This window comes from Pseudomonas sp. 478, assembly GCF_003254125.1.
Lineage (GTDB): Bacteria > Pseudomonadota > Gammaproteobacteria > Pseudomonadales > Pseudomonadaceae > Aquipseudomonas.
The window spans coordinates 1-57,671 of the sequence record NZ_QKZG01000022.1 but is presented as its reverse complement, the minus strand read 5'-3'; the positions used below and the strand labels follow the sequence as shown (position 1 = coordinate 57,671).

48 protein-coding genes (1 of these 48 running past the window's edge) are annotated in these 57,671 nt (G+C 60.0%); 31 read left to right on the top strand and 17 right to left on the bottom strand.

The annotated features are described in order from the left end of the window. Nucleotides 1-1,669 carry the 3' portion of a sigma-54-dependent Fis family transcriptional regulator gene (locus DFS28_RS29695; RefSeq protein ID WP_111452622.1) on the top strand. Its footprint begins 236 nt before the window's first position, so the window shows 1,669 of its 1,905 coding nt (coding positions 237-1,905); the start codon falls outside the window, past its left edge; its stop codon occupies nucleotides 1,667-1,669. A gap of 59 nt (nucleotides 1,670-1,728) precedes the next feature. Here the strand turns inward: DFS28_RS29695 and DFS28_RS29690 are convergent, their stop codons facing one another. Together DFS28_RS29690 and DFS28_RS29685 are read right to left on the bottom strand one after the other, a co-directional pair. Then, on the bottom strand, nucleotides 1,729-2,001 hold the full coding sequence (locus DFS28_RS29690) for a DUF4242 domain-containing protein (RefSeq protein ID WP_111452621.1): 273 nt from the start codon (nucleotides 1,999-2,001) through the stop codon (nucleotides 1,729-1,731). Between the two features lie 97 nt (nucleotides 2,002-2,098). Then, nucleotides 2,099-3,586 (bottom strand): aldehyde dehydrogenase, encoded by a 1,488-nt coding sequence (locus DFS28_RS29685; RefSeq protein WP_111452620.1) that lies wholly within the window; start codon nucleotides 3,584-3,586, stop codon nucleotides 2,099-2,101. Between the two features lie 325 nt (nucleotides 3,587-3,911). On the opposite strand from DFS28_RS29685, the gene DFS28_RS29680 reads away from it, so the two are divergent. Continuing rightward, nucleotides 3,912-4,940, top strand: a complete 1,029-nt coding sequence (locus tag DFS28_RS29680) for an AraC family transcriptional regulator (RefSeq protein ID WP_111452628.1) — start codon at nucleotides 3,912-3,914, stop codon at nucleotides 4,938-4,940. 79 nt (nucleotides 4,941-5,019) lie between these two features. Here the strand turns inward: DFS28_RS29680 and DFS28_RS29675 are convergent, their stop codons facing one another. The 8 genes from DFS28_RS29675 to DFS28_RS29640 all read right to left on the bottom strand — a co-directional run bounded on the left by DFS28_RS29675 (nucleotide 5,020) and on the right by DFS28_RS29640 (nucleotide 13,842). Further along, entirely contained in the window at nucleotides 5,020-5,943 is a 924-nt protein-coding gene (locus DFS28_RS29675; RefSeq protein WP_111452619.1) for a transporter, read from the bottom strand. 106 nt (nucleotides 5,944-6,049) lie between these two features. Continuing rightward, on the bottom strand, nucleotides 6,050-7,234 hold the full coding sequence (locus tag DFS28_RS29670) for a serine hydrolase (protein ID WP_111452618.1): 1,185 nt from the start codon (nucleotides 7,232-7,234) through the stop codon (nucleotides 6,050-6,052). Nucleotides 7,235-7,613: 379 nt separating this feature from the next. Beyond that, the gene (locus DFS28_RS29665; RefSeq protein WP_111452617.1) at nucleotides 7,614-8,402 is read right to left on the bottom strand and encodes an SDR family oxidoreductase; all 789 of its coding nucleotides are present in this window, start codon (nucleotides 8,400-8,402) and stop codon (nucleotides 7,614-7,616) included. 60 nt (nucleotides 8,403-8,462) lie between these two features. Further along, nucleotides 8,463-10,010, bottom strand: a complete 1,548-nt coding sequence (locus DFS28_RS29660) for an amino acid ABC transporter permease/ATP-binding protein (RefSeq protein ID WP_111452616.1) — start codon at nucleotides 10,008-10,010, stop codon at nucleotides 8,463-8,465. A gap of 64 nt (nucleotides 10,011-10,074) precedes the next feature. Then, nucleotides 10,075-10,869: an ABC transporter substrate-binding protein gene (locus tag DFS28_RS29655; RefSeq protein WP_111452615.1), complete on the bottom strand. Its 795-nt coding sequence runs from the start codon at nucleotides 10,867-10,869 to the stop codon at nucleotides 10,075-10,077. A gap of 45 nt (nucleotides 10,870-10,914) precedes the next feature. Next, a complete protein-coding gene (locus DFS28_RS29650) occupies nucleotides 10,915-11,985 on the bottom strand; it encodes an isopenicillin N synthase family oxygenase (RefSeq protein WP_111452614.1) in 1,071 nt (356 codons plus the stop codon). A 14-nt stretch (nucleotides 11,986-11,999) separates the two neighbouring features. Next, nucleotides 12,000-12,851 carry a sugar phosphate isomerase/epimerase gene (locus DFS28_RS29645; RefSeq protein ID WP_111452613.1) on the bottom strand — a complete coding sequence of 284 codons (852 nt, stop codon included), beginning with the start codon at nucleotides 12,849-12,851 and terminating at the stop codon, nucleotides 12,000-12,002. Nucleotides 12,852-13,266: 415 nt separating this feature from the next. Beyond that, complete coding sequence (locus tag DFS28_RS29640; RefSeq protein WP_111452612.1) at nucleotides 13,267-13,842, bottom strand: TetR/AcrR family transcriptional regulator; 576 nt, start codon at nucleotides 13,840-13,842, stop codon at nucleotides 13,267-13,269. A gap of 146 nt (nucleotides 13,843-13,988) precedes the next feature. On the opposite strand from DFS28_RS29640, the gene DFS28_RS29635 reads away from it, so the two are divergent. The 4 genes from DFS28_RS29635 to DFS28_RS29620 all read left to right on the top strand — a co-directional run bounded on the left by DFS28_RS29635 (nucleotide 13,989) and on the right by DFS28_RS29620 (nucleotide 17,944). Then, a complete protein-coding gene (locus tag DFS28_RS29635) occupies nucleotides 13,989-15,110 on the top strand; it encodes an alkene reductase (protein ID WP_111452611.1) in 1,122 nt (373 codons plus the stop codon). Between the two features lie 52 nt (nucleotides 15,111-15,162). Then, entirely contained in the window at nucleotides 15,163-15,951 is a 789-nt protein-coding gene (locus DFS28_RS29630; protein ID WP_111452610.1) for an SDR family oxidoreductase, read from the top strand. Between the two features lie 47 nt (nucleotides 15,952-15,998). Then, nucleotides 15,999-16,868 carry an alpha/beta fold hydrolase gene (locus DFS28_RS29625; protein ID WP_111452609.1) on the top strand — a complete coding sequence of 290 codons (870 nt, stop codon included), beginning with the start codon at nucleotides 15,999-16,001 and terminating at the stop codon, nucleotides 16,866-16,868. 77 nt (nucleotides 16,869-16,945) lie between these two features. Beyond that, nucleotides 16,946-17,944, top strand: a complete 999-nt coding sequence (locus DFS28_RS29620) for an NADP-dependent oxidoreductase (protein WP_111452608.1) — start codon at nucleotides 16,946-16,948, stop codon at nucleotides 17,942-17,944. Nucleotides 17,945-18,244: 300 nt separating this feature from the next. Here the strand turns inward: DFS28_RS29620 and DFS28_RS29615 are convergent, their stop codons facing one another. The 4 genes from DFS28_RS29615 to DFS28_RS29600 form a co-directional block, all read right to left on the bottom strand. Further along, entirely contained in the window at nucleotides 18,245-21,265 is a 3,021-nt protein-coding gene (locus tag DFS28_RS29615) for an EAL domain-containing protein (protein ID WP_111452607.1), read from the bottom strand. Beyond that, nucleotides 21,253-22,416: a substrate-binding domain-containing protein gene (locus DFS28_RS29610; RefSeq protein ID WP_111452606.1), complete on the bottom strand. Its 1,164-nt coding sequence runs from the start codon at nucleotides 22,414-22,416 to the stop codon at nucleotides 21,253-21,255. Before DFS28_RS29610 ends, DFS28_RS29615 begins: the two co-directional genes overlap by 13 nt. Before the next feature lie 288 nt (nucleotides 22,417-22,704). Continuing rightward, nucleotides 22,705-23,508: a putative hydro-lyase gene (locus DFS28_RS29605; RefSeq protein ID WP_111452627.1), complete on the bottom strand. Its 804-nt coding sequence runs from the start codon at nucleotides 23,506-23,508 to the stop codon at nucleotides 22,705-22,707. A gap of 91 nt (nucleotides 23,509-23,599) precedes the next feature. Next, nucleotides 23,600-24,547: a LysR family transcriptional regulator gene (locus DFS28_RS29600; RefSeq protein WP_111452605.1), complete on the bottom strand. Its 948-nt coding sequence runs from the start codon at nucleotides 24,545-24,547 to the stop codon at nucleotides 23,600-23,602. Between the two features lie 266 nt (nucleotides 24,548-24,813). On the opposite strand from DFS28_RS29600, the gene DFS28_RS29595 reads away from it, so the two are divergent. From DFS28_RS29595 to DFS28_RS29585, 3 genes are all read left to right on the top strand, one after another. After that, entirely contained in the window at nucleotides 24,814-26,076 is a 1,263-nt protein-coding gene (locus tag DFS28_RS29595) for an OprD family porin (RefSeq protein WP_111452626.1), read from the top strand. A gap of 136 nt (nucleotides 26,077-26,212) precedes the next feature. After that, the gene (locus DFS28_RS29590) at nucleotides 26,213-26,428 is read left to right on the top strand and encodes a molybdopterin-binding protein (RefSeq protein WP_111452604.1); all 216 of its coding nucleotides are present in this window, start codon (nucleotides 26,213-26,215) and stop codon (nucleotides 26,426-26,428) included. A gap of 263 nt (nucleotides 26,429-26,691) precedes the next feature. Then, on the top strand, nucleotides 26,692-27,918 hold the full coding sequence (locus DFS28_RS29585; protein ID WP_111452603.1) for an RtcB family protein: 1,227 nt from the start codon (nucleotides 26,692-26,694) through the stop codon (nucleotides 27,916-27,918). A 75-nt stretch (nucleotides 27,919-27,993) separates the two neighbouring features. On the opposite strand, the gene DFS28_RS29580 is transcribed toward DFS28_RS29585, so the two are convergent. Both DFS28_RS29580 and DFS28_RS29575 read right to left on the bottom strand, forming a co-directional pair. Further along, nucleotides 27,994-28,707, bottom strand: a complete 714-nt coding sequence (locus tag DFS28_RS29580; protein ID WP_111452602.1) for a cupin domain-containing protein — start codon at nucleotides 28,705-28,707, stop codon at nucleotides 27,994-27,996. 40 nt (nucleotides 28,708-28,747) lie between these two features. Further along, the gene (locus tag DFS28_RS29575) at nucleotides 28,748-29,605 is read right to left on the bottom strand and encodes a GNAT family N-acetyltransferase (protein ID WP_111452601.1); all 858 of its coding nucleotides are present in this window, start codon (nucleotides 29,603-29,605) and stop codon (nucleotides 28,748-28,750) included. A 243-nt stretch (nucleotides 29,606-29,848) separates the two neighbouring features. Between DFS28_RS29575 and DFS28_RS29570 the strand changes: the two genes are divergently transcribed. The 13 genes from DFS28_RS29570 (at nucleotide 29,849) to DFS28_RS29500 (ending at nucleotide 45,993) form a co-directional block, all read left to right on the top strand. Beyond that, nucleotides 29,849-31,321, top strand: a complete 1,473-nt coding sequence (locus tag DFS28_RS29570) for an aldehyde dehydrogenase (RefSeq protein WP_111452600.1) — start codon at nucleotides 29,849-29,851, stop codon at nucleotides 31,319-31,321. Between the two features lie 459 nt (nucleotides 31,322-31,780). Beyond that, complete coding sequence (locus tag DFS28_RS29560) at nucleotides 31,781-32,449, top strand: haloacid dehalogenase type II (protein WP_111452599.1); 669 nt, start codon at nucleotides 31,781-31,783, stop codon at nucleotides 32,447-32,449. A gap of 45 nt (nucleotides 32,450-32,494) precedes the next feature. Continuing rightward, on the top strand, nucleotides 32,495-33,769 hold the full coding sequence (locus tag DFS28_RS29555) for an FAD-binding oxidoreductase (protein WP_111452598.1): 1,275 nt from the start codon (nucleotides 32,495-32,497) through the stop codon (nucleotides 33,767-33,769). 94 nt (nucleotides 33,770-33,863) lie between these two features. Then, complete coding sequence (locus DFS28_RS29550; RefSeq protein WP_111452597.1) at nucleotides 33,864-35,501, top strand: ABC transporter substrate-binding protein; 1,638 nt, start codon at nucleotides 33,864-33,866, stop codon at nucleotides 35,499-35,501. Between the two features lie 45 nt (nucleotides 35,502-35,546). Then, entirely contained in the window at nucleotides 35,547-36,503 is a 957-nt protein-coding gene (locus tag DFS28_RS29545; RefSeq protein ID WP_111452596.1) for an ABC transporter permease, read from the top strand. Further along, nucleotides 36,500-37,375: an ABC transporter permease gene (locus tag DFS28_RS29540; protein ID WP_111452595.1), complete on the top strand. Its 876-nt coding sequence runs from the start codon at nucleotides 36,500-36,502 to the stop codon at nucleotides 37,373-37,375. Before DFS28_RS29545 ends, DFS28_RS29540 begins: the two co-directional genes overlap by 4 nt. Nucleotide 37,376: 1 nt before the next feature. Next, nucleotides 37,377-39,218 carry an ABC transporter ATP-binding protein gene (locus DFS28_RS29535; RefSeq protein ID WP_111452594.1) on the top strand — a complete coding sequence of 614 codons (1,842 nt, stop codon included), beginning with the start codon at nucleotides 37,377-37,379 and terminating at the stop codon, nucleotides 39,216-39,218. Next, the gene (locus DFS28_RS29530; protein WP_111452593.1) at nucleotides 39,215-39,523 is read left to right on the top strand and encodes a (2Fe-2S)-binding protein; all 309 of its coding nucleotides are present in this window, start codon (nucleotides 39,215-39,217) and stop codon (nucleotides 39,521-39,523) included. The genes DFS28_RS29535 and DFS28_RS29530 overlap by 4 nt, the downstream gene beginning before the upstream one ends. Continuing rightward, a complete protein-coding gene (locus DFS28_RS29525) occupies nucleotides 39,505-40,896 on the top strand; it encodes an NAD(P)/FAD-dependent oxidoreductase (RefSeq protein ID WP_111452592.1) in 1,392 nt (463 codons plus the stop codon). Before DFS28_RS29530 ends, DFS28_RS29525 begins: the two co-directional genes overlap by 19 nt. Continuing rightward, complete coding sequence (locus DFS28_RS29520; protein WP_111452591.1) at nucleotides 40,893-42,047, top strand: FAD-binding oxidoreductase; 1,155 nt, start codon at nucleotides 40,893-40,895, stop codon at nucleotides 42,045-42,047. Before DFS28_RS29525 ends, DFS28_RS29520 begins: the two co-directional genes overlap by 4 nt. Next, the gene (gene argE, locus DFS28_RS29515) at nucleotides 42,044-43,201 is read left to right on the top strand and encodes an acetylornithine deacetylase (RefSeq protein WP_111452590.1); all 1,158 of its coding nucleotides are present in this window, start codon (nucleotides 42,044-42,046) and stop codon (nucleotides 43,199-43,201) included. Before DFS28_RS29520 ends, argE begins: the two co-directional genes overlap by 4 nt. A gap of 229 nt (nucleotides 43,202-43,430) precedes the next feature. Then, nucleotides 43,431-44,888 carry an NAD-dependent succinate-semialdehyde dehydrogenase gene (locus DFS28_RS29505; protein ID WP_111452588.1) on the top strand — a complete coding sequence of 486 codons (1,458 nt, stop codon included), beginning with the start codon at nucleotides 43,431-43,433 and terminating at the stop codon, nucleotides 44,886-44,888. A 25-nt stretch (nucleotides 44,889-44,913) separates the two neighbouring features. Then, nucleotides 44,914-45,993: a tartrate dehydrogenase gene (locus DFS28_RS29500; protein ID WP_111452587.1), complete on the top strand. Its 1,080-nt coding sequence runs from the start codon at nucleotides 44,914-44,916 to the stop codon at nucleotides 45,991-45,993. A gap of 139 nt (nucleotides 45,994-46,132) precedes the next feature. Here DFS28_RS29500 and DFS28_RS29490 read toward each other — a convergent pair whose 3' ends face one another. Continuing rightward, nucleotides 46,133-47,059, bottom strand: a complete 927-nt coding sequence (locus DFS28_RS29490; protein WP_111452586.1) for a glyoxylate/hydroxypyruvate reductase A — start codon at nucleotides 47,057-47,059, stop codon at nucleotides 46,133-46,135. Between the two features lie 273 nt (nucleotides 47,060-47,332). Between DFS28_RS29490 and gabT the strand changes: the two genes are divergently transcribed. The 9 genes from gabT to DFS28_RS29445 all read left to right on the top strand — a co-directional run bounded on the left by gabT (nucleotide 47,333) and on the right by DFS28_RS29445 (nucleotide 57,502). Then, complete coding sequence (gene gabT, locus DFS28_RS29485; RefSeq protein ID WP_111452585.1) at nucleotides 47,333-48,625, top strand: 4-aminobutyrate--2-oxoglutarate transaminase; 1,293 nt, start codon at nucleotides 47,333-47,335, stop codon at nucleotides 48,623-48,625. 95 nt (nucleotides 48,626-48,720) lie between these two features. Then, nucleotides 48,721-49,377, top strand: a complete 657-nt coding sequence (locus DFS28_RS29480) for an HAD family hydrolase (RefSeq protein WP_111452584.1) — start codon at nucleotides 48,721-48,723, stop codon at nucleotides 49,375-49,377. Between the two features lie 45 nt (nucleotides 49,378-49,422). After that, nucleotides 49,423-49,911 (top strand): Lrp/AsnC family transcriptional regulator, encoded by a 489-nt coding sequence (locus DFS28_RS29475; RefSeq protein WP_008055821.1) that lies wholly within the window; start codon nucleotides 49,423-49,425, stop codon nucleotides 49,909-49,911. Between the two features lie 396 nt (nucleotides 49,912-50,307). Continuing rightward, complete coding sequence (locus DFS28_RS29470; protein WP_225607355.1) at nucleotides 50,308-51,078, top strand: DUF4198 domain-containing protein; 771 nt, start codon at nucleotides 50,308-50,310, stop codon at nucleotides 51,076-51,078. Nucleotides 51,079-51,106: 28 nt separating this feature from the next. Then, a complete protein-coding gene (locus DFS28_RS29465) occupies nucleotides 51,107-52,312 on the top strand; it encodes a DUF1624 domain-containing protein (RefSeq protein ID WP_111452582.1) in 1,206 nt (401 codons plus the stop codon). A 66-nt stretch (nucleotides 52,313-52,378) separates the two neighbouring features. Next, entirely contained in the window at nucleotides 52,379-53,722 is a 1,344-nt protein-coding gene (locus tag DFS28_RS29460; RefSeq protein ID WP_111452581.1) for an OprD family porin, read from the top strand. Nucleotides 53,723-54,082: 360 nt separating this feature from the next. Next, nucleotides 54,083-56,644: a nitrite reductase large subunit NirB gene (gene nirB / locus DFS28_RS29455; RefSeq protein WP_111452580.1), complete on the top strand. Its 2,562-nt coding sequence runs from the start codon at nucleotides 54,083-54,085 to the stop codon at nucleotides 56,642-56,644. Then, nucleotides 56,644-57,021: a nitrite reductase small subunit NirD gene (gene nirD, locus DFS28_RS29450; protein WP_111452579.1), complete on the top strand. Its 378-nt coding sequence runs from the start codon at nucleotides 56,644-56,646 to the stop codon at nucleotides 57,019-57,021. Before nirB ends, nirD begins: the two co-directional genes overlap by 1 nt. A 40-nt stretch (nucleotides 57,022-57,061) precedes the next feature. Continuing rightward, the gene (locus DFS28_RS29445; protein ID WP_111452578.1) at nucleotides 57,062-57,502 is read left to right on the top strand and encodes a CBS domain-containing protein; all 441 of its coding nucleotides are present in this window, start codon (nucleotides 57,062-57,064) and stop codon (nucleotides 57,500-57,502) included. Nucleotides 57,503-57,671: the final 169 nt, after the last annotated feature.

Here is a 57,671-nt window from a genome sequence, read left to right as displayed (position 1 = left end):
CTGGGTGCTGGCCTGCATCGATCTGGAAGGCGTAGTACTCAGCACCCTGGGCCACCGCATCTCCGACAACCGCGAGTTGAACCAGGTGTTCCGTGTCGGCGCGCAAATTTCCGAGCAGAACGTGGGTACCACCGCGCCGAGTTGCGCCCTGACCGAGCGCGACTCGGTGTTTTTTGTCGGCGAGGAGCATTACCTCGAGGAGGCTCGCCGTTTCTCCTGCCTGGCCACGCCGATCTTCGGCCTGGACGGCGGCATAGTCGGAGTACTGGACGCCAGCAGCAAACACGGCGTGCCCTCGGTCTACACTCTGGATTCCCTGGTGTTCGCCGCTCGTGCCATCGAAAACCGCATGTTCGCCCAGCTAGGTGATGTGCTGCTGGTGCACCTGCACCACCGCCTGGACATTCTCGGTACGCCACTGGAAGGCCTGATGGCCTTCGACCCGGCCGGTAAGTTGCGCTGTGTCAACCGCATCGCCGGACAGTTGTTGAATCTCGGCGAGATTCGGTCCGGCCTGGACTTCGCCGAGCTGTTCGACATGCCTTTCGTTCATGCCACCTGCTATTGCCGCCACGACCTCAGTGCGCCTTTGCGCTTGCGCAGCCACCACCGCGGCGAACTGCATGCTTGTATCACTCTGAGTCCTGATCAGAAAATGACGCGGGTGCCGCGTTCGACATCTTTGCCTGCAACTACCGTCGAGCAGTTGCCCTCGTCCGAGGCCGGCCCCTGCCTGCAGGATTCGGCCTTGCAGGACGCTCTGGCCCGGGCACGCAAGGCCTTCTCCCATGACATCCCGGTGCTGATCAACGGCGAAACCGGCACGGGCAAGGAGGTTTTTGCCCGTCTGTTGCATGAAGGCAGCCGCCGAGCTGGTGAGGCCTTCGTCGCGATCAACTGTTCGTCCATCCCGGCCAGCCTGATCGAGTCGGAACTGTTTGGTCACGTCGAAGGTGCCTTTACCGGCAGCCGCAAGGGTGGCGCCAGTGGCAAGATCGAACAGGCGCACAAGGGCACTCTGTTTCTTGACGAGATCGGGGACATGCCCCTGGAACTGCAAGGTCGCCTGCTGCGCGTGCTGCAGGAACGCAGCCTGAGCCGTCTTGGCAGCAGCCAGGTAATCAAGGTGGACTGCGCGCTGATCTGCGCCACCCACCGAGATCTCAAGCTGCTCAGCGCCAACCAGGGCTTTCGCGAGGATCTCTACTACCGCATCAATGGCCTGCGCGTATTCCTGCCGGCCCTACGCGAGCGTCGCGACCTCGAAGCGCTGATCCAGCACTTGCTGTGCGCCGCAACCACCCCACACCAACCGCTCAGCCTGAGCAAAGCGGCACTGCAGGCGCTGTTGGCTTACCGTTGGCCGGGCAATGTTCGCCAGCTTAACCAGACCCTGCGTCTGGCCGCTGCCTTGGCCGAGAGCGACAGGGAAATCGACCTGCAGCATCTGCCGGATGACGTATTGGAGGGTTGTGAAGTTCCGGTCGGGTCAACGGCAGGGACACCGCAGCCGCATCTACAGGCGGGGGATACCCTGCAGGTCTCGGAGCTGCGTGCAATCAAGGCGGCGGTGGAAGCGAGCGGCGGCAACCTCTCGGCCGCCGCGCGCAGCCTGGGAATCGGGCGAGCGACCCTGTATCGGAAGCTCAAGGGAATGGAGGAGGGTTAACGCTGGAGGCAACGCCGCGCTCCGACAGGAGCGGCGGCCTTGCGCATGGCGTGGCGGTACTATCCGGCGGTGTTTGGGCCGATGATTTCGAGCACTTCGGCGACGCTGTTGGCCGGGAAGCCGCCCTGCGCGGCGTGTTCGCGGATCAACTGTTCGTTCGCCGCGATGTACAGACAGTAGACCTTGTCGTCAGTCACATAGCTCTGCAGCCATTGGATCTGTGGTCCCATGGTGCTGAGCACGGCACAAGACTTCTGCGAAATGGCCTGGAGTTCTTCGGCCGAGAGTTTTCCCGCGCCCGGAATTTCCCGCTCGATGACATATTTGGGCATGACAGATTCCTTGATAGTTGAGTTGTGGGTGGGTGCTGGCGTGATGCTGAGAAGAAAAAGCAGCCGGGGGCGCTAACCACCCTCCGGCTGAAATGGGTTACAGCTTGATCATCACCGTCTTCAGTTCGGTGTAGTGGTCGATAGCCGCCGCACCCAATTCGCGGCCGACACCGGAGAGCTTGTAGCCGCCAAAGGGCAGTACCGGGTCGAGGGCGCTGTGGCAGTTGACCCAGATCGAGCCGGACTTGATGCGCGGGATCATGCGGTGCACCGCGCTCATGTCGTTGGACCAGATGCTGGCGCCAAGGCCGTAGGGATTGTCGTTGGCCAGGCGCACGGCTTCGTCGAGGTCGTCGAAGGGCATGGCCACCAGCACCGGGCCGAAGATCTCCTCCTGCACCAGGCGATGCTTCTGGTCGACGTCGACGATTACCGTGGGTTGGACGAAGTAGCCGGGACCGAACTTCTCGCCGCCGCAGGCGATAGTGGCGCCCAGTTCGCGGCCCATCTCGATGTAGTTGTGCACCCGATCCTGTTGCTTGGCGGAGATCAGCGGACCCATGGCCGCGCTGGGGTCGAGGCCGCTACCGAGTTTCATGCCATTGGCGATATCGACGATGTCGCCCACCACCCGGTCGAAGTGTTTGCGGTGCACGTACAGGCGCGAGCCGGCGCAACACACCTGGCCCTGGTTGAAGAAGATGGCGCTGGCGGCACCGGCGGCGGCCACCTGCAGATCGGCGTCGGCCAGGACGATGGTGGGCGACTTGCCGCCCAGCTCCAGGGTGACGCGGGTCATGTTGTCCATGGCTGCTTTGCCAATCTGCTTGCCCACTTCGGTGGAGCCGGTGAAGGTCAGCTTGTCTACGCCCGGGTGGCGGGTCAGCGCCGCGCCAGCGCTGAGGCCGGTGCCGGTGACCACGTTGAATACGCCGGTGGGGTAGCCGGCTTCCAGCACCAGTTCGGCCAGCTTGAGGGCACTCAGCGGCGTCTCGTCGGCCGGCTTGAGTACCAGGCTGCAACCGGTGGCCAGGGCCGGACCGAGTTTCCAGCAAGCCAACATGAAGGGGAAGTTCCAGGCGACGATGGCACCGACCACACCTACCGCCTCGCGGCGGATAAAGGCGTGGAATTCGCTGTCCGGCATCAGTGGCAGGGACGGATCTACTGTACTGCCCGAGAGCTTGGTGGCCCAGCCGGCCATGTAGCGCAAGGAGTCGATGGACAACTGCACGTCCACCAGACGGGCCATCTGCACGCTCTTGCCGTTGTTCAGACATTCCAGCTCGGCGATCACCTGAGCGTCGCGCTCGATCAAGTCGGCCAGGCGCCACAGCAGGTTCTGCCGCTCGCGCGGACGCATGCGGCTCCAGGCAGAATCATCGAAGGCGCGGCGCGCGGCTTGCACCGCACGGTCCACGTCGACATGGTCGGCGGACGGCACTTCCAGCAGAAGGTTGCCGGTGGCTGGGTTGCGCACGGCCATGGTCGCGCCGCTGGCGGCGTCCATCCATCCGGCGCCGATCAGCATGCGCGGTTTTCTTGAGAGGAATTCGACGGTCTTGGGATGCAGTAGGTTTTCCATGGGTGGCGCCTCGTTGTTGTGGGTCTTGTACCGGACCCAGGAGCAACGCCTGTGCCAGCCCCACCGAAAGCGCCGCGGGCGCTGGGCTCCCGGCCTTACTTGGGAGGCAACCCGGACAGGACCGGCAAAACAGGCTGTATCAAACTCGTACAACTGTCTCGGAATGGGACAACGGCGTACCGCACTGAGTCGACCAGACCGGTGCAAAGTGAAGACGCCGTCAACGGTCCCTCGCGCTATCAAAAAGCTCTTTACGAAGGAGCACAGGCGCTGGATGATCTCGAACCTGCAACCTGACCCTAAAAAAATAAAAACAGGTGTCTCTATGCTTCTTGAGCATGCGTTGTTAACCGATGTCAGCGGCAAGCCGCTACGCCAGCAACACAAAATCTTTTCAACCGAGTGGGATGAAATCAGCGACTGGTCGGATCGCGTTTACATGCCCTATCGTGTGGCCCCCATCGGGCATGCCATCAAGCCGCGCGCAACCATGCATTCGTCCAGGATTGGCGAGTTGACGCTGACTCGTTTTGCCTATGGAGTCGCGGTGAGCGTCGATGAGTTTTCCCCCGAGGCGGGGAATGCGTTACTGCTTACGACCGTTCGCGGCAATGCCCGGCACTGGGCTCAACGTTCGGTCACTGAGGATACGGCAGTAGGTCAATCCTTCATTGCCAATTGCAGTCGTGTCGATTACCGGATCGACCTCGACCCGGATCACCTGCAACTGAATCTGACTATTCCTCATGCAGTTTTGGAGCGGATGGCGCAGCAGTGGTTTGGGTTCGTGCCCGATGATCGGTTCTGGAGACATAAATGCATTATCGGCGGAATCGGTTCTAGCTGGCTAAGCCTGCTGGAGTACACGGTTCGTTGTGTTGCCGAGGCTTCCGAACACATGGCTGAAGGACGTATGGGGGCTCACCTGGAGCAAAGTCTTTGCGTTCATTTATTGCGAGAGTGGGCTGGCCGCGCCGAGCAAGCAGGGCTTGATTTCAATAGTCCAATGAACCGGATTGCACCGCGTTATGTCAGGGCCGCTGAAGAGTTCATGAGTGCCAACGCAGCGAACCTGCCGACGATGACAGAGGTTGCCAGTGCCGTCGGGACCAGTGTGCGGGCATTGAGTGGAGCCTTCTCGCGTTTTCGCGGCATGACGCCCGGTGCGTTCTTGCGCGAGCAGCGATTGCAGGGTGTGCGCCGCGATTTATTGGCAACGGATCCGGAGTCGGGTACGACTGTTTCCACCATCGCCTTTCGGTGGGGTTATCTAAACCTGGGTGAATTTGCGGGAATCTATCGCAAGCGTTTCAGTGAATTACCCTCCCAAACCTTGCAGCGCCGACTGCGTTAGCGATGCGAGGCAGGAAAGGGCACCGAGAGTGACGTCCAATCCACTCTCGGTGCCCAGGAAGCCAATCACTTGCTGTAGGTCAGAACACCCACAACAGCCGCAGGTTTACCCGCTGCTTTTCCTTGAAGCCGTTGTCGACCGATACGTCCTGGCCGTAATTGAGCAGGGCCTGGAACGTCGGGGTCATCCAGTACGATCCCCCGACACGGTACTTGCTGGTGTTGGGTTCATCGTCCTGATCCTGACCGTCAATGCTCGTCTCACCACCCCAGAGTTGAGACGCACCGACATGCACCGACAGCTTGGGTGTCACGGCGTATCTCAGGTAGGTCTGGGCTTGCCATAGTGGCTTCTGGCGCAACGTCAGGCTTTGACTCGTGAGGTCGTCATTTTTGCCAAACAGGGTCACGTCGGCGGTGAGGTCCAGGGATAACTTTTCAGTGAGGCCGGTCACATAGCCCGTCTGCAACGTCATCTTCCAACGGTTTTCTCCAAGGTTGAGTGCATCGTTTCGGTCATAGTTACCGGTCGGCACGTACAGGTAGGGCGCTATGCCCCAGTAACGGTTCTTCGCCGGATCATTCACGAGCCACAGGGTGGACGCCAGAATCAAGTCGCCCGTGCCATTGGCTTGTCCCAACGCGTCGTTATCGCGTGTTCCTTCCAGGCGCCCGAATGGCAACAGGAACTGCGTATTGATCGTGTAGTCACCCAACTGCTGGTAATTCGCAACGCGCAATATGCCGATATCCGAGTCGAGTCCCGCTTTGATCGCAACCTTGTGACCGTTACCGTAAAGCGACCGCCGTTCGGCATGCTGGAGGTAAAGCAAGCCGATATTGCTGCCGGCTGGAAGCGCTGCGGTGTATTCGCCGGCGTCCACATCGACAGCTTCGGCGTTGCCCGCCAGAGTCGCCAACAGGAGGCCGGCGCTGATTGTTGACGTGCCAAATGCGCATTCTGTGGATCGAGCGCGCGCAGGGGTACGTGTGGAGATCTCCATGAGTCACCTGTTTTGTTTTTGTTGTTTTCGGAGAAGGGGATAGTTTTCTTGCGCCATCGCCTGGAGCCCTTGGAGGGCTCTCATGCGAATCGAATCAAGTACGGGTTCAGGTGGTCAGATTGCGGTAGGCCGCCGTTTCGAAATCCAGATATCCATTGGTCGAAACAGGGTCTACGAATGGCAATATCTGAGTGGCCCAAAAACCGCCGATGCCATTCTTGCGATCGATCCAATAGAAAAGATTGGCCAATCCAGCCCACGCCAAAGAGCCCGCAGGACGACCGGTGGGTGCGTCTTGTTCGTTGATCATGAAACTCAACGCCCATGACTTTGGCATGCCGGGGAAGAATTCCGCCGTGTGGGAAATACTCGGAATCACGCAGGGAAGGGCTTTTATTTTCAGGTTGTCGAGCCCGTTTTTTTCAGCGAAACGAATCGTCTCAGGCTTCAGAATGGGTCCGTGATCACCTTGTCCATCGTTTAACCAGGCCCGGATGAACAGGCAATAATCCTTCACTGTCGAGAACAGACCATGGCCTCCCATGTGCACTTCTGGTTCCTCTGGAAGAAGGGAACCCTCGACTGCGGTCAGCGATCCATCTTCTTCACGCTGATGCATTCCAGCCCGTCGCTGGAACATCGATGCAGTCATGCTAAAGGCGGTATCGGTCATGCCCAGCGGCTCAAAAATACGCTGTTGCATGACTTCACCCAGACGTTTGCCGGTAATGGCCTCGACCACCAGACCGGCCCAATCCATGCTGGAACCGTATTCCCACTGTTCACCAGGCTCAAACAGCAAGGGCGTCATGAGTGCCGCCAACGATCCACTGATGATGCTGGGTTGGCGTCCTTCCTGGACTAGCCTGTTGTAGTTCTCGTTAAAGAATTCATAACCCAGGCCTGCGGTATGAAGCAGAAGCATCCGCGTGGTGATGTGTTTTTTTGGCGCGCGAAGCCGCGGGGTGCCGTCGATATCAAACCCTTCGAGCACCTTGAGTTCGCCGATCATCGGCACATAGTTCCTGGCAGGCGCATCGAGATCCAGTAGGCCGTCCTCGACCAACTGAAGCACCGCCGTGGCGGTTATCGCTTTAGTCGTCGAAAACATGGCGAAAACACTGTCGGTCGTCATTGCACCGGCTTGACCGAGCGTCCGTTGACCTGAAGCTCCTTCGTAGAGCAAACCGTCGCGCCCGGTTATTGCTGCGACTACGCCTGGGACGCGCTGCGGTCCAGCGGTGACGGTATCGAGCAAGTGGTTGAGTGATGATGTAAACACTGGATTCATTATTCTTATTCTCCTTACACCCGACCCATAGTCCGCTCGGCTAGAGCCTATGGCGGGGTGTGCAGTGGCAGGACTGACTGGACCGACGTGAAGCGATGAACGTCGGTCAGTGGAGAGTAAGAAGATAAAATTAAAGCGTCTGTCGGCTGCCGGCAGAGGGTGTCGGAATCAGGCACTTATTTAAGTGCCGCGCAGGTGGGCTTGATAGACAGTTTCCGACAAGCACCGGCAACCCATAACGACTGATAGGGAAGTACAACAGACTCAGTTGCAAAGCCTGTCGTACTACTGAGTTCATTTGGACTCGGTATCAGGGTTGAGGGTTGGAACGCAATGGCGAACGCATCTATGCCATTCGCTCCAGTTGTGCCTGCCGTCTTTATTGGCTGGAGCGAATGGCCCCTCCATCAATCAACAGGTTCTGCCCGGTCAGGTAGCCCGCATGGCTGCTGCAAATGAAGGCGCACAGAGCGCCGAACTCCTCGGGTGAGCCGAAGCGTTTGGCAGGAATTTCGCTACGGCATTCGCCGAGGAATGCCTCACTGTCTTGCCCCGATTCTTCGGCAGCAGCGACCAGGTTGTCACGCAGTCGATCGGTGTCGAATGAGCCCGGTTGCAGGTTGTTGATCGTCACATTCCGACTGGCGATGTTTTCTTGCCGGGCAAGCCCTGCGATAAATCCCGTCAGACCACTGCGCGCGCCATTGGAAAGACCCAGGCTTTCGATCGGGGACTTCACGGCACTCGACGTGATGTTGATGATTCGGCCAAATCCGCGGGTCGCCATGCCGTCTACCGTTGCCTTGATCAGCTCGATAGGGGTGAGCATGTTGGTATCCAATGCCTTCAGCCAGGCGTCGCGGTCCCATTCGCGGAAATCCCCGGGAGGAGGGCCTCCAGCGTTGTTGATCAAAATATCGAAATGCTCATGGGCCATGAGGGCGGCCGCGCGACCCTCGGGCGTTGAAATGTCTCCGGCTACGGCGATGACCGTCACTTCAGGATTGATCGCTCTGAGCTGACGGGCTGTTTCATTCAGCGTCTGTTCGCCTCGGGCGGTGATCACCACGTTCACGCCTTCGCTGACGAGTGCCTGTGCGCAGGCTTTACCCAGGCCTTTGCTGGCCGCGCACACCAGCGCCCAGCGTCCTGCTATTCCAAGGTTCATGCGTGTTTTCCTGAAAGAAGGAAGCTCAAAGAAAGTGGTTGCCTGCTGCAGCATCCATGCTCACGCATGATTCGCAGTGACAGGCAGGTTTGGCGATCGAGTACTGATGCCCATAAAGCGCCGCACTCTCTCTCCTTCGGCATCGCAGCGTATGGTTTCAGGTGCGGCATCCAGTTGGATATTACCGTTCTCCATGAACACGACCCGGTCGGATATCGACATGGCAAAATCCATTTCGTGGGTGACGATAATCATGGTCATGCCTTCACTGGCAAGGTCGCGTATGACGTTCAGCACATCGCCCACCAGCTCTGGATCGAGCGCTGACGTAGGCTCGTCGAACAGCATGATGTCCGGTTCCATGGCCAAAGCACGCGCGATTGCCACGCGCTGTTGCTGTCCGCCGGAGAGTTGGTGCGGGTACTTGTGGGCATGGGCGAGCAGGCCGACCTTGTCCAGCAGCGCATACGCACGGTGTTCGCTCAGCTCGCCAGGGATGCCGTGGTAACGCGGCGCCAGCGTGACGTTGTCGAGAATGGTGCGGTGCGGGAACAGATTGAAGTTCTGGAACACCATGCCAATGTGCCGCACGCCTTTGCGCAGACGGGCGCTGTTGGGTTTGTCCGACGCTTCGATGAATTTTTCACCGAACAACAGAATGTCGCCGGTATCGATGGTTTCCAGGCCGTTGACCGTGCGGATCAGCGAAGTTTTGCCGGAACCGGATGGGCCAATGATCGAGATCACCTGGCCGTATTCGACATTCAGATCGATCCCCATCAGCACTTGGTGCGTGCCATAGCTCTTCTGGATGTTCTTCAGTTGCAGGATTGGCGTCGTGTTGTTGCCCGCGGCTTTACGCGCAATGTCGGGCAAGGCTTCGGCGCAGGCCTTGAGCTTGACCACGGCGGCGGCATCGAGTGTATGCGGCTTGCGGAAGTTCAGGTCCAGGTAGCGCTCCAGGCGCTGCAGGAAAAAGCCGAACACGGTGACGATCAGCACGTAGTACACGCCCACCGCCGCCAGGGTTTCCATGACCAGGAAGTTGGTGGCATAGAGGCGTTGGCCGACCGTGAGGATTTCGGTCAGGGAGATGACGGAGACAAGCGACGTCAGCTTGACCACCGTGATGTATTCATTGATCAACGTCGGCAGCGAGATACGGAAAGCCTGGGGGATCACGATCAAGCGCTGCATGCCGAACAGGCCGACACCCAGCGCGCGGCCTGCTTCCTTTTGGCCCTTGGCCACGGAGATCAGGCCACCACGGTGGATCTCTGCCATGTAAGCCGCTTCCGTGACCACCAAGGCAAGCAAGCCGGAGTAGAAGGGGTTCGACAGAATCGGTCCGCTACCGGGAAACAATTGGGGCAAGTTGTAGACGAAGACCACCAGCACCAGCAACGGGATGCTGCGGAAGAACCAGATGTAGACCGCCGCGGGAATGCGCAATAGGGGCGACTGGGACAACTTGGCCGTGGCCAGGCCAAAGCCCAGCAGCATGCCGAGGAACCAGGCCAGGGCACTGAGCTGGACCACCGTGACGCAGGCCTTCCAAAAGTCCGGCAGGGAGAACAGGGAGAAGAAATACGACCAATCGAATTGCATAGGGCACCTCGATCTGCCACCCCGGTGCAGGGGCGGCAGATGACCAGACTACAAGGACACGTTCTTAGTGGGCAGTCGGTTCTTCCAAGCCATATTTCTTAAGAATAGCGGCGTATTCACCGCTCTTTTTCGTCTCTTCGAAGGCTTTTTGCACGGCCTGGAATGTTTCGTCGTTACCCTTCTTGACGAAGATACCGAGGGTTTGTTGATAGATCGGGTGTTCGGTGGTGATCACTACCCGGCCATTGGTTTTTTCCGCGATCATTTTGGCAGCGCCAGCGATTTCAACCTGGGCCTGAATGTTTTTGGACAACAGGGCCTGGGTCACTTCGGGCGCAGAAGGGTACTCGCTGACGGTGATCGCGCCTTTGTTATTCGGCACGCAGTACTCATCGGAGAGTTTCTTGAATTCCTTGACCCAGGTGGTGCCCTGTTCCAGACCCAGTTTCAAGCCGCACAGGTCTTCAGGTTTTTTCGCATTGATCTCGCTGCCCTTGGGCACCATGACCGCGGCACCAGTGTTGGCATAGGCGATGGTCTGGGCCTGAGTCTGGCGCTCCGGTGTGATGTACATGCCGGAAATGACCGCGTCGTATTTGGCGGAGTTCAGGCCCAGGATCAGGCTCGGGAATTTGGTGTCGATGAACTCCACCTTGGCGTTCATGTGCTTGGCCAGGGCGGCTGCCAGTTCCGGGTCTGAGCCCACCACGTTTTTGTCTTTGTCATAGGACTCAAAAGGAGGGTAGGTGATTTCCATGCCGACCTTGAACGTGTCTGATGCGGCCATGCTCAACGAGGCACCGAGCATACCGGCTGCCAATACAGCCAAGCTCAAAAGGGTTTTTTTATTGTTTTTCATTGTTCACTGACTCCGGCGTAGGTAAGGGGTAACTGAAAGCTTCAATCAGGACGGTTGCGCCTGATTTTTCAAATGTCCGAAACTGGCGGGCTTGCGTGCCTTGCCTGGCAGTTGAACGTCCCCATTGGCCACCCTCTGGCGCAGATACTGATAGGTCTGCAGTGCCTGGCCGTACATGTGTTCGCCGATCGTGATTTCTTCGTAGTCGTTGCCTCCCTGGGTGAACCCGGGCAGCGGTTTGATCTGGGTGTGATAGTCGCAGGCATAAAACAGAGGAAAGGAATAACGCTCCTCCTTCACGCTCCGCACCCGGTGCGCAGTGGCAACGAATGCGCCTGCTGTCATCACTTCCAGCATGTCGCCGATGTTGACCACAAAGGCATCGGCCATCGGTGGTGCATCGATCCATTGTCCAAGGTTGTTCATCACCTCAAGGCCTGGTTTGTCGGCCAGGAGGATGGTGAAGCACTCGTAATCAGTATGGGCGCCAAGGCCCGGTGCGTCATGGGCGGCACCGTCGAAGGGGTAGTGGATCAGGCGCAGCTTGGACGGCGGGCGGGTGACCAGGCTGTCGAAATAGTTTTCATCCAGCCCCAGGGTCAGGGCAAAGCCGCCGAACAGGCGCCGGCCCAAGGCGAAGATCGCTTCATAGTAGGCCTGCACCGACGCCTTGAAACCCGGCAGTTGTGGCCAGTCGTTGGGCCCCAGCAATGGGGTGTTGGCCAGCACCAGCGGATCATCGGCCGGGACTTCGAAGCCGACGTCGAAGGCTTCCTTGTGGTCCGGCTTGCCTTTGGAATAGACCTCTTCGCCTTCGGGCACAAAGCCCTTGTGGGTTTGCGAGGTGCCGATGTAGTGCCGCATCTTGGTGTCGAAGGGCTGGTCGAAAAAGTCCTTGGCCGCCTTGCGCAGGTTGGCGATCAATTGCGGGTCGATACCGTGATTGGTGATATAGAGGAACCCGACTTCGCTGGCGGCGCGCCCCAAATGTTCGGCCACGGCCAGGCGGTGTTCCAGTTCGACGCTGTACAGACCGGCGATGTTGACCACCGGGATGCTATTGAAGTTGGCTTTGTGTGTGTCAGTGCTGGCGCTGTTGTTTTTATCATCAGGCATGACGCATCGGCTCCCTAAGGATGGCTTGAGTGGTGGAAACGCTCGAAGTGTTCGCGCTCGGTCTGGCCCATCCACACGTTCAATGACCACAGGTCGGCGACCGGGACATTGGTGAAGGGCAAATGATGCAGGTAGCCGTCAGCGCCGAATTCCGGGGTCAGGGTACTGACCTGGTAACCGCGGGCTTGCTGCGAGCGCCAGATGCTTTCCCAGTGCTGCTGATGGAAAGCCAGTTCTTTTGCATATTCGGGAGCCGCCGGGTGCGGAACCTGTGGGCCCTGGTCGTAACCGACCCGTGCCTGGATATGGTGAACCCGCTCGATGAAAGCGCTCAGATCATCGGCCGGGTCATTCAACAGACGCTCGCAGGTCACGACCCAATGGCTGATGTCACTGGTGAACAACAGATCGGGCTGTTGCCGGATCAACTCCAGGGTCACCCAGGGGTTGAACAGCGAACGCGAGCGGTGAGTTTCGAAACTGCAGACCTGGCCGTGCTTGCGCGCCAGATCCAGCGCCTGGCCAAAAAACTCCACTTGTTGGGGCAAGGACCAGCGGTCATTGCCCGCCAGCACGTTGACGAAATGTGGGCCGAGCTCGGCGGCCCAGGCGAGTTTCTGATCGAGGTCATTGAGGTGAACGGCAGGGGGCGCCGACTGGTCCGGCAGCACATCGTATGCAGTGAAAACCGTGCTGATGTAACCCAGGCGATTGGCCTGGAGAAAGGCGGCGAACTCGGCCCGTTCACGGGCGTCCAGTGGCAGACGTGCTTCCATTCCATCAAAGCCCGCCTGCAGCAGCTCTTCAAGCGCCTGGGCCTTGCTGGCGGTGTAACCCCACAGCGTGCGGAAAATTTCCAGCTTCATCGGTGATCCTCAAAAATCCTCAGGCCTACTGCAAAAGCACTTCGACAAAGCCAGCCGGCGCTGCCGTGGCTGGTTCGCTGTGGAGCCGATGTTAGGCATAGGCGGCGGGGTGGAAGAATCCGAAATTTCAAATGAATACTTCAGACTTCCGTCAACAAATAGCTAGCTATTTATCGCGTTTTTCAAGGGGGATTTTATGGGCGAGTAGGTGTCTATGCTGGCTATTAGCGAGGGGTGCCATTGTTACGGCATCATTTTGAAGAGTCCCAAGCGAGACTGGGGCGTTAATGGTCCGCTTCTGGGGTGATAGCCGTTTGTGGCGAAGGGCAGCAGTCCACCCAATGCTGCCGGTGGCGGCAGGCAGAAAACGGTGAAAAGTAGACATTCATTCGTGTCGGCCAAGGACGAAATGAACCTACGATTGAATAGATAATGATGCGGTCATCTTCGTGTGACACACCGCCAGAATTTCATCCGCCAACGCCGAGTCGTCAGGACAGGCGCGCGATAACATGATCGCACCGACCGCGCGCGCCAACAGGTCGATCACTTTCTCCCTAGCCTCACCCGCTGGCGCATCCGGCCCGGTCGGGTATTTTTCGCCGAGAATTTGCAGCGTGCGCTCAATGCCCTCAGCGAATGCTGACTTCACATCGCCGGACTGACGCGCAGCGTCGCCGCACAACGCTGCCATGGTGCAACCCGTGGCGCGCCCGTCGCGATGATCCCTGGACACATACACATCGATGAAATCCTTGATGCTCAGTGCTTCAGCGCTGATCAGCGATTGCGCAAGGCTGTTGGCCGAGGCCTCAGCCATCAAGTCGGCCTTCGAACCGAAATGTTTGTAGAAACCGCCATGGGTGAAACCGGCAGCGGCCATCAAGTCGGCCACGCCGACACCGTCAAAACCGCGTTCGCGAAACATGGCCGAGGCCGTTTCGACGATGTGCTCCCGATTGGCCTGGGCCTGGGCCTTGCTCACTCGCATGTTCGATACCTCGTTACCGCTGGAAATTCGTGGGTTGATGATACATGGATGTTGATCATAATCAAAATTGTTGACAGTTTAGATTTCGATCATCATCCTAAATGCCGGCGATATGAAATTCACCAACGGGCACGGAACAAACACTTATGAGCGACCAGAATCTGTTTACCCCTTACACGCTTGGCACGCTGAAACTGTCAAACCGCGTGGTTCTCGCCCCGCTGACGCGCAATCGCGCCGGAAAAGGCTTTGTACCGAGTGAATTTGCTGCTGCCTATTACAGCCAGCGAGCCAGCGCGGGCTTGCTGATTTCCGAAGCCTCGCAGATATCCCAGCAGGGACAGGGCTATCAGGACACACCAGGCATTTACACACCGGCTCAGATAGAGGGATGGCGCAAGGTGACCGATGCCGTGCACGCCAAGGGCGGGAGAATTTTCCTGCAACTGTGGCATGTGGGCCGTGTTTCCCACGTCGATCTGCAACAGCACGGCGCGGCGCCGGTAGCCCCTTCCGCGCTTCGTCCCGCGACCAAGGTGTTCGTCAACAACCACTTCGAGGACGTTTCCGAGCCACGAGCATTGGAAGCTGACGAATTGCCGGGCATCGTCAACGATTTCCGCCAAGCGGCGGCAAACGCCATTGCGGCAGGCTTCGATGGCGTGGAAATCCACGGTGCAAACGGCTATTTGCTGGATCAGTTCATCAAGGACGGCTCCAACCTGCGTACTGATGCGTACGGCGGCTCAATCGCAAACCGTGCGCGTCTGCTGCTGGAAGTGACGGCTGCCGTGGCCGCCGAGATTGGTGCTGATCGCACGGGCATTCGCCTTTCGCCTGTCTCGCCGGCCAATGGTGTATCGAGCCGTGATCCGCAGGCTCAGTTCGATTACATCGTCGATCAACTCAATGCTCTGGACATCGTTTATCTGCACGTCGTCGAAGGCGCGACCGGTGGACCTCGCGACATGGCGCCCTTTGATTTCGGCGCCTTGCGTCTGCGCTTCAAGAACACCTACATCGCCAACAATGGCTATGACCTGGGCCTGGCCACGGAACGCCTTGCGCATGACAAGGCCGACCTGATCGCCTTTGGCCGTCCTTTTATCGGCAACCCTGATCTGGTGGAGCGGCTCAAAACAGGTGCGCCACTGTCCGCCTTTGACCCTTCCACGCTCTACGGCGGCGGAGCGGCGGGATACATCGACTACCCGACGCTTGACGAATCCAGTGCTGTCGCGAACCAGGCACAAGCTGATCGGGCCTGATTTTGATCGTGCATCCATCCCCATTCATGTTCCCGAAAAAAGAGCTGACATTATGACTACTCGTCCTACCGTTCTCATCACTGGCGCTTCCACCGGCATCGGCGCGGTTTATGCCCAACGTTTCGCCCAACGCGGGCATGATCTGGTGTTGGTCGCCCGCGACCACTCGCGACTGGAAACGCTCGCCGCAAAGTTGCGTGGCGAACACAACGTTGCCATTGAGGTGGTTCCGGCCGACCTGACTCAACTCAGCGACCTGCACACTGTCGAAGCGCGCCTGCGGGATGACGAGCGCATCGGCATCCTCGTCAACAATGCCGGTGCCGCGCAGTCCGGCACCTTCATCGAGCAAAGCACCGACAGCGTTGCGCAGCTGGTGGCCCTCAACACCACTGCACTGGTGCGACTCGCCAGCGCCATCGCGCCACGCCTGGCCAAAGCAGGTGAAGGCGCGATCATCAACATTGGTTCGGTGGTGGGCCTGGCGCCTGAATTTGGCATGTCGGTCTATGGGGCGACCAAGGCGTTTGTGCTGTTCCTTTCCCAAGGCCTGAGCCTGGAACTTTCGCCTCTGGGTGTTTATGTGCAAGCCGTATTGCCCGCCGCCACCCGCACGGAGATTTGGGACCGCGCCGGTATCGACATCAACACCTTGAGCCAAATCATGGAAGTGGATGACCTGGTCGATGCCGCACTGGTCGGCTTCGACCGCCGCGAACCGGTGACCATTCCTCCGTTGCAAGAAGGCGAGCGCTGGGATGCCCTGCAAACCGCACGTCAGGGTCTTTTGTCGCAGATCAGACAGTCCGCCGTGGCGCCACGCTATTTGACTCAAGTCTGAACCCTGTCGAGCAGGTCGGCCTCGCCCCGCAATCGGACGGAATAAACATGACTCTTTTGGCTAGAAGCAATCATCCAGGTTCGCAGTCGTCATTTATCAACGCGGCGAACCAGTCGGTCCTGGTTGGCGGGATACCTTTCGCCTATCGTGATCAGGGACCCAGAACGCAGGTCCCGCTGGTCATGTTCAACCATTGGGGGGCGGTGCTGGATAACTTTGACCCCAGGATCGTTGACGGTCTGGCAAAAAACCGGCGTGTCATCACCACCGATTACCGCGGTATCGGTGGCTCGGGTGGCGCCGCGCCATTGACCGTCGGTGAGATGGCTGACGATGGCATCGGCTTTATTCGTGCGTTGGGTTTGGACAAGGTTGACCTGCTCGGCTTTTCACTCGGAGGCTTCGTCGCTCAAGACATCGCCCTGAAAGCTCCCGAACGCGTGCGCAGGCTGATCCTCACCGGAACCGGCCCGGCCGGCGGCACAGGCATCGACAACGTCGGCTCGGTGACCTGGCCGTTAATGATCAAGGGTCTGCTGACGCTACGAGATCCCAAGTTCTACCTGTTCTTTACCACCACGGCCAACGGCCAACGCGCTGCGTCCGAGTATTTGCAACGATTGAAAGAGCGCCGGCAAGACCGGGACAAAGGCCCGACACCCCGCGCGTTTTTACGGCAATTGAAAGCCATTACTGCGTGGGGCAAGCAAGCGCCGCAAGAACTCGGTCGCCTGCGGATGCCGACGCTGATAGCCAACGGGGACAACGACATCATGGTGCCCACTGTCAACTCGCTTGAGCTGGCAAAGCGAATCCCCAACGCGCAACTGATCATTTACCAGGACGCCGGGCACGGCAGCATTTTCCAGCACCATACCGATTTCGTGGCCAAGGCTTTGGCGTTCCTCGACGGCTGACAACCTGAACGTCGCATCGCATCAACGTTGCCGGGGCCGTGCCCCATTCTCATTCCACCGACAAGAGCAGCTGCAACATGAAGGCATTTTTTATCGACCGCTACGGCAAGCAGAACGGAATGATTGGCGAAGTGCCCGATCCTGCGGTCGGTGCGCATGACGTGCTGATCCAGGTGCATGCAACGAGCGTGAACCCGTTGGACTCGAAGATCAGAACCGGGGAATTCAAACTGATCCTGCCCTATACATTTCCATTGGTATTGGGCAATGACCTGGCGGGTGTGGTCGTTCGCACGGGCTCGGCGGTGAAGCGATTCAATCCAGGAGACGAAGTCTATGCACGCCCTCCCGAGGATCGGATCGGGACGTTTGCCGAACTGATCGCCGTGAACGAAAACGCGCTCGCGATGAAACCCTCGAACCTTGACATGGCCGAAGCGGCGTCCGTCCCCTTGGCCGCCTTGACGGCCTGGCAGGCGCTTGTTGAGACCGCCCAGGTGAAAAAAGGCCAGAAGGTGTTGATTCATGCCGGATCCGGCGGTGTCGGCACGTTTGCCATCCAGCTCGCCAAACACCTCGGCGCCTTCGTTGCGACGACCACCAGCACGGCGAATGTCGAATGGGTGAAGGCGCTCGGGGCGGATGTGGTCATCGACTACAAGCAGCAAGATTTTGCAACCGAATTGCACGATTTCGACGTGGTATTGAACAGCCTGGGCAACGATGTACTGATTAAATCAGTCGAAGTTCTCAAGCCCGGTGGGCAGCTCATTTCCCTCTCCGGACCACCGACAGCAGAATTTGCCCAAGAGCAAGGCTTGTCCTGGATGCTACGGCAAGTCATGCGCCTGCTGAGCAGCGGTATTCGTAGAAAAGCCCGCAAGCATGGGATGAGCTATGCATTTTTGTTTATGCGTGCCGACGGGGTGCAACTGCAAAAAATCACCTCGCTTATCGAAGCTGGCGTCATCAAACCGGTCATCGATCGTTCCTTCCCTTTTGAATCGACTGCAGAGGCGTTGCGGTACGTCGAACAGGGCAGATCAAAAGGCAAAGTCACCATAACAATCAAATAAGCGCACTACACAAAATGTCCGTAGATAACGTGCATGCCGCCAAGTATCAGACTCCAGCGCCTGAACCAGAGGAGCAGCCACCGCACAACAGGCACACACAGGAGCAGTTGCAGCCGGAAGTCGCACCTCTAGAAAAGCCGATGATCATTTGGCGTAGCTTGATGCTTGAGCAGTAACGAGAAATGATTGAAGCCGCTCCTCAATCGAAACAATGCTTACATCGCCACAAGCTCGTAACGAATGGCAAGTTTGCATCAAAAGCGGATGTAGGCCGAACGTCCGCTAATGGCCTGCGCAGTATTAATGCCCCGGCATTGGACTGCTTGGGCGTTTTACATCGCGTTTTCGCCTGACCGAGCCAGGGCTCGCAATGCGGCTCGGTTGAGGCAACCGGGGTGTACGCAGTAACAGGCTGATTTCTTCTGCGCTGACCGCTTTGCTGAAAAAGTGGCCCTGAATCTCATCGCAGCCGTTTTCACGCAGGAAGGTTTGCTGCTCTTCGGTTTCGACACCTTCGGCAATGACCTTGAGGTTCAGTTTGTGCCCCAACGAAATCACCGCGGTGGCGATGGCTTTGTCGTTCTCGTTGTCGGGCAGGTCGCGCACGAAAGACTGGTCGATCTTGAGTCTCGCGATCGGAAAGCTTTTCAATGCTGCGAGGCTGGAGTAGCCGGTGCCGAAGTCGTCGATCGAGAGGCTGATCCCCATTGATTGCAGTTCCTTCATTTTGCTGATGGCTTGCTGAAGGTCTTGCATGATCAGGCTTTCGGTCAGCTCCAGCTCAAGGTACATCGGGTCCAGCCCGGTTTCTTGCAAGGCATGCATCACCCGGTCGATCAGGTCCCTTTCGACGAACTGGCGTGCAGAAATATTCACCGACATGGTGATCGGCGGCCAGCCCGCATCCTGCCAGGCCTTGTTCTGTCTGCACGCGGCATGAATCACCCAGTCGCCGATGGGCACGATCAACCCGGTTTCTTCGGCCTGCGGAATGAATTTGATGGGAGACACGATGCCGAGCTCGGGGTGCTGCCAGCGGATCAGTGCCTCTACGCCGATAATCTGGCCTGACTGCAAATCCACCTGTGGCTGGTACAGCAGCAGGAACTCGTCATGGTTGAGTGCGTTTCGAAGCCCGTCTTGCATGGCGAGCTTGCCCTGAACCTTGTTATTCATCTCGCTCGTATAGAACTGGTAACTGTTGCGACCCAGTTCCTTGGCCCGGTACATGGCGGCATCCGCGTTGCTGAGCAACGTGTCGGTATCGCTGCCGTCGGCAGGGTAGGTGGCCAACCCCATGCTGCAGGTGACGTGGAGTGTATGCCCGCTGAGTTGAATCGGTCGCAGGATGGCTTCCTGGATTTTGTGCAGGGCTGGAGTAACGCCGTCGAGGTCTGAGGGCTGGTCGAACAGGATGATCACAAACTCGTCGCCACCCAGTCGCACGACGGTGTCGGTGCGGCGTACGCACTCCAGCATGCGCTGGGCGACGGTTTTCAGCAGTTCGTCTCCAGCACTGTGCCCAAGGCTGTCATTCACCAATTTGAATTTGTCCAGATCGAGAAACACCACCGTCACCAGGCGGTCGTAGCGCTGGGCATAAAGCATTGCCTGCTTGAGACGGTCTTCGAGCAGTGTGCGATTCGGCAGCCCGGTCAGTGCGTCATGGTCGCCCATATAGCGAATGCGCTTTTCGGTAAGCTGGCGTTCTATCGCAATACCGGCAAGCGGTGTCGCCATGTCAATCAGTCGCGTCTCGGCCGAACTGGGGCTGCGTACGGTATTGGAATACAAGGCAAACGTCCCCAATACCTTTCGCTCATGGGACAGAATCGGCGTCGACCAGCAGGCGCGAAATCCATAGGGCGCAGCGGCTGAACGGTACGCTTCCCACAGCGGATCCAGCTCGATATCCGTGACGATGACCGGTTCTCGTCGATACACCGCGGTGCCGCATGAACCGACGTTCGGACCGATTGCAATCCCGTCAATGAGCTGGTTATAGGCTTTCGGCAAACTGGGGGCCGCCCCGTGCAGCAGGTGTTTGCCATCCTCATCCAGCACCAGGATGGACACCATCATCCCCTTCAACTGGGACTCCACCAGGTGAGCCAGGCTGTCGAGGACTTCTGCCAGCTCGGTGCTCCTGGCGATCAGCTCCAGGACATGACGTTGTCCGGCACGGATCACGGCTTCTTGCTCCAGTCGGCTGTTTTGCAGGGCGAGCCGCTCTGTGGCGATACTCAATTGGACCGTTCTTTTTTCCAGTTGAAGTCGGTCTTTGAGGAATTGATTCACCGCGCGAGCCATGTTGCCGATCTCGTCTTTCCCATGTTCTGCCATCATCAAATGCGTTTTGTCAGTGTGTTCCTGACGCAATTGCCGGCTAATTTCATTCAGACGCATGAGCACATGACGGCCCATGAAGACCCGGGTCACGAACCAGGCGAATACCAGGCTGGCGCCCAACATGATCAGCACCCATTGCTGGCTACGATTTGAGGCTTCGACCAGGCGTTGCAGGGCTTCGCGATAGTCTTCGGTGTAAGCGCTGGATTGCGCACGGGCCACCGCGACCAGAACCCCGGCCTCATTCTTCAGTTCCTCATTGAAGCGCTGTATGACGTTGTGCTGATTGATGAGCTTCAGGCGCAGGGAGAAGAGATCAGGTGTCTTCACATCCGCGCCGGGTAACTGGCCTGCGGTGCGTGACAGGCGCTCATATCGGATCCGCAGCCGTTGCACGGCATCACTGTCAACAGCCTGCGGCAGATCGAAAAGTAACACCGCCAGTTCGAGGCTGGCCTGGGTCTGAGTCGCGGTTAACCGGGCGGTGTGATCCTCCATGGTTTGTTCGAAGGTGACCTCGGTTTGCAGCAGGCCTTCTCGCAGCTGAGCAACGATGTTGGCGGTATTGCGGAACATCTGACTCGACTGATGCATGTCGAGTATCGCCACGCCACTGTTCGCGGCAGTCAGCTGCTGCACCAGTTGATCAAGGGCTTCAAGCTGTTCGACGGTCGCCGCATAGCTTGAACGCAGGGTGTCGGGGGAGCGGGTTGTCAGAAGCTGATCAGTCTGGCGTTCGATCAGCAAGGTACGCTGCAGCATGTCTTGCCCATCTTGCATGCGGACCAGTCGTTCATCCGTCAGCTGGCGGGTGGCGTTGTTTGACGTGCGCACGGCGTAGACCGCCGTTGCACCACTCGCCAGGATCAGCAGCGCCAGCGTCAGAAACGCCAGTGTGAACTGTGCGCGTAGCGATTGCGGCAATAGCCGGCGTCCGAGCCGGGAAATAACGTCCAATGTCATGGATTCCATTGGTGGCGATAGATGTCTCGATAGCCATTGTCAGGGTCGTACTGGAATTTCTTCCCGCCGTCGAAGGCAATATTGTCGGCATTGACCAGGTGAATCGGCGCGACGAAGCCGCTCACCGGCTGACCTGCAAACAGCCGGTTCAATTCATCCATCACTTGCCAGCCATGCAGGTTGAGCGGCTCGGCCACGGTGACGGTCTGGTAGGTTTTTGCCTGGATGCGCAAGAAAGCCGAAGCGCTGCCATCACCGGCAGACAACAGACTGATGCCGTCGCTGGGTATTGCGGCGTTGGTCAATGAGGCAATCGAGTAGTCGAAATAGATATCGTTGATGGCCAGCGTATGGGTCCAGCGCTTGCCATAGCGCTGAAGCAGCTCCTTGGTGATCGCCGGCATCTTCTCGCCACTTTCGGAGATCGCGACATCGCGCACTTCCAGTAACGTACATTCCTGACAGGCGCGAATGACGTTTTCCATGGCCTTGGCTTTCGCCATGGCGATGCTGTACTTGGAGTCGGTCAGGATGACCACGCCGGCGTGTCCGTTTGACTGTGCCACCGCCGCCATGGCCGTGAGGCGAGCCACTTCGAGCGGGTCGGTCGTGACGTTCATGGCCACCGGCGTGCCGTCAATCGGCCCGGGCCGTGCCCCGGCGTGCCAGGCAACCACCGGCACATCCCTGTTGGCGAATTGGATCAGTGCCGCATTGTTCTCAAGGGCATCGGAGCCGCACAGAATGAGGCCGTCGGGTTTCGCTGCCAGGGCATCGGAAAAGGCCTTGGCGCGTCCGGCCGATGATCCAGCGCCGTCGAATATCTTCAGCGTCCAGCCCATCGCCTTGGCAGCCTCGCGAGCACCTTGCGCGACACCGACAATTCCGCCGTTACGCAAATCTTCTGCGACAAAGGCGATGCTCTTGCCCGGCAGGGCTTGCGGGCCGGACTCAGGGCCGCTCCAGCGAACGGCTTCGAGGGTGGCCCTGGAAACGATTTCCTGCGCTTGAATCACCGTAACCGTGGCGTTTTCGGCACCCGCTGTGGTTGGCAGGTTCTGGCCGAATCCGGGCGTTGCGGTGAAAAGACAGAAAACCGTAATTGAAGCGATCCAGAATAGCCCGGGTCTGGAGTCGATGGCGCGATCAAAGTCTGGCATGGCGTCCCTTTTTGCCAAGAGTGCAGCGTTCACTGTCCGAAAGGATAGTCGGTTCTGCTGTCATCCGGTCTTTTGTGAGTAAAGTGCGCGAACTTTAGTCCTGAACATTCAGGAAACGGGACAGGGTCCATGGCACAAAACAAGGGACGAAGGCCAATTGCATCGTTGACTACATTGAGTGGATTTACAAGGCTTCGACTTTGCTTAAACACCCGTCAAAAAAAGCGTCAGCCCAAACGCGGATAGTGTCGTTCCTTGACTGATTGGCATTACGGCACACCCACGCCTTTACAAAGCGCTGTTGTACAAATCCGTCACCAGCATGCAACCGGGGGCGTGTGTGATGCACAGTGGCGGGCGTGAGGCCTGCACCACCGATTGAGGTGTCACACCGCACGCCCAGAACACCGGTATTTCGTCAGCTTCAATGGGGACGGCGTCGCCGTAGTCCGGGGTATCGAGCGCGTGGATGCCGATCAGCGACGGATCGCCGATGTGCACGGGAGCGCCGTGGACATTGGGCATGCGTGCGGTGATTTGAATGGCCTGGATGGCGGCAGCGGCTTTCATCGGCCGCATGCTCACCACCAGCTTGCCGCCGAGGCGAGCGGTGGGGCGTGTGTCGATGTTGGTCTGGTACATGGCGACATTGCGCCCCAGATCGATGTGCTTGAGGGGGATGCCGGCATCCAGCAACGGTTGTTCGAAGGAGAACGAGCAGCCGATGGCGAAGGCTACCAGGTCATCCTGCCAAAGATGCTCGATATCCAGCGGTTCTTCGCTCAGTTCGCCATGGCGATAAACCCTGTATCGGGGCACGTCGTGGCGAATATCAATGGCTGCTCCGAGATGGCGGAAATAAGGATCGCCCGGTTCGGTAATGTCGAGCAACGGGCAGGCTTGACGATTGAGGGTGCAATACCTGAGGAACTCGCTGGCCCAATCACCGGGCAAAATCACGATATTGGCTTGCACCCGGCCTTGGCCCAAGCCGCTGGTGTGACCCTGATAGTGCCCGGCGGCGATGCTTTGGCGCAGGGCGAGAGGGGTGCTGCGCTGCAGTTGTTCGAAGGGCAGGGTAGGTTGGTTCATCATGGCATCTCGGCAGGTTCGTTGACCCTTTTTAGAAAACCGTAGTGATGCCGTCCAACAAGGAATGTTGTTGCCCTCAGACAACTAAAAGTTATTCAGGGGGCAGTCGGCTGTCGAGGCCCGGTGCCGCCACCATAAGTAACGGACCGACATCCGCAGCGTATTGGCAGACCACCTGGCGGCTCATCTCGACGATGTTCTCGATCAGTTCCAGTCCGACCCCCGCGCGCCAAGAGGCCACGACATCCAGTTGCGGCAAGCGGCTGCCGGGGTCCAGCTGGATCAACTCGCCGCTGGCCAGGGGTTTGGCCACCAGTGCCGCCGGCAAGGCGCCAATACCAAAGCCGTCACGAATCAGCCGGGTCATGGCCGACACCGAGTTAACGCAACTGACGCGCGGTGCGCCGATGCCATGGGCGTGCAACAGGTTGAGCACATCCTGATGCGGTCGTGAATGTTTGACGAAGGTTATGATGCGCTCACCGGCCATCTCGGTGAGCGAGGTATAAGGTCGGGCGTAGATGGAGTTGCTGGCGGCGATCCAGTGCATGGGATAGTGCGCCAGTTCGAGGTTGCGCACGCTTTCGTGGCGGATCAGGTCCGTCTGGAAAACGATGTCCAGATAGCCCTTTTGCAATTGCTCGCAGAGATTGCGCGCGGCGTCGGCAGTGATCTCGATTTCCACGGCAGGGAAGGTCTGCATCAGGGTCGACATCAACGGGCTGAGCCAGGTGTGTATCACCGTATCCATCACGCCGATGCGCACCAGACCCTGTTGCGGGCTGGTGTTGTCCAGCGAGTGTTTTAGCGCACGCTGAACCTCGAGCATTTGCTCGGCGTAGTCGAGCACCTTGAGACCTTCGGGCGTCAGCGACACTCCGCGTGAATCGCGCACGAACAGGCGCAGCCCCAACTCATCTTCCAGCGCGGCGATCCGGCTGGAAATCGCTGCCTGTGTGCTGAACATTTTCTCGGCGGTCAGGCTGAAGCTTTGCAAGCGGGCGACCCAGACGAAGGTTTCGAGGAATTTGAGGTTCATGGCGGTTCCCTTGGCGCTTATGGCTCTTGTAATGAAGGGGCGAGTTGCAATTGTTACTCCAGAGTTCGCCATCGCGGGCATCAAATTTTCTTATGCATAACCTCGTCTTTTTCCCGTTTGACGCCGTTCTGCCCCTGCACGAAGAATCCGCCCCACGACGCAGATCGCTGCGTCCGCCCCCCACGACAACGCCTTCACAAAAAAACAATGAGGCGTGTCCGTCATCTTCGTTTGCTGCCGCAGGAACCTCTTCCATGGAAAAAATCATGACTGTCCACGTGCCTTCAAAAGCGGGGCGCACCCGCCCATTCAAGGGGTACGTCCCGGCTGGCACATTGCTCGGCCTGAGCCTGCTCTGTGCACCGGCCGCTCAGGCGGATTTCGTGGCGGACAGTAAAGGCAGCCTGGAAGCGCGCAACTTCTACTTCAACCGTGATTTTCGCCAGGACGGTTCGCGGGACAAGGCCGAGGAATGGGCGCAAGGTTTTCTGTTGCGGATGGAGTCGGGTTACACCGCCGGCACGTTCGGTTTCGGCCTGGATGTTTTGGGCATGGCCGGTTTCAAACTGGACTCCGGTGGCGGTACGGCGGGCACCAATCTGTTGCCACCGGATTTATCCGGCGGCTCGCAGGATCGCTATGGCGAGTTAGGCCTGACGGGCAAAATGCGCGTGTCCAACAGCACCCTGAAATTCGGGACATTGCAGATCAAAGACCCGGTGGTGAACTCCAACGATACCCGCCTGTTGCCGAGCACGTTCAAGGGCGGCCTGGTGAATGTGCAGGAAATCGATCGTTTGAAGCTCACGGCCGGTCAGCTCACGCAGATCAATTTCGTCGACTCCACCGACTATCAGGACATGACCGCCAACCGCATCGGCGGGCAAAGCGACAAGTTTCAGTTTGCCGGGGCGGACTATCAGTTCCTGCCGAACCTGACCGCGCAGTACCGCTACGGCCAGTTGGAAAACATCTACCAGCAAAATTACCTCGGGCTGGTGCACACGCTGGATCTGGGCTCCGGCCAGTCGCTCAAGAGCGACGTGCGCTATGCACGCAGCACCGAAGACGGCAACTTTCGTGATATCGACAACCAGGCCTTCGGTGCGTTGTTCACCTATAGCCTCGGTGGTCATGCGCTGGGCGTTGGCTATCAGCGCATGAGCGGCGACGATCCGTTTCCGTATATCGGGCGCAGCGATCCGTACCTGGTCAACTTCGTGCAGATCGGTGACTTCGCCAACATCGACGAGCACTCCTGGCAGGCACGCTACGACTACAACTTTGTCGCACTTGGCGTGCCGGGGTTGACCTTCATGACGCGCTACATCTCTGGCGACAATGTGCAACGCACTGCGCCGGGCGAGGGCAAGGAATGGGAGCGCAACACCGATATCGCTTACGTGGTGCAGGACGGTTCGTTGAAAGGGGTGGGCCTTAAATGGCGCAACGCGTCAGTGCGCTCGAACTTCGGTAATGACCTGGATGAGAACCGCCTGATCGTCAGCTATACCGTGGCGCTGTGGTAGAGGCTGGGCGGACTTGATATTCGATGCAGGAATAAGCAAATCTATATTTATTCCTTTTAATGTTGATTCGTGAGGTTCATTTTGAAGGCCTGCACATCCGTGCGGATGTATTCGACATCAGACAGGAAGCCTCATCATGACCATCAAAGCGATCAACGTCCGCAACCAGTTCAAGGGTGTCATCAAGGAAATCGTGATAGGCGAAGTGGTCTCCGAAATCGATGTGCAAACCGCCTCCGGCATCGTCACCTCGGTGATCACCACCCGTTCAGTGCGCGATCTTGAATTGAAAGTGGGGAGCGAGGTGATTGCCTTCGTCAAATCCACTGAAGTCTCGATCGCCAAGCTCTGAAAGGGTGCCTATTCGTCGCTTCAGTAGAACTCACAAAAAACGCCGCTCAGTGAGCGGCGTTTCTGTTATCGGTGCTGACAGGAGAAAAGTGTCGGCGGTTGTTTCAGGTGTCCCTTTCTTCCGCAACGTAGGAAAATCAAAACTGGCGCGTCGGCGGCTATACCTTTCCCAACAGGCGACCGCCAATGCAATTGCACCGACCTTTATCACCCCAGGTGCCAGACCAACGCCGAACAACCGACCAAAAGAAAAGAATCAAAATCATGCAAGCTCATACCTACCAACTACTGGAAGTCGCCAACGGCAAACCGATCAAGCTGTGGACCGAAGGCGTCCCGGTAGAACACGAAGCCAGACAGCAATTGATGAACACCGCCAGGATGCCGTTCATCTTCAAGCATCTGGCCGTGATGCCCGATGTGCACCTGGGAAAGGGCTCGACCATCGGCAGCGTGATTCCCACAGTCGGCGCGATCATTCCAGCCGCCGTCGGAGTGGACATCGGCTGCGGGATGATCGCCGCGTGCACGTCGCTGACCGCCAGCGATTTGCCGGACAACCTGCATGGCTTGCGTTGCGCGATCGAGAAGGCGGTGCCCCATGGCCGCACCAGTGGGCGCGGCGGTCGGGACAAGGGCGCCTGGGACAGCGTTCCGCGTGAGGCTGACCGGGCCTGGGCGGCACTGGACTCGCGGTTCAAGGCGATCACCGACAAGTACCCGAAACTCGCCAACACCAACAACCGTGGGCACTTGGGCACGCTCGGCAGCGGGAACCACTTCATCGAGGTGTGCCTGGATGAAACCAACCGGGTCTGGTTCATGCTGCACAGCGGTTCCCGCGGTGTTGGCAACGCCATTGGCAACCTGTTCATTCAAATGGCCCAGGCGGATATGCGTCAGCACCTCGCCAATCTGCCGGATCGTGACCTGGCTTACTTTAAAGAGGGCAGCCGGCATTTCGATGACTACGTCGAAGCGGTCGGTTGGGCCCAGGATTTCGCCAGGCAAAACCGTGCATTGATGATGCAAGCGGTGATTCAGGCGACCCGAAAAGTGATCAACAAACCTTTTGAGGCGGCGCTGGAAGCGGTGAACTGCCACCACAACTACGTGCAGAAAGAGCGACATTTTGGTCAGGAAATTCTGGTCACCCGCAAAGGCGCGGTATCGGCGAAGAAGGGCGAGTTGGGGATTATTCCGGGATCGATGGGCGCTAAAAGCTTCATCGTCCGCGGGCTGGGGAACGAGGAGTCGTTCTGCTCCTGCAGCCACGGCGCCGGCCGCACCATGAGTCGTACCAAGGCGAAAAGCCTGTTTACCGTCGAAGATCAGATCCGTGCCACCGCCCACGTGGAGTGCCGCAAGGATGCTGCCGTCATCGATGAAATTCCGATGGCCTACAAGGACATCGACGATGTCATGCACGCCCAGCGCGAGCTGGTGGAAGTGCTGCACACCTTGCGTCAGGTGGTCTGCGTAAAAGGATAGGAAAAAGGGGCACGCGTTCATCGCCGCAGCAGTGGAGCGTGCCCTATTCAAACTGTCGCGCACTCAGGAAGGACACTACTTCACCGCATAGAATTTGCGCACATACCGCGTACTTTTCCACGCGCACGCTGCACCGAGCGGCACAAACACGCTGTCGCCGGTGTTGACCTCCACGCTCGTTCCATCAGGCGCCAGCAGGGTGACGCTGCCTTCGATCAGGTTCATCAGTTCATGGAGTTTGTGGGGCCGGGCGTGACGCTCGTACGGTGTCGAATCCCAAACGCCGACGCGCAACCGGGTGGCGTCGTCTTCGAAGGCATTGTGTGAGCGGCACTGCGGCGTCGGTCCGATCAAAATCTGCGGTTCCGGTGCGGCCGACGGCGAAAGCATGTCCAGCGGGTCGAGCGCAGTGAGGCCGGGTGTCGGCGGTGCGGTGGGGCTGGTGACTGCACAAAAGGCCCAGTACGTATCAGCGTTGGCCTGGAGTCGCAGTGATGTACCGCGACCGATCACGGCACCGGCGCCGACACCCAGTGCCAGCGTTTGCTCCTCGGATTGCAGCACGACGTGGCCGGCGTGGACCACGATCACTTCGGTGTGCGGAAAATCATCGCTATCGAGCGTTCCGCTGATGTGCACGATGCCCGCTGATACGCCATCCGGGCCGTTGTAGGCCACCTGGCGACCGTCCTTGAACGGATCGAAAGCACCCAAAGATGCTGCTGTAAAAGACGTGGCAACGCGGCCGCCGTCGGCGCGAGCCAACAGCAGAACGGTAGGTTCAGACATACGGGTGACGCTCCATAAAAAAGACGGTGAGGGATAGCGATCAGCCAATGGCTTGAGTCACCAATGCGAACTGCTGGACGCCGTTGGCTGTTTGCGGTGGCGTGCCCTTGGCCATTTGCGCCACGGTATCGACCGGCTTCAAACCCGCCGAATCGAGCCATTCGGCCAGGCCGCTGTCTGCCGGGATGTCGATTCGCACGAAGGCATCCGGCACTTGCGCCAGCAGAACGGCGATCAGGTGTTTGGCTTGTTCGAGGTTTTCGGCGACCACCGGACCGATGCAACGACCACGGCCGAAAGGGCGCAGCAAGGCGAAGGCGCGTAGCTGGCCGTCGCGTTCGATCCCCACCGAATGCTCGACCACCTCAAACAGATCGGCGAGCACCGCTTTGCGATCCAGCCCGCTGCCGGCATTGGCCAACGCCAACACACGAGCCTGATCCGCCGCGCTCAGTGCACGGCAATGTTCGCCGTCGGCCAGTGCGGCGGGTGCAGGTGGATTGGCGTTGCCCTGATGCTGCTGAATCCGGCCGAATTCGACAAAGCCCTGGCTGGCGTAAAGCGGTGCGCCGGCCAGTGTGGCGTTGAGCATCGGGGTGCGTGACTGGCAGGCGTCCAGTGCCTGTTCCATGAGCTTGCGGCCGATGCCCTTGCCCTGATAGTCATCACTGACGATCACCAGGCCAATGGTGGTGAAGCCGCCTTGGGGACAAGCGAATGCCGTGCCGATCAGACGCTCGCCATCGAGCACCACAAAGCCGTCGCTGACCCGTTGCAGCATCGCCCAGTCGTCCAGGCGATGAGGCCACTTCAACTCCACGGACAAGGCATGGGCCGAGGGCAGGTCGGCGGCCGTCATTGGCCGATAGACATAAGCAGGTCGTTGCAAGGCGGACATGGCGAGTCTCCGTTGGACAGTGTGCGCGAGCGACCGGATTTCCGGCGCGATGGTGCCTGTATCCCATCTGTGTGAAGGCCTGACAAGGGGGGCTGAAGCATTCGGCAGATTCCGCAAGCCCGAGGCCGGCAGACCACACTTACTACTTAAATGCACCGCAAGGTCGGCAGCAAATGCCAGGGCTTTTTTTCTACGATGGAGGCCAGAGTTCACGACGCCTCGTCCCTTGTTTTGGAGTGCTCCATGGATAGCTTTGATCCCCGCCTTATTGCTGTGCGCAGCGCTCACTTCATTGCTGGAATGTACCGCGATGCACAACCCGGGCTTGAGGTGGCGCGCCCCTCTGACGGCCAGGTTTATGCCCAGTTGCCAATCGCCGATGCCGACCTGGTGGATGAAGCGGTCACGGATGCCTGGCAGGCGTTCAGTCGCAGCGACTGGGCCAGCCGTCCACCCCGGGAGCGGGCGCGGGTGATGCGCCGCTGGGCCGATCTGATCGAGGCGGACGCCGCCATTCTGGCTCCGCTGGAAGCCGTGGGCTCGACGCGGCCTCATAAAGATGTGATCGCCTGGGACATTCCTTATGTCGCCGAAGGCATTCGCTTCTTCGCCGAACTGGCGGACAAGCATGGCGGCCACGTCGCGGCGACCCAGAGCGATCGACTGGGCATGCAGATCGCCGAACCTTACGGCGTCATTGCCGCCATCGCACCGTGGAATTTCCCCTTGAGCATGGCCTCCTGGAAAGTGGCCCCGGCGTTGGCCGCCGGTAATGCCGTGGTGCTCAAACCTTCGGAGCTGACGCCGTTCTCCAGCCTGCGCTTTGCCGAACTGGCGCTGCAGGCGGGCATTCCGGCGGGGATTTTCAACGTCATCCAGGGCGATGGCCGCGTCACGGGCGATGCTTTGTGTCGCCATCCGCGCGTGGCCAAGGTGACGTTCACCGGGTCCACGGCGACCGGGTCGAGCATCATGTCGACCTGCGCGCTGGTGGGGCCGAAACCGGTGACACTGGAACTCGGCGGCAAGAGCCCGCAACTGGTATTCGCCGACGTACCGGACATCGCCAAAACCGCGCGCACCGTGGCGCTGGCCATTACCGGCAACGCCGGGCAGGTGTGCGTATCCGGTTCGCGGTTGTTGATCCAGCGCTCGATCATGGAACCGTTTATCGCGCATTTGCAGGCGTATTTCGAGGAACTGCGCCCGGGGCCGACCTGGTCATCCGAGAGCACGTTGTCGCCGATCATTTCCCGACTGCAAGCCAGCCGAATCGACGGCATCGTCCAGCGCTCGCGTCAGGCCGGTGCTGAAGTGCTGACCGGTGGTGGGTTGTTTGAAGGTCTGGGCGGGGCTTATTACCAGCCGACCTTGCTGACGGGGCTGGACAATGACAACCCGGCCGTCTGCGAAGAAATCTTCGGTCCGGTGCTGACGGTGCAGGCATTCGATGATGAAGAACAAGCCCTGAACCTGGCCGCGCACGCCACCTACGGCTTGGCGGCGGGCGTACACACCGCCGACATCAATCGCGCCCTGCGTCTGGTCCGGCGACTGGAGGCGGGGACCGTTTGGGTTAACCGTTACGGGCGCAGTAACGACTACATCCTGCCGACTGGCGGCTACAAACGCTCCGGCATCGGCAAGGACCTGGGGCGCGAAGCGTTCGAAGCCAATTTACGCTTCAAGAGTGTGCTGATCGATATCGTCCAGTAACACAAATCCCACTGTGGGAGCGGGCTTGCTCGCGAAGAGGGAGTGTCAGTCGACATCAATGCTGCCTGGCACATCGCCTTCGCGAGCAAGCCCGCTCCCACAGGATTTCAGCAGCCTCTAGATCACCACCCAAACGGGCGCTTACTTCGGTAAGCGCCCGTTTTCGTTCAGCCCGGCGCAGGTTCTGCGGCAGACCGGTGCGTGATTGGGCCTTGCAGGGCTATAAAGGCCCATAAGAGCGCATAAATACGGGGTTTGCCCAAGGCTTGTGCGCGCCGCAAAGTCTGCTGAGGGCGGGCGTTAAAACGGTGGTTTGTATCAAGCGAAGGTCGCTTTTAACGCCATCTGCTGATTTCACAGTGTTGTAATGACGGTGTGCTGCAGCGCTGCATCACAGCTTCGGTAACGGAGCGAATGCTTGTCACGCCATGACCTCAACGAACTTCAGGAACGCACTCAATGAGCTTTCTTCGCCCCAAATTCATTACGTTCGACTGCTACGGTACGCTGACCAACTTCCACATGGGCACGATGACTCGCGAACTGTTCGCCGATCGCGTGAAGCCCGAGCAGATGGATCAGTTCGTCAAGGACTTCTCGGCCTACCGCCTGGACCAGGTCATGGGTGACTGGATGCCGTATGACGAGATTCTCAAAACCGCACTGGCGCGGACCTGCAAGCGCTGGGGCATCGAATACCGTGACGAAGGTCAGCTGTATTACGACGCCGTGCCGACCTGGGGTCCGCACCCCGATGTGCCGGCCGGCCTGTCGAAAATCGCCGACAAGATCCCGTTGGTGATTTTCTCCAACGCCAGCGACAGCCAGATCATGTCCAACGTCGACAAGCTCGGCGCGCCGTTCCACAAGGTTTTTACCGCCGAGCAGGCTCAGGCCTACAAGCCGCGTCTGGCCGCGTTCGAGTACATGCTCGACAACCTCAACTGTGGCCCGGAAGACATCTTGCATGTGTCTTCCAGCTTCCGTTATGACCTGATGTCGGCCCACGACATGAAGATCAAGAACAAGGCCTTCGTCGCCCGTGGCCATGAAGTCCCGGCCAATGCTTTCTACGGCTACCAACAGATCGCCGATATTGGTGGGCTGGCGGCGCTGGTAGGTCTCTGAGTCGAACGGTAACGGCATTCTTCATTTGGCATAGGCGGGTTAAACATGGGCAGTGAATCCTACTGGCTCGACACCGCACCGGCGTTCAGCGGTGCACAGCTCGGCGCATTGCCTGGGCAGGTCGACGTGGCCATCGTCGGTGGTGGTTTCACCGGCTTGGCGGCGGCCCGGGCGTTGGCCTTGAAGGGCGCCAGTGTGGTGGTGCTCGAGGCCGGAAAGGTCATCGGTGAAGCGTCGGGGCGCAATGGCGGCCAGTGCAACACCGGCGTTGCCCAGGACTACGCCGGGCTCAGCGCCAGCCTCGGCGCTGACAAGGCGCGGGCTTATTACCAGGCTTACGAAAGCGCGGTGCAGAGCGTGGTGTCGCTGGTGGAGCAGGAGCAAATCGCCTGCGACCTGATCCGCAACGGCAAGCTCAAACTGGCGGCCAAGCCGATGCACTACGAGGGCCTGGCACGGACCTGCGATCTGATTCGCAAGGAAGTCGATGCCGACGTCGAATTGCTGACCGCCGAGCAGACCCGCGCGGAAGTCAATTCCGCCCAGTTCCACGGTGGCTTGCTGCAGCGCAACGGCGTGCAGATGCATGTCGGGCGCTTCGGTGTCGGTTTGGCCGAGGCCGCCGCCCGCCAGGGTGCGTTGATCCATCAAGGCACCTCGGTTGTGGACTGGAAAGCCCAGGCCGGCGGTTATCAGGTCAACACCAGCAAAGGATCGCTGCACGCCGGTCAGGTGCTGCTGGCCACGGGCGCTTGCCAGCACGGTGGCTTGGGTTGGTATCGGCGGCGGATCGTGCCGGTGGGCAGTTTCGTGATTGCCACCGAAGTCCTTCCACCGTCGCTGATCGAGCAGTTGTTGCCGGGCCGCCGCGCCTATGTCACCAGCCGCATGATTGGTAATTACTTTCGCCTCACCCCGGACAATCGCCTGCTGTTTGGCGGCCGTGCGCGGTTCGCCATGTCGGACAGCGTCAACGACGCCAAAAGCGGCAAGGTGCTGCAAGCGGCGATGGTGCAGATGTTTCCGCAGTTGGCCAATGTGAAGATCGACTACTGCTGGGGCGGGCTGGTGGACATGACGTCCGACCGCTTGCCTCGGGCCGGTCAGCACGGCGGTGTTTATCACTCCATGGGCTACAGCGGCCATGGCGTGCAGATGTCGGTGCACATGGGCCAGGTCATGGCCGATGTCATGGCCGGCAACGTCGAAGCCAACCCTTGGCGTGAACTCGAATGGCCGGCGATTCCCGGGCATTTCGGCAAACCGTGGTTCCTGCCATTCGTGGGCGCTTATTACCGTTTCCAGGATTATTTGCATTGAGTTGATGTTGTGGCGTCACCGTCGTTTGCGTTTCCAGGACGTTCCGGTCAACCGGGACACTCGAGCCTTCTCATTTTCGACAGGTACAACTGATATGACTGACAACAAGATCGACTCCCAACTGATCTCCGGCCAGGAAAGCCTGCGGGTTTTCGAAGGTCTCAATCGCGGCATGTCCCGCCGTAACGCCTTGCAGATGCTCGGTGTGGCCGGTGTTGCGGCAGCGGGCGCCGGCAGCCTGTTCGGCGCCGCCGGTAAACTGTTCGCCGAAGAAGCCGCCACCCCCGGCAAAGGCAAGCCGGGCGGGCGGATTCGTGTCGCCGGCATGTCCAGTTCCACCGCCGATACCCTGGACCCGGCCAAAGGCGCGTTGTCGACCGACTACGTGCGCCACTTCATGTTCTATAACGGCCTGACCCGTTTCGACGCCCACCTGGTGCCGCAACTGGAACTGGCCGAGCGCATCGACAACACCGATGCCACGCTGTGGACCATCACCCTGCGCAAGGACGTGACCTTCCACAACGGCAAGACCCTGAGCGCCGCGGACGTGGTGTATTCGCTGTCCCGCCACAAGGATCCGTTGACCGGCTCCAAGGTCATGCCGCTGATGGCGCAGTTCGAAGAAATCAAAGCCACCGGCCCCAACGAAGTCCAGATCCGCCTGAGCGCGCCGAACGCCGAGCTGCCGTCGATCCTCGCCGTGTCGCACCTGTTGATCGTTCCGGAAGGCACCACCGATTTCAACCAGGGCATCGGCACCGGGCCGTTCAAGGTCAAGGAATTCAAACCGGGCGTGCGCTCGATTGCCGCGCGCAACACCGGCTACTGGAAACCGGGCCTGCCGTACCTGGACGAGATCGAGTTCATCGCCATTGCCGATGAGCCTTCGCGGATCAACGCGCTGCTGTCGGGCGACGTGCACCTGATCAACGAGGTCAACCCGCGCTCAACCACGCGCATCAAGGCCAGCCCCAAGCACCGGGTCGTCGATGCGCCGTCGGGCAACTACACGGATCTGATCATTCGCCAGGACCAGATGCCGGGCAAAAGCGCCGAATTCACCCAGGCCATGAAGTACCTGCTGGACCGTGAACAGGTCAAATCCGCGGTTTTCCGTGGCTTTGCCGTGGTCGGTAACGACCATCCGATTTCCCCTGGTTCGCGCTACTACAACGCCGACCTGCCGCAACGAGTCTACGACCCGGAAAAAGCCAAATTCCTGCTGAAAAAAGCAGGTATGGAAAGTATCACCATGCCGTTGGTTGCATCGCCAGCCGCCACCGGTTCGGTGGACATCGCGGTGCTGTTGCAACAATCGGCGAAACAGGCTGGGCTCAAGCTCGACGTCAACCGCCTGCCGAGCGATGGCTATTGGTCCAACCACTGGATGAAGCACCCGCTGAGCTTCGGCAACATCAACCCGCGGCCGAACGCCGACGTGATGTTTTCGCAGTTCTTCCAGTCGAAAGCACCGTGGAACGAATCGGGCTGGCAGAACGATCAGTTCGATCAGTTGCTGATGCTTGCCCGGGGTGAAACCGACGACGTCAAGCGCAGCAAGATGTACGCCGACATGCAGACCCTGGTGCATGATCACAGCGGTATTGGCGTGCCGGTGTTCATCAGCAACATCGACGGTGTCGACCAGCGCATCAAAGGCTACGGCAGCAATCCGCTGGGCGGTTTCATGGGCTACATGTTCGCCGAGCAGGTCTGGCTGGACGCTTGATGAGCGGTGGTTGCAGCGACGGGGACATTGCATGAGGGTAGGGCGATGAATAGCAACACATTGTGGTTGATCGGCCGGCGCCTGGGCGCCGCGATCGTGACCTTGTTGATCGTGTCCATGGTCGTGTTTGCGATCACGGCGGTACTGCCGGGGGACGCGGCGCAACAATCGCTCGGGCAGTTCGCCACGCCGGAACAGGTGGCGGCCTTGCGCCTGAAACTGGGGCTGGATCAGCCCGGTGTGTTGCGTTACCTGCACTGGTTGATGAATCTGCTGAGCGGCGACATGGGCCAGTCGGTTTCCAACGCCATGGCGGTCAGCGAGTTGATGGCGGGGCGGGTGCCCAACACCCTGATGCTGGCGGCCGCCACGGCGCTGGTGTCAGTGCCGGTGGCGTTGATTCTCGGCATCGGCTCGGCGATGGGCCGCGGGGGGCGCATCGACAGCTTCCTGAGCTTTTTCACCCTGGCCATGGTCGCCGTCCCGGAGTTTCTGGTGGCGACCCTGGCGGTGCTGATTTTTGCGGTGAACCTGGGCTGGTTGTCGGCGCTGTCGTACGCCAGTGACATCACCTCGCCTTGGCAATTCATGCGCACGTACGCCTTGCCGGTGCTGACGCTGTGTTGCGTGATCGTCGCGCAAATGGCCCGCATGACCCGGGCGGCGGTGATCGATCAACTGGATAGCCCTTACGTGGAAATGGCCCGGCTCAAAGGCGTGAGCCCGATGCGCATCGTCCTGCGCCATGCCTTGCCCAATGCCATCGGGCCGATTGCCAATGCCATCGCCCTGAGTCTTTCCTACCTGTTGGGCGGGGTGGTGATCGTCGAGACGATCTTCAACTACCCCGGCATCGCCAGCCTGATGGTCGATGCGGTGACCAACCGTGACATGGCGCTGGTCCAGGCCTGCACTATGTTGTTTTGCACGGCGTACCTGGGATTGGTGCTGATTGCCGACCTGTGCGCGATTCTGTCCAATCCGAGGCTGAGAAACCAATGAACAATCTCATTGTGAAATCGACGCCCGCGACCCCCGACCTGTCGGTTGGCAAGGTGTCTCATGGTCCGGCCTGGCTGGGTCTGATCGGGGCTGCGATGTGCGTGATCTGGTTGCTGATGGCGATTTTCGGCCCGTGGCTGGCGCCGCACCCGGTGGGTGAAGTGGTCTCTGACAATGTCTTTGACAGCATCAGCGCCGTTTACCCGTTTGGTACCGATTACCTGGGTCGCGACATGCTCAGCCGCATCCTCGTCGGCGCACGCTTCACTGTTGGTCTGGCGTTGGTGGCAGCCGTGTTGGCCAGCGGCCTGGGCACCAGTTGCGCTCTGCTGTCGGTGGTGTCGCCGAAGTGGCTGGACGAGGTGATCAGCCGCTTGATGGACGCCTTCATCTCGATCCCGAGCAAGATGCTGGCGCTGATCATGGTCTCGGCTTTCGGTTCGTCGGTGACCTTGCTGATCTGCACGGCGGTGCTGAGTTTCACCCCCGGCGCGTTCCGCATCGCCCGCAGCATGGCGGTGAACATCGAAGCCCTGGAATACGTGCAAGTGGCCCGCACCCGGGGCGAGCGTCGGCTGTACATCGCCTGCGTGGAAATCCTGCCGAACATGCTCAACCCGGTACTGACGGACCTGGGGCTGCGTTTCGGCTTCATCGTGCTGCTGCTCAGCGGCATGAGCTTCCTCGGGCTGGGCGTGCAACCGCCGGATGCCGACCTCGGCTCACTGGTGCGCGAAAACATCGGCGGCCTCAACCAGGGCGCGCCGGCCATCGTGATTCCGGCGCTGGCCATCGGCACCCTGACCATCGGTGTGAATCTGTTTATCGACCGCCTGTCTTCGCGACGTAGTCGACGTTCGGGAGGCCATTGAAATGAGTGAATTGATTCGAGTCGAGAACCTGCGCGTGGTCGCCTGTGGCGAGCGTGGCGAAGTCGAAATCGTCAAGGGCGTGAGTTTCTCCCTGGCCAAAGGTGAAGTGCTGGCGTTGATCGGCGAGTCCGGTTCCGGCAAGACCACCATCGCCCTGGCGCTGCTCGGTTACGCCCGGCGCGGTTGTCGCCTGGCGTCCGGCGTGGTGCAGATCGGCGAGCACGACATGCTGGCGTTGAGCGAAAACGAGCTGCAAGGCCTGCGGGGCAACCGTGTGTCCTATATCGCCCAGAGTGCGGCGGCGGCGTTCAACCCGGCGAAAAAACTCATCGATCAAGTGGTGGAGGGCGCATTGATTCATGGCCTGGGCAGCCGGGCTGCGCTCGAAGCCAAGGCCGTCGAATTGTTCCGCGACCTTGCGTTGCCGGACCCCGATCGCATCGGCCAGCGCTATCCCCATCAGGTCTCGGGCGGACAACTACAGCGGGTCATGGCGGCGATGGCGCTGATCAGCGATCCGCTGCTGGTGGTGCTCGACGAACCGACGACGGCCCTCGATGTGACGACCCAGATCGACGTGCTGCGCGCCTTCAAACGGGTGGTGCGTGAACGTGGAGCGACGGCGGTTTACGTGTCCCACGACCTCGCCGTGGTTGCGCAGATGGCCGATCAGATTGTGGTGCTCAACGGCGGTGAGATTTTCGAACAAAGCGCCACCGCGCCCTTACTCAAAGGCCCGGCCCACGAATACACCCGCAGCCTGTTGGCGGCGGCGCGGCCGGACACGACGATTCGCCCGCCCTGCGATGTGGCGCAAGACACGCCATTGCTGACGATCCAGGGCCTGACCGCCGGTTACGGCAACAAGAACATGCACGGCATGCCGTCGATTCGGGTGCTGGAAGACATCGACCTGACGGTGCGCCGGGGTCAGGCTATCGGCGTGATCGGTGAGTCGGGCTCGGGTAAATCGACCCTGGCGCGGGTGGTGGCGGGGTTGCTGACCCCGGCGCTGGGCGGGCTGACCTTCGATGGTCAGCCACTGGGTGGCAGCCTGTCCGAGCGCACCGCCGAACAGTTCCGCCGCATTCAAATGGTCTTCCAGAACGCCGACACCGCGCTCAACCCGATGCACAGTGTCAGCACGATTCTGAGCCGGCCGCTGAAGATGTATTTCGGTCTCAAAGGGGCCGCATTGCGCGAGCGCATCGGCGAGTTGCTGGACCTGGTGCGCCTGCCGCGAGATATGGCCGAGCGGCGTCCGAGTGAACTGTCTGGCGGGCAAAAGCAGCGGGTCAACCTGGCCCGGGCGCTGGCGGCCAAACCGGACCTGATTCTGTGCGATGAGGTGACCTCGGCGCTGGATACTGTGGTCGGCGCGGCGATTCTCGAACTGCTGCGCGACCTGCGTCAGGAACTGGGGGTTTCGTACCTGTTCATCAGCCACGACATTTCCACCGTCCGCGCGCTGTGCGATGACATTGTGGTGATGTACAGCGGCCACAAGATCCAGGCCGGCACTCGGCAAGCGTTCGCCCAGGCGCCGTTTCATCCTTACACCGACCTGTTGATTCATTCGGTGCCGGAACTGCGTCAGGGCTGGCTGGAGAACTGCGGCACCACCTGCGGCGAACTGCCGCCAATCGGCGCCAGAGCCAACGTGCCGGAGTTGTGCACCTTTCTCAATCGGTGCCCGGTGCGGGTTGATGGCCTGTGCAATCACACCGCGCCGAGCCGCCGAGTCATCGCCGGTGGCAGCGAAATCCTTTGCCACCACGACACCGCCGAGCTGCTGAAAACCCAGCAGGATTTGAACATCATGACCCAGGGAGCCTATGCATGAAGGGGCGTTTTGTGAGGTTGGCCGAGCAGGGCCGGCCGACCGTCAATTTGAAGGTGGACGGTGCAGCCATCGAGGCGTTGCAGGGCGATACCCTGATGGTCGCGTTGCTGACCCAGGGCTCGGCGCTACGCCAGTCGGAATTCGATTCGGGCCGGCGCGCCGGTTTTTGTTTGATGGGCGCGTGCCAGGATTGCTGGGTCTGGACCCGCAGCGGCGAACGCCTGCGTGCCTGTTCCAACGAAGTCCGTGAAGGGCTGGACATCGTCACTACACAACCGGAGGCGACATGGCCACTGCACGGCTGAGCTCTAATAAAGTCGTTATCGTCGGCGCCGGGCCGGCCGGTATTCGCTGTGCCGAAACCCTGGTGGCTGCGGGTTTAAAGCCGATCCTGATCGATGAAAATCGCCGGGATGGCGGGCAGATCTACCGTCGCCAACCGGAAGGCTTTACCCGCGATTACGCCACGCTGTATGGCACCGAAGCTGGCAAGGCCCGGGATCTGCACCAAAGCTTCGACCGTTTGCGCGGGGAGATCGACTACCGACCTGACACGCTGGTGTGGAACCTCACGCCGGGGCAACTGTGCTGCGTCAGTCAGGGCAAGCATACAACGGCGGATTACGACGCGTTGATCCTCTGCACTGGCGCGACCGATCGTTTGATGCCGATTGAAGGCTGGCAACTGGCGGGCACCTACAGCCTTGGCGGGGCGCAGATCGCGCTCAAATCCCAGGCGGTTTCCATCGGTCACAGCGTGGTGTTCATGGGCAGTGGGCCGTTGCTGTATCTGGTGGCCAGCCAATATGTTAAAGCCGGCGCCAAGGTGGCGGCAGTGCTCGATACCTCGCCGCTGAGCAAACGCATCCTTGCCATGCCCAAACTGCTGGCGCGTCCGGGATTGCTGTTCACCGGGATGAAACTATTGGCGCAGCTGTATCAGGCGAAAATCCCGGTACACCTAGGGATCAAACCTCAGCAAGTGCTGGGCGACGCGGCAAGCGGTGTCAGTGGCGTACGGGTCAGCACGGCGCGCGGGGAAAGCCTGACGATCAATTGCGATGCCGTGGCCCTGGGTTATCACCTGCGCCCGGAAACGCAATTGGCGGACCTGGCCGGTTGTCGCCTGCGTTTCGATGAGGCGTCCAGCCAATGGTTACTGGCGGTTGATGAGGACGGCCGGACCTCGGTCCGTGGTGTGTACGCGGCCGGGGACGGCTCGAAGATTCGTGGCGCGGATGCCGCTGAACATGCCGGAAGGCTGGTCGCCATGGCGCTGCTGGAGGACCTGAACCAACCGGTGAATGCCGGGTTGCGCGACGAACAACGCCACGCGCTGGCGGTGATGGATCAATTTCGCCTGGGGCTGGCGCAGGCGTTTCCCTGGCCGTCGGCGCAAGCCAAAGATTTACCGGATGCCGCCATCGTCTGTCGTTGCGAGATGATCAGCGCCGGGGAGTTGCGCCGTACCGTCAGCGAAAAGGGCGCCTGCGAAGTCAATCGGGCCAAGGCGTTCAGTCGGGTCGGCATGGGCCGTTGCCAGGGCCGTTATTGTTCCCAGGCCGGGGCCGAGGTGATTGCTGCCGCTGCTGGCGTCAGCGTGCAACAGGTCGGCCGGCAGCGCGGTCAGGCGCCGGTCAAACCCCTTTCGATGCTCACCGAGGAGGTGTCGCCATGACGGTTCACAAAGCCGATGTCGTGATTGTCGGCGGCGGCCTGATGGGCTCGGCGGCGGCGTTTTTTCTGCGTCAGCGCGGTCAGTCGGTGATCCTGCTGGAGCGCGATCAGATCGGTCAGTACGCCAGCGGCGTTAACTTCGGCAACGTGCGGCGCCAGGGCCGATTCCTTGGGCAGCTGGCGTTGGCCAACCGTTCGTGGGCGCTGTGGAAGCGCTTGCCGGAGCTAATCGACGACGACCTCGAATTCATCGCCAGCGGGCACATGCGTGTGTGTTATCGCGAAGACGAAATCCCTGAACTGGAAGCCTACGCGGCAGCGCCCGAAGCGGCGCAACTGGATCTGGAAATCTATCGCGGTGCCGAGCTGCACACGCGGTTCCCGTTTCTCGGGCCCGACGTGAAGGGCGGTTCCTACGCGCCCCACGATGGCCACGCCAACCCGCGTTTGGCCGCCCCGGCGTTTGCCCGTGCCGCACGACGCCTCGGCGCGCGGATCGAGGAACAAACCGAAGTCGCCGAGGTGCAGAAGGTCGGTGGTGAGTTCAGCATTACCACCACCGATGGCCGCCAATTCAGCGCCGCCCAGCTATTGATTACCGCCGGCGCCTGGGGTCAGAAACTGTCGGCGCAGTTCGGCGAGCCGGTGCCGCTGGACACCCATGGCCCGCAAATGGCCGTGACCGAACCGGTGCCTTACGCCTTGCCGACGGTGATCGGCGTGTACACCAAAATTCCTGAGGAAGTGATCTACTTCCGGCAGATCCCGCGCGGCAACATCGTCATCGGCGGTGGCTACCGCAGCAAACCGGACATGCTCAATCGCCGGGCCTATGTCGAGCCGCGCAGCATCCTCAATCAGATGGAGCAAATGCGCCGCCTGCTGCCGGGTGTCGGCAACCTCAACATTATCCGGGTCTGGAGCGGCATCGAAGGTTATCTGCCCGATTCCCTGCCGGTGATGGGCCCCAGCGGCACCGTCGATGGCTTGTTCTACGCTTTCGGCTTCAGCGGCCACGGCTTTCAGCTCGGCCCGGGTGTCGGCGATGTGATGGCCGAACTGATCAGCACCGGCAGCACCAGCACCTCGATTGAACCGTTCTCCATCAACCGGTTCGCCCTCTCAGCCGAGCAACGGAGCAAGGCCTCATGAAACCCCGTGTACTGGATATTCTCAAACGCCTGATGGCCTTCGACACCGTGTCTTCGGAGTCGAACATGGCCCTCATCGAGTACGTGCGGGACTTGCTGCTGAGCAAGGGCATCGAGTCGCTGATCGTCAAGGATGAAACCGGCAAAAAGGCCAACCTGTTCGCCAGCACCGGGCCTCGCGAGTTGCCGGGGGTTCTGCTGTCCGGGCATACCGACGTGGTGCCGGCGGCGGGGCAGGCCTGGACCTTCCCGGCGTTTCAGGCGACGGTGCAGGACGGACGAATTTACGGCCGTGGCAGTTGCGACATGAAGGGCTTCATTGCATTGGCCATCGACGCCATGCTCGACGCGGCGGACAGCCCCTTGAACCGGCCGCTGCAACTGGCGCTGTCCCATGACGAAGAAACCGGTTGCGTCGGCGTGCGCCGTTTGCTGGACGTGTTGCACCTGGCACCTGTGCGGCCGTTTTTGTGCCTGATCGGTGAGCCGACCAACATGCAGTTTGTGTTGGGGCACAAGGGCAAGGGTTCTTACCGCACTTACTGTCGGGGCCTGGAGGCGCACTCATCGCTGGCACCACGCTCGGTCAATGCAATTCATGTGGCTTGCGATTTCATCACTGCGTTGCGTCAAAGCCAGCAGCAGCTGCAAGAGCAGGGCGCCCAGGATGCTGACTACGACGTGCCTTACAGCACCGTGCATGTCGGGCAGATTGTCGGCGGCAAGGCGCTGAATATTGTGCCGAACCTGTGCACGCTCGATTTCGAAGTGCGCAACTTGCCGGCGGACGATCTGGATCAGTTCCTGGAACAGATGCGCGAGCGTGCCGAAGTCATCGTGCGTGAGGCGAAAAAACTGTCCAGTGTCGCCGCGATCGAGATTGAAACCGTCAACGTCTATCCCGGCCTCGATACGCACCCGAGTGTTGAAGCGGTGCGCTTCCTGAAGAACTTCGCCGCGCCGGATACCGGCACCGCCAAAGTCTCATTCGGCACCGAAGGCGGGCTGTTCAAGCAACGCCTGGATGTGCCAGTGGTGGTTTGCGGACCGGGCTCGATCGAGCAGGCGCACAAGCCGGACGAATTCGTCGAGATCAGCCAGATGGAGGCTGGGGAGCGGTTTTTGGATGGATTGTTGGGTTCCCTGAAGCTATAGAGATCACATGTGGGAGCGGGCTTGCTCGCGAAAGCGGTGTGTCAGTCAACGGTGATGTTGAATGTTATGCCGCCTTCGCGAGCAAGCCCGCTCCCACAGGATCAGACAGATCATGAATCTGCCGTTCCACCGCCATTTTCAGCATCCAACACCGCCCAATCGGCACTTTCAGCATCCTCATCCGCAGCACCTCCATAGACTTAAGCATGTCTCGGATCAGGACTCGACCATGCTCAAGAATCGTTTGAAAGACCCCAGCCTTCTGGCAGAACTCGCCTATGTCGACGGGCAGTGGATCGGCGCTGACAACGCCGCAACCCTGGACGTCATCGACCCGGCCAACGGCCAGCTGATTGCCCGCGTACCGGCGATGCAAGGCGCGGAAACCCGTCGCGCCATCGAAGCGGCGGAAAAAGCCTGGCCGGCCTGGCGCGCTCGCCCGGCGGCGGAACGTGCGGCGCTGCTCGAACACTGGTATCAGGCCATGATCGACAACCTCGACGACCTGGCGCTGATCATGACGTGCGAACAGGGCAAACCGTTGAACGAAGCCAAAGGCGAAATTCGCTACGGCGCCGGTTTCGTCAAATGGTTCGCCGAGGAGGCCCGGCGGGTCTACGGCGAAACCATGCCGGCCCCCAGCGGTGACCGCCGACTGCTGACGCTTAAGCAACCGGTGGGTGTGTGCGCCGCGATCACCCCGTGGAATTTCCCCAACGCGATGATCACCCGCAAATGCGCGCCGGCATTGGCGGCAGGGTGCCCGATCATCGTCAAACCCTCGGACCTGACGCCGTTGTCTGCTTTGGCGTTGGCGGTATTGGCCGAGCGCGTGGGCCTCCCGGCCGGGGTGTTCAACGTGTTGACCGGCATGCCCGCCGGGATCGGCGAAGAGCTGACCGGTAACCCGAGCGTGCGCAAGATTTCCTTCACCGGCTCGACCGCCGTCGGCCGCTTGCTGATGCGCCAGAGCGCCGAACACATCAAGCGCCTGAGCCTGGAACTGGGCGGCAACGCGCCATTCATTGTGTTCGACGACGCTGACCTTGAGCAGGCGGTGGCCGGCATCATGCTCAGCAAGTTTCGCAACGCCGGGCAAACCTGCGTCTGCGCCAATCGGATTCTTGTGCAGGACGGTATTTATGAACGCTTCGCCCAGCGTCTGGTGGAGGAGGTGGGCAAGCTCAAGGTCGGTAACGGCCTGGACGCCGACGTCACCATCGGCCCTCTGATCAACCCGGCGGCGGTGAGCAAAGTCGCCCGGCACATTGACGATGCCCTGAGCCAGGGCGCACGTTTGCTCTGCGGCGGCATGCCCGAGGGCGACAGCCAGTTTGTTCAACCCACGGTCCTCGGCGAGGCCCACGCGGGGATGCTGCTGGCCAATGAAGAAACCTTCGGCCCAGTGGCGCCGCTGATGCGCTTTACCAATGAAGCCGAAGCCCTCGCCTTGGCCAATGCCACGCCTTACGGTCTGGGTGCCTACTATTTCACTCAGGATTTGCGTCGTTCGTGGCGTTTCGGCGAGGCGCTGGAATTTGGCATGGTCGGCCTCAACACCGGGATCATTTCCATGGAAGTCGCCCCGTTCGGCGGCATCAAACAATCAGGCCTGGGCCGCGAAGGCAGCAAGTACGGTCTGGATGAATACCTTGAAGTCAAAGCCTTCCACATCGGTGGGCTGTAATTCACTGACACGGGGAGGCAAATTGATGAGCAAGACATTCAAAATCGCCGCGATTGCCGGCGATGGCATTGGCAAGGAAGTCCTGCCGGAAGGGCTGCGCGTATTGGAGCAAGCCGCGAAGAAATGGCAGCTGGACCTGAGTATCGAAGTGCTCGACTGGGCGCATTGCGATTACTACCTGGAACACGGACAGATGATGCCCGACGACTGGTTTGAACAGCTCAAGGGTTTCGACGCGATCTACTTCGGCGCCGTGGGCTGGCCGGACAAGGTGCCGGACCACATTTCCCTGTGGGGCTCGCTGCTCAAATTTCGTCGGGACTTTGACCAGTACGTGAACATTCGCCCGGTGCGCCTGTTCCCCGGCGTGCCGTGCCCCTTGGCCGGACGCAAGCCGGGAGACATCGATTTCGTGGTGATCCGCGAGAACACCGAGGGCGAGTATTCGTCGGTGGGCGGCAAGATGTTCGAAGGCACCGAGCATGAATTCGTGCTGCAAGAGTCGGTGTTTACCCGGCGCGGCGTGGACCGGATCCTCAAGTTCGCCTTCGACCTGGCCCAGACCCGACCGCGCAAGCGCCTGACGGCGGCGACCAAGTCCAACGGGATTTCCATCAGCATGCCGTACTGGGACGAGCGCACCGCATTGATGGCGGCGCAATACCCGGACATCACCTGGGACAAGCAGCACATCGACATTCTGTGCGCGCGTTTCGTGCTGCAACCGGATCGGTTCGATGTGGTGGTGGCGTCAAACCTGTTCGGTGACATCCTGTCCGACCTGGGGCCTGCGTGTGCAGGAACCATCGGCATCGCGCCGTCGGCCAACCTCGATCCCGAACGTCGCTTTCCGTCGCTGTTCGAACCGGTGCATGGCTCGGCACCGGACATCTATGGGCAGAACATCGCCAACCCGATTGCGATGATCTGGTCCGGGGCGTTGATGCTGGATTTTCTGGGGAATGGAGAAGAGCGTTATCGCGCGGCGCATGACGGGATTTTGCAGGCGATCGAGCGGGTGATTGCGCAGGGGCCGATCACACCGGATTTGGGGGGGAAGGGTTCCACTCAGGATGTCGGCAAAGCCATCGCCGACAGACTCTGAACCCTCCACCGAACCAATGTGGGAGCGGGCTTGCTCGCGAAGGCTTCCTGTCAGTTGATATTGATGTCGACTGACACACCGCTTTCGCGAGCAAGTCGAATCGTCGCACCGCCGCTCCCACAGTCGATTTGTGTTTTAGTCAGTAACCTTGGGTGCGGTCGATCTGGCCCACCATCGGCTCGCCGCTTTGATGCCGCCGAATATTCTCCAACAACACCCCAAACGCACTCTCCGGCTGCGTCATAGCGGCAATATGCGGTGTCAGCAGAATCTGCGGATGATCCCAAAACGGATGATCCTCCGGCGCCGGTTCTTCCTGCAGCACATCGAGTACCGCGCCACTGAGCTGCCCGCTGTCCAGCGCCTCAAGCAGATCACTCTCCACCAGATGCCCGCCACGACCCATGTTGATCAACGCCGCGCCATGGGGCAATTGCCGGAACAATTCACGATCGAGAATGCCTTGGGTCTGCTCCGTCAGCGGCAGCACGCACAACAGAATGTCGCACTGGCTGAGAAACGCCGGCAGTTGCTCGCGACCGGCGTAACACTCCACGCCAGTGACCTGATGCGCACTGCGCGCCCAGCCCGACAAGGCAAAGCCCAGGGGCTGCAAGGTCGCCATAATCTGCTGAGCCTGGGTGCCAAGGCCCATGACCCCGACCCGCCGCGTAGCCGCCGGTTGCAGCAAGTGCGCCTGCCAGCACCGCGCCATTTGTTGCTGACGATAACGCAGCATGTCCCGGTGCAGGCTCAGCACCGCAAAACTGGCGTACTCGCACATGCCGCGGGTGATGCCCGGGTCCAGCAGGCGCACCACCGGCAATCTCGCGGGCAAGCGACTGAGGTCCAGTTGATCGACCCCGGCCGACAACGCGAACAACACGTTCAGATTCGGCAGCAACGCCTCTAGATCGTCGGGTGCCTGCCAGGCGGCGAGGTATTCGATGTCCGCGGGATCACCGATGTCCGGCCAGGCGCGCCATTCGATATCCGGGGCGTGTTTGGCGAACAGCGCTTTCCACTGTTCGCCGCGCACAGGGTCAGCTTTATAAAGCAGGGCCATGGGCATGTCCTGAAGGGATGAAGGTGCTGAACATCATCGCGCAACGTCGGCGCAGGATCTGTCGAAAGGGCCGGGTTAAACGGGTTTCGTGATGTTCGATCGGCGACCGCCCGGCAGATTCGGCGGGCGAAAGGAATCTGCCGTTTGGCAGGGTGAAAACAGTCGATCCGAATTTCTCAGGGGCCAAGTTCGGCGTAGATCGTTTCGCGCAAGGCTTAACCTGAACACCATCGCAACCACCTCCCGGTTGCCGGACTCACGATGGGAAATGCCATGAATAGCAAAGTCGACGAAACCCCTCATTTGCTCCGTCAGCGCGATCAATTCGTGCCGCGTGGCTTGGTTACCGCTCACCCGTTGGTGATCGATCGCGCCCAAGGTGCCGAGTTATGGGACGTGGACGGCAAGCGCTACCTGGATTTTGTCGGCGGCATCGGTGTGCTGAATATCGGTCACAACCACCCGAAGGTGGTCGCCGCGGTGCAGGCGCAATTGCAAAAGGTTTCTCACGCCTGTTTCCAGGTGGTGGCCTATAAGCCTTATCTGGACCTGGCCCAACGCCTGTGCGAAATGATCGGTAGTCAAGAAGCGTATAAAGCGGCGTTCTTTACCTCCGGTGCCGAAGCGGTGGAAAACGCGGTGAAGATCGCCCGCGCCCACACCAATCGCTCGGCGGTGATCGCCTTCCGCGGCGGTTTCCACGGCCGCACCTTGCTCGGCACCACGCTGACCGGCATGAGCCAGCCGTACAAGCAGAACTTCGGGCCGTTCGCGCCGGAGGTCTTCCACACCCCGTATCCAAATGCCTATCGCGGCGTCACCAGCGAGATGGCGCTCAAGGCCCTCGACGAGTTGCTGGCCACCCAGGTTGCCCCTGAGCGTGTCGCCGCGATCATCATCGAACCGGTGCAGGGCGACGGCGGTTTCCTGTCAGCACCGGCGGAATTTCTCCAGGCCCTGCGCGTGCTGACGGAAAAGCACGGCATCGTGCTGATTCTCGATGAAATCCAAACCGGTTTCGGCCGTACCGGCAAGTGGTTCGGTTTCCAGCACGCCGGCATTCAGCCGGACCTGGTGACCGTCGCCAAGAGCCTGGCCGGTGGCTTGCCGTTGTCCGGGGTGGTCGGCAAGGCCGAGATCATGGACGCGCCGCTGCCCGGTGGCCTGGGCGGCACGTACGGTGGCAACGCCTTGTCCTGCGCCGCCGCGCTGGCGGTGATCGAGGCCTTCGAGGAAGAACAGCTGCTGACCCGCGGCGAAGCACTCGGTGAGCGTTTGCGCCAAGGCCTGCTGCGTTTGCAGGCTCGTCACGGGCAAATCGGCGACGTGCGCGGCACCGGGTTCATGCTGGCGATCGAACTGATCAAGGATGACGCGGCCCGCACGCCGGACGCTGACCTGAATCAGCGACTGATCGATGAAGCCCGGGGCGGTGGTTTGCTGGTGATCAAATGCGGTGTGTACCGCAACGTGTTGCGCTTCCTTGCGCCGCTGGTGACCACCGAAGAACAGGTCGATGAAGCGCTGCAGATTCTTGAAGCGGCATTGGCACGGGTCTTGAACTGAGCTCATGGCCGCTCGGGGCGGTGCCACAAGGCATCGTCCGTGAGCGTTTATGGAGCATGGATTGATGGAATGCATCATCGGAGGCTTTGCGCACCATGGGGCTGACTGAATATCGAGCACTGCTCATCGATTGCGATGAGGTCCTGGTCGATCGGGACTCGGGTGTCTGGACGGCACTGCAACCGCTGCTGGACAGCCGAGGCGGTCACCCGGACAGGGAACAGGTGCTGGCCGAATACAGCGAGGTGGTGCGAGCGCTGTATCCGCGTTTCGCCGAACTGGGCTTTAGTGGCGTACTGTGTTTCGCCCATCGCCAGCTGGCCGAGCGTTGGGGCCTGAAAGCCAGTTGGGAGGAGGGCATGAGCTTTGCCCGTTCGGTGGCCGGCTGGTCGCTGTTCGAGGACGCGCCCGGCGCGATGTTGTACCTGCGCAAGTTCTACCGCTTGCTGGTGCACGGCGACCGGGATGCCGAGGATCGAGGACTGCTGTGTGAACGATTGGGGATCATGCCTGACGATTTCATTTCACTGGCCAGCGACCCTTTACTCGATCCGCAGTGGTTAAAGACTAACGATTTTGAAGCCGGCAACATCCTGCACGTGACCCGACCGTCGGCCGATCGACAGGCGGCCAAAGACGTGTGCCTGATCTGTCGCGGCCAGTCAAAACACCCTACGCCGTGCGCGGCGGATTACTGTATTAACAGCATGGCGGATCTGGTGGCTCAGCATCAGCTGTCTTTACGGCGCTGATTTTGCTAGAAGATTGTCTTACAAACGGCAGTCAAGAGGTACGCAATGGAAGGGTTAGTCAAACTGGACCGAATCGACATCAGCATCCTGGTGGAGCTGCAAAAGGACGGGCGCATGACCAACGTCAGCCTGGCCGATGCGGTGGGGTTGTCGGCCAGTCCCTGCCTGCAACGGGTCAAACGGCTTGAGTCGGCCGGGTATATTTCCAGCTACAAGGCGCACCTGAACCTGGCCAAGATCACCGATTCGGTGACGGTGTTTACCGAAATCACCTTGAGTGACCACAAGCGCGAAGACTTCGCCAAGTTCGAGTCCAACATCCGCTTGGTGGACGAAGTGCTTGAATGCCATTTGATCAGCGGTGGCTACGATTACCTGGTGCGCTTCATGACCCGCAGCATCCAGCATTATCAGGAAGTGATCGAAAGCCTGCTGGACAAGAACATCGGCATCTCCAAGTACTTCAGTTACATCGTCATCAAATCTCCGGTGCTCAAGGACGGCGTGCCGCTGCGCAAATTGCTGCGCCACTGAACCAACCCCCTTTTCCAATCCCGACATGCCCCCCCTGTGGGAGCGAGCCTGCTCGCGATGGCGGCGTCACAGTCAACAGAGATGTTGAATGTAACGACCTCTTCGCGAGCAGGCTCGCTCCCACCGTTGTATTCGCAATTGCACTGCGTTTGGACATCAGGCCGGCACAACGGCCCAAGGCGCCTCATCCTGGCGCAAGCCGCATAAACGGCTGTTTCAAGCCACAAAAACAGTTGCCGATTGCTCCGTACGCGCGGATTTCAGAGCAAAGCGCAAAAGTCTCTGCGCTGTAATGCGTTCAGAGAGAGGGGAACGGTTTGTTGTCTGGCTGGTTTCGATAAAACGAGGCGGCAACGACCCGTTGAATAACACCAATCGGAGCGTAAAAAAATGCGAATGAGCAACGCAAAAGCACTATTGGGTTACGGCGTCCTCCTGCTGGCGAGCAGCAGCGAGGCGCATCAAATCTGGTACGAACAACCACCCGGCCAACCCCTGGCGTTGTACTACGGGGAATATGACAAGAACATGCTGGAAGTCACGCCGGGCGGGATGGACCGGTTTCAGCAACTCAAGGGCTGGTCGATCAGCAACCGGTCCCAGCCATTAACGCTGACCTTGCAGCGTCAGGCGTTTGCGGTGGCCCATCAAACCCGGGCAGATGATTCGCTGCTGGCCCAGGACCCGCACTATCCGATCTTCGATATCCATGAGGCGGACAAGGCGCTGAAGACTCATTGGACACCGGCAACCCGTTGGGTCGGTGACTTGCGCGCGCGCACCCCGGAACTGACCCTGGACATCGTGCCGACCGGCGTCGCCGATGCAGGCAAGGCGCAGTTCCAGGTGTTCTATGCGTCCAAACCGTTGGCCGACCAGGACGTGGTGCTGGAAACCGGCTCCGGCGAAGTGTTTACCCAGCGCACCGATGCCGCGGGCAAAGTCAGCTTCGAGCTGCCATGGCAGGGCACCTACGTGGTGGCCGTGGAATACAAGGACCGCACGCCCGGCGAACGCATCAGTCCTCAAGGCAAGGCCGAACCGTTCGATATAAAGAGCTTCAGTTCGACACTGTCGTTCTATCGATCACAGGGCCAGACGCCGTTGCCGCGCGCGCCGTCGCAGCTGCCGGCATCGGAAGTCGCCAGGCTGAAGAAACAGGCCTGATCCCTCGACCACTACATGAGTGACTGATATGACCCCATCTTCAGGATTGGCAGGGCAGGCGACAACCGCTTCCCCTGCGTTTGCAACCAGTGCCGTCAAGGCCAACACCCGAATGCTGGCGATCGACGCCCTGCGCGGTTTCGTCATGCTGTTGATGCTGATCGACCATGTGCGCGAAACCTTTTTGCTGCACCGTCAGGTGACCGACCCGATCGATGCGTTAAGTGTCACTCCGGACCTGTACTTCACCCGCATGCTCAGCGAGATCTGCGCCCCGGCGTTCATCTTCCTCACCGGTTTGTCAGCCTGGCTCTACAGCCAGAAGCACACGGCGAAAGAAACCTCGGTGTTCCTACTCAAGCGCGGGTTGTTCCTGGTGTTTCTGGAAGTCACCTTCGTGTGCTTTGCCTGGAACGCCGAGTTCCCGCCCAAGACCCTGTGGCTGCAGGTGATCTGGTGTATCGGCATATGCATGATCGTGCTCGCCGGGTTGCTGCACTTCAAACGCGGTTGGCTGATCGTGCTCGGCGTGGCGATTGTCGCCGGGCACAACCTGCTTGATGGCGTGATCGTGGGACCGGAGTCGCCGTTCTTCGTGCCGTGGTCGATCCTGCATCAGCGGGTGTTTATCGACATCACCGATTTCACCCGGGCCCGCACCACATACCCGGTATTGCCCTGGATTGGCGTGATCCTGCTGGGGTGGGGGATCGGGCCATGGTTCGGCAAGGACATGGACTCGGCCGAGCGGATTTCCCGCCTGCTCAAACTGGGCGCCGGCCTGCTGGTGGCGTTCGTGTTCATTCGCTACCTCAACGTTTATGGCGAGAAACCCTGGGTGCAGACTGGTGACTCGCTGCGCACCTTCATGAGTTTCATGAGCGCCAAGAAGTACCCGCCCTCGCTGATGTTCCTGATGCCGACGATTGGCCTTTCGCTGATCTTGCTGGCGCTGTTCGAGAAGCTCCAGGATCGCTGGTCCACCGCGACCCTGGCGATTTACGGCGGGGCGCCGATGTTCTTCTATTTGCTGCACTTGTACGTACTCAAGGCGATGTACCTGGCGGCAGTGTCGATCTGGGGTGCCAATCAGGGGGGCTACTATGGCTTCGACAACCTGCCCACGGTGTGGCTGTGGAGTGTGATCCTCGGGGTGTTGCTGTTCTTCCCGACGCGCTGGTTCGCCAACCTCAAACAGCGCCGTCGCGATATCGCGATCCTCAAATACCTCTGACGTGCCCAAGGGTGTCCCCCGTTCGGCGGGACACCTTGCAGACCCGGAATTCTGTGGAGTTGCACTGTGAAAACCCTATCGACGCACACCCTGCTACTGGCATTGGGCGGGCAGTCCCTGCTCGCCCTGGCTTCAGAGCAAGACACCGCAAAAGGCTTTATCGAAGACAGTCAATGGAGCCTGCTCAACCGCAGCCTCTACGACCGTCGCGACTATGAACACGGCTCACTGAGCAATGGCGCGCGCAATGCCTTCAAGCCCCGATCCGAACGCAGTGACCTGGCCGAGGAATGGGCCTATGGCCTGATGGCCGATTTCATGTCCGGCTACACCACCGGCACCGTAGGGCTGGGCCTGGATGCCCATGTCTATTCCGGCTGGGAACTGGACAGCGGCGGCGGCCGGGCCGGCAAGGCGCGGGTGTTGGGGGTGGACAATGACGGGCACCCCAAGGATGAGTTCAGCCGAGGCGGCGCCGTGGGCAAGCTGCGGTTTTCCTCGACGGAATTGCGTTACGGCGAGCAGCGGGTAAAAACCCCCGTGTTCGGTTCATCCGACAGCCGCTTGCTACCGGAGACCGCCACCGGCTGGCTGCTGACCAGTCGCGAACTGCCCGCCACGACCCTGTATGGCGGACATTTCAACGAGAGCACCGACCGCAATGCCACCAGTCATGACCAAGGGTTTGTGGTCAATTACTCCAACGGCAAACAGGGCGACAGCTTCGATCTGGTGGGGGTGCGCAACACGGCGGTCAAAGGGCTCAACGCCAGCCTGTTCAGCGCGGACTACGCCGACACCTGGCGCCAGCACTACCTGGGCGTGGTCTACACCCAGCCATTGGCGGAAGGCCAGGACCTGATCTTTGATCTCAATTTGTACCGAACCCAGGACACTGGCAAAGCCTTGTCCGGCCGCATCGACAACACCACCTGGAGTTTGCTGTCGACCTACAAACTCGGGGCCCACAGCTTCGGGCTGGGGTATCAAAAGGTCGATGGCGACACGCCCTTCGATTACGTGACCCGTGGCGCGATCTACTTGAGCAACGCCGTGGCGCTGTCCGATTTCAACGCGCCCCGGGAGGCTTCCTGGCAAGCGCGTTATGACCTGAACATGGCCGGTTATGGCATTCCCGGCCTTAGCTTCGGCGCACTGTACGTGCGCGGCAGCGGCATCGACGGTACTGATATGGACCCGAACGGCGGCTACAAATGGCTGGGTTACGGGCAGGGTGGCAAGCATTGGGAGCGTGATCTACAGGCCAAATATGTGGTGCAGTCGGGCGTTGCGAAAAACCTCGCGTTCAGCCTGCGCCATGCGGTTCATCGCGGGAATGCGGCTCAAGCAGAACTGGACGCCAATCAGCTCCGCCTGGCGATCGAATACCCGTTGGGTGGCAAATTCTGAACCGGAATGGGATCGCCTTTGTGCACTTTTATAAGGCCGCGCACCCCTGCGCTGCACTATGCGAAGGCAAATATCGGGCGTTCATCGACACCTGTGGTCAACGTTTACGGGCGCAAGGACTGCCAATCGCCGACTGGCACAAAGTCTGCAAGACACTGTTCAGGCCCACTGTGACGCAGTCGAGTGGGCAGCCCCCTCGGTCAACGACGATCGATTGGCCGAACAGGTCGTGGGCAACATCGGTGGTTCCGGCATAGATGCCTGACTTAGCACCGTAAATGAACAGGCAAAGACGCCTGGAACCGCAAGGTTTCAGGCGTTTTTTTTTGCTTTTTGAACAGCTATCGACGGGTGTCTCTTATGAATTCCAATGTTGCCACTTTGAACAAGCTGCAAACGCTGATCGTGATCGGCAATGGCATGGTCGGACATCATTGTGTCGAACAGCTGATCGAACGCGGTGCCCTTGATCACTATCGGCTACACGTGTTCAGCGAGGAGCCGATGCGTGCCTACGACCGCGTGCACCTTTCCGAGTATTTCTCCGGCCGTGATGCCGAGTCGCTGGCCCTCGGCGAAGCCTCGCTGTACCAGACCCCAGGCGTCACGTTGCATCTGGGGGCTCCGGTGCTGGAAATCGACCGCGCACGCCGCCAGGTGATCACCGCGCAAGGCTGTGTCTCCTACGACAAATTGGTGCTGGCCACCGGGTCCTATCCGTTTGTGCCGCCGATCGAAGGCGCCGAGGGCGATTCGCGCCTGGTGTATCGCACCCTTGAAGACCTCGACGCCATTCGTGCCGCGGCCAGCAACGCCCGACGCGGTGTGGTGGTTGGCGGTGGCTTGCTGGGACTGGAAGCGGCCAACGCCCTGAAAACCCTGGGGCTGGAAGCGCATGTGGTGGAATTCGCCCCGCGCCTGATGCCGGTGCAACTGGACGAATACGGTGGCCTGGCGCTCAAGGCGCAGATCGAACGGCTCGGCGTCGGCGTGCATTTGTCGTGCGGCACGCAATCGATCAGCGCAGGTGAGGAATACCGCTACCGGATGAACTTCGCCAATGACGAATTTCTTGAAACCGACCTGATCGTGTTCTCCGCCGGTATTCGTGCGCAAGACGCACTGGCCCGGCAATGCTCGCTGGAAGTCGGCCCGCGCGGCGGCGTTGTAATTGACGACCAATGCCAGAGCAGCGATCCGAACATCTACGCCATCGGCGAGTGTGCCGCGTGGAATGGCAGCATTTTTGGCCTGGTTGCCCCGGGTTACCAAATGGCGCGCGGCGTTGCTGCACTACTGTGCAATGAAACCGCCGAGCCGTTCATGGGCGCGGACATGTCGACCAAGCTCAAACTGCTGGGCGTCGATGTCGGCTCCATCGGCGACGCCCACGGCAGCACGCCGGGCTCGCGCAGTTATCAGTTCATCGACGAAACCACGGCCAGCTATCGTCGCCTGGTGGTGGACGCGACGGGCAAGCATGTACTCGGCGCGGTGCTGGTCGGTGACAACAGCTATTACGACACGCTGCTGCAATACATGCAGAACGCGATTGCGCTGCCGGCGGAACCCGCCAGCCTGATTCTGCCGTCGTCCGAAGGCGCGCCGACCCTGGGCCCGGGCGCGTTGCCCGAAGCGGCCACAGTCTGCTCGTGCCACAACGTCACCAAGGGCTCCATTTGTTCGGCCATCGACGGTGGCTGCACCGACCTCGGCCTGCTCAAGTCGCAGACCAAGGCCTGCACCGGTTGCGGTGGTTGTGCCGGGCTGCTCAAGCAGGTTTTCGAACATGAGTTGATCGCCCGTGGCGTCAGCGTCGACAAAAGCCTGTGCGAACACTTTGCCTATACCCGTCAGGAGCTTTATGCGCTGGTGCGGGTAGAAGGGGTGATTACCTTCGAAGAACTGCTGGCCAAGCATGGCCGTGGCCACACCGGTTGCGACGTGTGCAAACCGGCGGTGGGCTCGATCCTCGCGTCGTGCTGGAACCAGCCGATCATGGACGCGTCGCTGGTGCCGTTGCAGGACACCAACGACACCTTCATGGCCAATATGCAGAAAAACGGCACCTATTCGGTGGTGCCGCGCATCCCCGGTGGCGAGATCACCGCCGACAAACTGATCGCGATTGGTGTTGTGGCGAAGAAATACGACCTCTACACCAAAATCACCGGCGGCCAGCGTATCGACCTGTTCGGCGCGCAGTTGCATGAGTTGCCGGACATCTGGGCCGAACTGATTGAAGCCGGTTTCGAAACCGGGCACGCCTACGGCAAATCCACCCGCACCGTGAAATCTTGCGTCGGCAGCACCTGGTGCCGTTATGGCGTGCAAGACAGCGTGCAAATGGCCTTGACCATCGAGGACCGCTACAAGGGCTTGCGCTCGCCACACAAGCTCAAATTTGCGGTGTCTGGTTGCACCCGCGAGTGCGCCGAGGCCCAGAGCAAAGACGTTGGCGTGATCGCCACCGAGAAAGGCTGGAACCTTTACATCGCCGGTAACGGCGGCATGCGCCCGCGCCATGCCGAGCTGTTCGCCACCGACCTCGACGACGCGACCCTGATCCGCTACATCGACCGCTTCCTGATGTTCTACATCCGCACCGCCGACAAATTGCAACGCACCTCGGTGTGGCGCGAAAGCCTGGAGGGCGGCCTCGATTACCTCAAGGAAGTGATCATCAACGACAGCCTCGGGCTGGGTGAAGAGCTCGAATCGCAGATGCAACTGGTGGTCAATCGCTATGAATGCGAATGGGCCAACGCCCTCAAAGACCCGGAAAAACTCAAGCGCTTCCGTACCTTCGTCAACGATAAACGCCCGGACCCGGACATCCACTTTGTCCAGGAACGCGGCCAGCGGCGCCCGATCATGGCCGCCGAACTCAACCTTATCCCTGTCACCGAGGAGATTGCCTGATGAGCCAGTCCAATACCCAACGCACCGATTCCCTGGAAAACCCCGAGGCCTGGCAAACGGTGTGCGAGCAACAGGACCTGGTCAGCAACTCCGGCGTTGTCGTCTGGCTCGACGGCGCGCAAGTGGCGCTGTTCTACCTGCCGGGTGCCGAGGGTCGGACCCTCTACGCCATCGACAACCATGACCCGCAGTCCGGGGCCAATGTGATCGGTCGCGGGTTGGTCGGCAGCATCAAGGGTGATCTGGTGGTTGCATCGCCGATCTACAAACAGCATTTCCGCCTTGAGGACGGCAGCTGCCTGGAGTATCCGCAACAGCGTCTGCGTGTCTGGCCCGTGCGGTTGAACAGCGGCGTGGTGGAAGTCGGGGTGGCTTGAGCCTGTTCAACAGCATCGCGTATCCGCATCGGAGGCATTTATGAAAACAGCCGCACAATTGCTGAAACTCAAGGTCGTGCAAAACCGTCAGGTGCATAGCATCGCCCCGGATGAAATGGTGCTTGAGGCGCTGAGGATCATGGCCGAAAAGAACGTGGGCGCGCTTCCGGTGATCGAGGCCGGGCAAGTGGTCGGCGTGATCAGCGAGCGTGACTATGCGCGCAAGGTGGTTTTGCAGGGGCGCTCTTCGGTCGGTACGCCGGTGCGCGACATCATGAGCGCGCCGGTGGTGACGGCTGACAGTCAGCAGAGTATTGAGCGTTGCATGGCGGTGATGACTGACAGCCATCTGCGTCATTTGCCGGTGGTGGAGGGGGGCGAGCTGATTGGTTTGTTATCGATTGGGGATTTGGTCAAGGAAGCGATCGTTGAGCAGGCGGATTTGATTCGGCAGCTGGAGCACTACATTCGCGGGCACTAGACCGGGCAGCGTGACTAAGGTTGGGGTACATATCCGTTTTTGCGGTCACGGCGGCTATTGGTTCCGCCCTTACGGCCAGCCCTTTCAAGGTGTTTTCTTTTTATGGGCCTTAAGCACGCGAGCCGTCGACACATGAGCATTTGCAGCCCTGCCCTCCAGCCATTCCTTG

Coding starts and splice junctions, on each gene's coding strand:
- DFS28_RS29690 (WP_111452621.1), bottom strand. CDS start 2,001: ATGCCCAAATATGTCATCGAGCGGGAAATTCCGGGCGCGGGAAAACTC.
- DFS28_RS29685 (WP_111452620.1), bottom strand. CDS start 3,586: ATGGAAAACCTACTGCATCCCAAGACCGTCGAATTCCTCTCAAGAAAA.
- DFS28_RS29680 (WP_111452628.1), top strand. CDS start 3,912: ATGCTTCTTGAGCATGCGTTGTTAACCGATGTCAGCGGCAAGCCGCTA.
- DFS28_RS29675 (WP_111452619.1), bottom strand. CDS start 5,943: ATGGAGATCTCCACACGTACCCCTGCGCGCGCTCGATCCACAGAATGC.
- DFS28_RS29670 (WP_111452618.1), bottom strand. CDS start 7,234: ATGAATCCAGTGTTTACATCATCACTCAACCACTTGCTCGATACCGTC.
- DFS28_RS29665 (WP_111452617.1), bottom strand. CDS start 8,402: ATGAACCTTGGAATAGCAGGACGCTGGGCGCTGGTGTGCGCGGCCAGC.
- DFS28_RS29660 (WP_111452616.1), bottom strand. CDS start 10,010: ATGCAATTCGATTGGTCGTATTTCTTCTCCCTGTTCTCCCTGCCGGAC.
- DFS28_RS29655 (WP_111452615.1), bottom strand. CDS start 10,869: ATGAAAAACAATAAAAAAACCCTTTTGAGCTTGGCTGTATTGGCAGCC.
- DFS28_RS29650 (WP_111452614.1), bottom strand. CDS start 11,985: ATGCCTGATGATAAAAACAACAGCGCCAGCACTGACACACACAAAGCC.
- DFS28_RS29645 (WP_111452613.1), bottom strand. CDS start 12,851: ATGAAGCTGGAAATTTTCCGCACGCTGTGGGGTTACACCGCCAGCAAG.
- DFS28_RS29640 (WP_111452612.1), bottom strand. CDS start 13,842: ATGCGAGTGAGCAAGGCCCAGGCCCAGGCCAATCGGGAGCACATCGTC.
- DFS28_RS29635 (WP_111452611.1), top strand. CDS start 13,989: ATGAGCGACCAGAATCTGTTTACCCCTTACACGCTTGGCACGCTGAAA.
- DFS28_RS29630 (WP_111452610.1), top strand. CDS start 15,163: ATGACTACTCGTCCTACCGTTCTCATCACTGGCGCTTCCACCGGCATC.
- DFS28_RS29625 (WP_111452609.1), top strand. CDS start 15,999: ATGACTCTTTTGGCTAGAAGCAATCATCCAGGTTCGCAGTCGTCATTT.
- DFS28_RS29620 (WP_111452608.1), top strand. CDS start 16,946: ATGAAGGCATTTTTTATCGACCGCTACGGCAAGCAGAACGGAATGATT.
- DFS28_RS29615 (WP_111452607.1), bottom strand. CDS start 21,265: ATGGAATCCATGACATTGGACGTTATTTCCCGGCTCGGACGCCGGCTA.
- DFS28_RS29610 (WP_111452606.1), bottom strand. CDS start 22,416: ATGCCAGACTTTGATCGCGCCATCGACTCCAGACCCGGGCTATTCTGG.
- DFS28_RS29605 (WP_111452627.1), bottom strand. CDS start 23,508: ATGAACCAACCTACCCTGCCCTTCGAACAACTGCAGCGCAGCACCCCT.
- DFS28_RS29600 (WP_111452605.1), bottom strand. CDS start 24,547: ATGAACCTCAAATTCCTCGAAACCTTCGTCTGGGTCGCCCGCTTGCAA.
- DFS28_RS29595 (WP_111452626.1), top strand. CDS start 24,814: ATGACTGTCCACGTGCCTTCAAAAGCGGGGCGCACCCGCCCATTCAAG.
- DFS28_RS29590 (WP_111452604.1), top strand. CDS start 26,213: ATGACCATCAAAGCGATCAACGTCCGCAACCAGTTCAAGGGTGTCATC.
- DFS28_RS29585 (WP_111452603.1), top strand. CDS start 26,692: ATGCAAGCTCATACCTACCAACTACTGGAAGTCGCCAACGGCAAACCG.
- DFS28_RS29580 (WP_111452602.1), bottom strand. CDS start 28,707: ATGTCTGAACCTACCGTTCTGCTGTTGGCTCGCGCCGACGGCGGCCGC.
- DFS28_RS29575 (WP_111452601.1), bottom strand. CDS start 29,605: ATGTCCGCCTTGCAACGACCTGCTTATGTCTATCGGCCAATGACGGCC.
- DFS28_RS29570 (WP_111452600.1), top strand. CDS start 29,849: ATGGATAGCTTTGATCCCCGCCTTATTGCTGTGCGCAGCGCTCACTTC.
- DFS28_RS29560 (WP_111452599.1), top strand. CDS start 31,781: ATGAGCTTTCTTCGCCCCAAATTCATTACGTTCGACTGCTACGGTACG.
- DFS28_RS29555 (WP_111452598.1), top strand. CDS start 32,495: ATGGGCAGTGAATCCTACTGGCTCGACACCGCACCGGCGTTCAGCGGT.
- DFS28_RS29550 (WP_111452597.1), top strand. CDS start 33,864: ATGACTGACAACAAGATCGACTCCCAACTGATCTCCGGCCAGGAAAGC.
- DFS28_RS29545 (WP_111452596.1), top strand. CDS start 35,547: ATGAATAGCAACACATTGTGGTTGATCGGCCGGCGCCTGGGCGCCGCG.
- DFS28_RS29540 (WP_111452595.1), top strand. CDS start 36,500: ATGAACAATCTCATTGTGAAATCGACGCCCGCGACCCCCGACCTGTCG.
- DFS28_RS29535 (WP_111452594.1), top strand. CDS start 37,377: ATGAGTGAATTGATTCGAGTCGAGAACCTGCGCGTGGTCGCCTGTGGC.
- DFS28_RS29530 (WP_111452593.1), top strand. CDS start 39,215: ATGAAGGGGCGTTTTGTGAGGTTGGCCGAGCAGGGCCGGCCGACCGTC.
- DFS28_RS29525 (WP_111452592.1), top strand. CDS start 39,505: ATGGCCACTGCACGGCTGAGCTCTAATAAAGTCGTTATCGTCGGCGCC.
- DFS28_RS29520 (WP_111452591.1), top strand. CDS start 40,893: ATGACGGTTCACAAAGCCGATGTCGTGATTGTCGGCGGCGGCCTGATG.
- argE (WP_111452590.1), top strand. CDS start 42,044: ATGAAACCCCGTGTACTGGATATTCTCAAACGCCTGATGGCCTTCGAC.
- DFS28_RS29505 (WP_111452588.1), top strand. CDS start 43,431: ATGCTCAAGAATCGTTTGAAAGACCCCAGCCTTCTGGCAGAACTCGCC.
- DFS28_RS29500 (WP_111452587.1), top strand. CDS start 44,914: ATGAGCAAGACATTCAAAATCGCCGCGATTGCCGGCGATGGCATTGGC.
- DFS28_RS29490 (WP_111452586.1), bottom strand. CDS start 47,059: ATGGCCCTGCTTTATAAAGCTGACCCTGTGCGCGGCGAACAGTGGAAA.
- gabT (WP_111452585.1), top strand. CDS start 47,333: ATGAATAGCAAAGTCGACGAAACCCCTCATTTGCTCCGTCAGCGCGAT.
- DFS28_RS29480 (WP_111452584.1), top strand. CDS start 48,721: ATGGGGCTGACTGAATATCGAGCACTGCTCATCGATTGCGATGAGGTC.
- DFS28_RS29475 (WP_008055821.1), top strand. CDS start 49,423: ATGGAAGGGTTAGTCAAACTGGACCGAATCGACATCAGCATCCTGGTG.
- DFS28_RS29470 (WP_225607355.1), top strand. CDS start 50,308: ATGAGCAACGCAAAAGCACTATTGGGTTACGGCGTCCTCCTGCTGGCG.
- DFS28_RS29465 (WP_111452582.1), top strand. CDS start 51,107: ATGACCCCATCTTCAGGATTGGCAGGGCAGGCGACAACCGCTTCCCCT.
- nirB (WP_111452580.1), top strand. CDS start 54,083: ATGAATTCCAATGTTGCCACTTTGAACAAGCTGCAAACGCTGATCGTG.
- nirD (WP_111452579.1), top strand. CDS start 56,644: ATGAGCCAGTCCAATACCCAACGCACCGATTCCCTGGAAAACCCCGAG.
- DFS28_RS29445 (WP_111452578.1), top strand. CDS start 57,062: ATGAAAACAGCCGCACAATTGCTGAAACTCAAGGTCGTGCAAAACCGT.